A 57,671-nucleotide genomic window follows, 5' to 3' on the forward strand; every position below is an offset into this window, starting at 1 on the left:
CTAGAGAAATATGAATTTTATTTTCTCTGAGTTCTTCTAGTAATTCTTCTATGTGATTTTTTCTAAATGACATGCAAAAGGCTTTAAGCTCTAAATGTTATTCTTGAAACTTATGATGTGTGTATGATTTATGAACTATTTTCCATTCGCCTTTTTCCTTCAGTAATAAGAAATAGTCAATGTATCTTTTTTTAGATTTTGGCATAATAATTTCTGCTTTTGCCATAGCAGCATCGTTTTCATAATCGATAGATATAATTCTTCCAATTCGGTTTTTCTTAACTCCTTGTACAAAATTCTCAATGTATCTTTTTCCTGATCTGCCTTTAATACTGTCACCATCTACATAATATAGGTTTAAATCTGGATGAAATGCCTTTGCTATTCTTTCGGGCTCACCATTTGCTGTTCCTTCAATATAATGTGTCAGCGTAGTTGTAATTTTCTCTATTTCGGTTTGAGCTGATAAGAGCTGTATTCCTAAAAACATAAGGAATAGCATACATGTTGTTTTTTTCATTTTTTTATTTTTTTTATGATTAATATTCTGGTTTAAAGACTTTTAGATGATAAGTTCATTTTCATATTCTGAGCCTTCATGCTGATCTTTCTTACTTTCTACAAGTTGTACTAGTTCTTTTAAAGTATTCTTGGTAAGAATATCCGAAATTGTTAACTCTACTTCTGTACGTATTAAAATTCTATTTAACAATTGTGTAGCTAATAATGAGTTTCCTCCCATTTCAAAATAATTGTCTAATATTCCAACTTTTTCATATCCTAAGACTTCACCCCAAATACCAGCAATTACTTTTGCCATTTCTGTCTCTGGTTCAACATAAATACTATTACCTCTTCTAGTTTCTAAATTTGTATTAGTAATAGCATGCTTTCCTGTTGTTTCTTTATGCTGTATATCATTATACAGTACTTCTATTCTTTCAGAAATTACTTTGTTATTGTTTGGGAACAACGCCTTGATCTTCTTGCGATACTCTTTATGAATTTGATCTAAATCGTTTAGCAATTCTTCTGAAATATGTTTGTCATTTTGCATTCCAACCTCTACTGTCAAACGCAAACGATCATTCTCAAATTTTTCATTTTTTTGATGGTGAGAAACTTTTATGTCTTCAAAATTTTCATATCCGATCTGCAATTGAGGCTTCCAAAAATAATTTTTAGAGAAAGCATAACCAGGTAATGAAATTGTTTTGCCTAAAGCGTTTTCGGGTTTACTAAATGCAATTCCTAAGTTGTTTAGCAATGCTTTTCCTCTGGTATATTGCAGCAAAGCACTTGTTGTATCTGAAGAAGATGGAAGCATATGAACGGTCTTCATGTCTTGTCCATAAGCAGCTTTTATGAAAGATGATAATCCATTTCCGGGTCCTACTTCAATAAACACTGGATTTGTCACATTCTTACGTACTTGATCAACTGCTTCCGTAAATTGTACTGGATTCATAATTTGATCTAGCCAATATTGTCCCGAAGTTAATTCTTTAGAAGATACTTCTTTTCCTGTATATGTAGAATATATACTTACAGATGGTTCTTTGAAGTTTATCTTGGATAAAATTGCAGTAAACTCTTCCAACACACCTGCCATCATAGAAGTATGAAAGGCATGAGAAACTCTCAATTTTTCACAGTTAATTTCTTGACTTTTTAATAATGCAATTTGCTTGTCTATAGCTGCTGTTTCACCACCAATTACTACACTATCTATAATATTGTAAACACATATAGAAACAGATTGCATAAGTAAAGGCGTTAGTTCTTCTTCATTTTTTCTAACAATTGCCATACTTCCTTTAGGCATCATTCCCATTAAGCGGCCTCTGTGATATACAAGTGTTAATGCTTCTTGTAGTGTAAAAACTTCGGCAATACAAGCTGCTACATATTCGCCCAAACTATGACCAATCATAGCTTTTGGTTTTATGCCATTTCGAATCAATTCTTTCGCTAAGCAATATTCTACTATAAATAATGCAACTTGTGTATTTTGAGTCTGATTTAATGCTTCTTGTTGATCGTCAGAAAAAATAATATCTTTAAAAATAGTTGCTGTGAGTTCAGTAAGAAATTCAAAACAAGTATCCATGTCTTTTTTAAACGCAAGATTCTGATTATAAAGATCATACGCCATCTTACTATATTGACTTCCTTGTCCAGGAAATACAAAAACACCAGAAGTTAATTCTCCTTTACTTTCAAAACAACCTTCTAGTTTTTCACTTGCTAATTGAGATAATAATTCTTCTTTATTATGACTTATAGCATTAAATCGATATGGCATTAACTTTCTACAATATAAAGTTGTATACTCAATATTTCTTAAGTCTATTTCGGGAGTCGCTGTGATGTAGTTTACAAGGTTTTCTTTTTGTTTTTGCAGATTTTCTAAATTCTCAGCAGATAAACTGATTATATATGACTGATCTATATCTTTAGTACTTGTTGCTTTTGTTGGTGGTTGCTCTACAATAACATGCACATTTGTTCCTCCAACTCCAAGAGAACTTATTCCTGCTCTTCTTATTTCAAAAGAATCTGACCAAGGTTCTACAGATTTATTCACATAAAAAGGAGATGTTTTTAATTGTAATGCAGGGTTTGCTTCATTATAATTGATGTTTGGTGGCAATACACCTTCATTCACGCACATAACTGCTTTGATTAAGGAAGCAACTCCGGCAGCAGCATCCAAGTGTCCGATATTAGCTTTTACAGAACCTAATGCGCAAAATTGGTCTTTTGTTGTGTATTCTCTAAAAGCTTCTGATAGTGCTGTTACTTCTATTGGATCTCCTATTTTGGTTCCTGTTCCATGTGCTTCAATCATTCCTATGGAATCAGGATTTATATCTGATACAGCTAATGCTTCAAGAATTACATCTCGCTGAAAGTTGACACTTGGCGTTGAATAGCCTTGTTTGTTTGATCCATCATTATTAACAGCTGTTCCTTTTATGAGTCCATAGATTTGATCTTTATCTCTAATTGCATCTTCAGCTCTTTTTAAAATAACAGTTGCCACGCCGCTTCCCATAACTGTTCCACTAGCATTTTTATCAAAAGGTCTGCAAACTCCATCTCGTGCATAAATAGATTCGGGAATATAGAAATAACCAATGCTTTCACTAGAATCAAAAGAAACTCCACCTGCCATTGCCATGTCACATTCATGATTTAATAAACCTTGACATGCTAAATGCACAGCTAATAATGATGTAGAACATGCTGTTTGAACAGTCATTGCTGCTCCAGTTAGATTTAGTTTATATGATATCCATGTCGCTAGAAAATCTTTTTCATTTAAAATTCTATACATTAAAAAATCTACTGGTTCCGTTAATGCGTTTGTTCCTAAAATACGCATTAGGTAAGAGTTTGTAGACATGCCGCAATAGTTTGCAATTGCTATATCTGAATTATCTCCTGCGTAACCTGCGTCTTCCAAAGCATGCCAACTATTTTCGAGTAGTAAGCGAATTTGTGGATCCATTAGAATGGCTTCAGCATTTGATAACCCAAAAAAGTCAGCATCAAAATACTTTGCATTTTCTAACCTTGAACTTGCATTGATAAATAATGGATTGTTTATCGTATTTTCATTAATCCCTAAGTTTCGTATAGTTTCCGCATCTGCTGCTTGTATACTATTTACACCACTTTTGAGGTTTTTCCAGTATTCTGCAATGTTCTTAGCTTTCGGAAATTTGCCTGCCATTCCAATAATAGCAATGTCATTTTCATAATTGTTTTTCATGCTATCTTGAATTTTTCTTAAGTCTTGCTTCTCTTCTTGATTTCCCTTTGTTCATTGCCTTTTTTACCGTTACATCATCTTTTGGAATGTCTGTATTCTTGACTAAGCTTACCTGTTGCAAAATGGTTGGGTTACGGAATAATTCGATGAGAGAAAAAGTAACATTAAACTCTGTTTGAAGTCTTTCATGTAATAATACTATTTCTATTGAATTTCCTCCAGCTTCAAATATGCTGACACTTGGATCTATGTTTTCCTTTTTTAGAACTTCACTCCAAACACGATATATTTTTTGTTCTGTTGGACTTGTTAATTGAACTTTTCCTTTTTTGGGTTGAATTTTAGTTTCCGCTTTAAATTGCTTTAACTTTATTCTATCTACTTTACCATTTTCCATTAGAGGTATTGAAGGAACAAAAGAAATTTCTTTAGGAATCATATAATCGGGAAGCTTTTTACGTAAGCTATCGTTCATGATTTTTTCGTCCAATTGTGTCCATAAGTTTTGTAGTGAAGTATTCTCTTCTTGTCCAAAGTTTAAATTTGTAGCATACAACATATATGTGTTTTCTTCTGCTGCCACTTCTATATTTCCCATCACTAATTCTTCTACATTTACTGTATAGCCTTTGGAGAATAATAAGTCTTTAATGATTTCAAGGTTGTTATCACCATCTACTTCTACAGCTAATTGACGAATTCTGTTCCAATGTTCTTCGCGAATTCCATCAAGTACTAAGCATTCACTTTTCTCTACATCTAATTTTAATAAATCTACTGTCTGAATGTCTAATTCGTCTAAAATATCAGATACAGTAGTAAGTTTACAAGTGACTTTTTCAGTTTCATAAAGCGATGATAAATATTCACGATATTCTGCTGATGTATCACTTGAGTTTTGAAATTCTTTATAGAGTGATTGTACAATTTCTTTGGTTTCGCTCGATGCGGATTCCGGTTCTTTTTCTAACATGTTTCTATCATGTTGAATGTATTGATCTATAGATTCTAAGATTGTTTCTTTATCTGCAAATCTTCCTGACATTCCTGCCATTTGAGGGTAATAGTTAAATACAGCTTCTTCATTTTTATCAGAGATTCCATAATTGAATACTTTTCCTTTTATGTTTCTATATTCAAAATTCTTTTTTAGTGCTGAAAATATTTCAGGAATCGGTTCAAAAGCTATCACAGTTGCATCTGGATGTTTTTCACTAATGTCTATACTGAAAGTTCCTATGTTTGCACCGACATCTAGTACCAAGCCATTTTCAGGAATTGAAATGTTATGTCTGAAGTAGATTCCATTTTTAATAATTTCATCATATAACATTCCAAGTTGTCTATCAGATTGATGATATACAGTACTTCCGTCAGGGAATTTAAATGGTCTTGCCTGTTTTTCTAATGGCAATTCTTTGTAATCTCCATGCACTATTTCTTCCTGTACTATATATGCTGATAAATGTGAAGTTTCTCCTGTTTTATTATGGATCACTTTACAACTTTTAACTCCAGGAACCATTGCAATTGTTCCTTCTACTTCTTCAATTTCGATTCGATACCCATTAATTTTTACTTGATCATCTTTTCGACCTATGTATTCTAATTTTCCTGAAGTTGTTAGCTTCATCAAATCACCTGTTTTGTAATAGCGCTGCGTTCCAATGTTTGGAATCTCAATATTTTTAAATTTTTCTGCTGTTAATTCTGGATTGTTATAATATCCTTTCGCTAATCCAAGTCCGCCAATATATAACTCTCCTACAGTTCCTAAAGGAACAGGTTGTTCATATTCATTAAGTAATATTAAATCAGTATTGAACATAGGATTTCCAATACGTACATCATTCTGTGTTATTTCTCTCCATGCAGACCATATAGTAGTTTCTGTTGGCCCATACATGTTAAAAAATGTGCTTTTTGTAGTGCTAGTCAACCCTTTTATCAAATCTTTACTTATAGCTTCTCCTCCTATTAACCAATGCGTTATAGACGATAAATGCTTGCCTTTACTTTGATTGTGTAAATTTAAAACTAACCTAGATAAAGATGGAGTCATTTGAACATGTGTTATAGCATATTCGTCAATTAAATCTAATTCTGTTTTTTGATTGTCTAAATTTAATTGTGCGCTTAAATCTACTTTAGCATTAAATATTTTTTTCGCTTCAACAATACGTTCAAGGCTTCGAAGTACTAAATCATCTTCAACTCCAAAATCTACTAAACAAGCAATTTCCGTGACTCCAATTTTTTTGACACTTGAAAGCATTTTTTGACACGATTCTGGTGAGCCAATTAATGTATTCTCTTTACTAAATTTTTGATATGCAGCATCAATAAGTACATCTAGTTGTGAATGTACATCAAGGTCTAGTTCTTTTGCCAAAGGTTCCATCAGTTTAATAGATGTCCCTAGGTATTCTTTAAAAGGTTGCTCACTTATTTGAGCAGCTTTTTTATTACTTTCATCTATATATGTATGGAGCATTAGAGACACTGTTTTATCTTCTACTTTAAAACCATTGTCTGTTAATGCTTGCTGATATATCGCTATGTTATTACTTAAACTTTCAAGAGTTTGCCCTAACATATGAGTAAGTAAGTTTGCGCCTATTTCTCCTGCATATTTGAAAGTTGCAGGACTTCCTGCCGCTGTGATCCAAAGCGGTAATTCCTTTTGTATTGGTTTTGGACGAATTTTGATTTCAAAATCATTTCCAATTCCATTTTTTCTTACTACTGGTGTCCCTTTCCATAGGTTTCGAAGTTCTTTTATTCGATCTCTCATGTCTTGATGTCTACCTTTGTAGTCAGAATTGAAAAATACAAAGTCATCTGGTTGCCATCCTGAGGCAATACTCATTCCAACTCTTCCGTGACTTAGGTTATCTATGATTGACCATTCTTCTGCTACTCTAATTGGATCATGTAATGGTAATACTACACTTCCTGATCTAATATTTATATTTTTTGTTGAAACTGCTAAAGCACTTCCTATGACAGCTGGACTTGCAAAAGCGCCTCCAAATTCGCCAAAATGTCGTTCTGGAGTCCATATTGCTGAAAATCCATTTTCATCAGAATATTTAGCAGTATTTAGCAGTAAATCATATTTTGATTCGGTCTTTTTATCAGCACCAAAAAACATGACACTAAAGTCTAGTTTTTTGTCTCCGTCTGAAATATTTTCTGGTATTAGTTTGTATGGATTTGTTTGTTGTAATACAACTGAATGTCCTCTAGAAATTGTCCAAACAAGTTCCAATATTGAAATATCAAAGTTAATACTTGTTTGTGCTAACCATTTTTGTCGAGCTGCATTTGAAAAAGTTGCATCGAGTCCAACCAAGAAATTGTCTAGGCTTTTGTGTGTTATTTCAATTCCTTTTGGCTTTCCTGTTGTTCCAGAAGTGAAGATGATATACGCAATGTTATTTCCATCATATGCTTCTTTTGTTATTTCTGCTGAATTAGTTTCTACTACATGATCAAGAAGCAACAATCTCTTTTCGTTGGTTTCTTTTAAGAATAAATCTTGTAAGGATTGTAACGTAATTAGACATTTCGGATTGACTTCTTCAATGATTTGATCTATTTTTTCAGAAGAATACACAGGATCGAGTGGCACATATACTGCTCCTAGTTTGAAGCAAGCAAAAATACTTGCAATCATATCCATATTACGTAGTAAACTGATTCCAACATGATCACCAGATTGCACTCCTTTTTCTTGTAATAAATAAGTGATTTCTGATATTCTGTTTCCTAATTCTCCATAATTGTATTTAATATCATTACAAATAATTGCTATTTCATCTGGATGGTTTAGAACTTGATTCTCTAGTGAATCATATGCTCCTAAAGTTCCAGATATGTCTACGTTTTTTCCTTGTAATTTTTTACATGTATCAGCTAGTTCGTCAGCATTTACCATGTTTATTTCAAAAATGTTCTTATTTGGTGTTTCCAATATAGCATTTACAAATACTTCAAAATGATTTGCCATGTTGGCTATCGTAGATTCATTAAATAAATCTGTATTGAATTCCCATAATAATATTAACTCATCTGTAGCTTCTTGAATATTTAGACTAAGATCATATTTTGCAGTATTTGTTTGATTTCCTATAGGTTCAAGTTCAATTCCCTGCATATCTACAGCGCCTTGTTCTTTGTTTTGTAAGGTTAGTAATATTTGGAATAAAGGATTGTGACTTAGATTTCTATCTACTTTCAATTGTTCCACTACTTTTTCAAATGGAAATTGTTGATGCTCATATGCTCCTTCTAAGACTTTTTTACTTTGACGTACAAGTTCTTGAAAACCTGGATTCTCAGAAAGGTCACTTTTCAATACTAAAAGATTCATGAAAAATCCAACAAGGTCTTTCGTTTCTTTTCTTTCTCTATTTGCTACTGGACTACCTACAACAATACATTTTTCATTGCTATATCGTGCCAGAAATGCTGAAAATACAGCATGCATTCCCATGAATAATGAAGCTTGCTCAGATTTACATATGTTATATAATCCTTCTAGTGATGCCTTACCAATATGAGATACGATGGTTTTACCATTGAATGTTTGCTCAATTGGTCTCGGTTTGTCCATAGAAAGATTGTGTACTACCGGAATATCTTGTAATTGATTTTTCCAATACTCGACATGTTGATCCCAAACTTTTCCGCTAAGCCATTTTCGTTGCCATAAAGAATAGTCTGCATATTGAATTGGTAATTTAGGAAGTTCTATATTTTCTTCTCCGGTAATATAGTTGGTATAGAATACGTTTAATTCTTTTAGTAAAATTCCTATCGACCAACCATCTGAAACAATATGGTGCATATTTACTAGTAAGACATGTTCTGACTTATCAGTTTTCAGCAATTGTGCTCTTAATAATAAATCATTGGCTAAGTCAAAGATATAATCTCTTTCTGCTCTGATGTAATTATCAACTTCTATTTCAATATTTTTTGACGTTGTTGTAAGATTATCTAAAGGAATTTTGAATGTTTCTAGGCTTTGTATTTTTTGAATTGGGTCGCCAGTTTCATTAATCACAAAATTGGTTCGCAATATAGCATGTCGTTCTAAAATTGAAGAAAACGTTTTGTTTAATGCTTTGTAGTCTAACGCGCCTTTTAATTTAAACGCAGAAAATAAGTTATATGAATTACTTCCATCATTGATGCGATCTAAGAGCCACAAACTCTGCTGTGAAAAGGAAAGTGGAATTATAGCATCTTCAGAAGCCCTAGCAATTTTAGTGGTTTGCTCTGCTCTAGTTTCAATTAATGAAATAATAGCTACCTTGTTTTCTTTAAGAAATATTTTATCTTCTGTTAAGAGTTTTTTAAGTTCTCCTCGTACCAATAGCTTATCTCCTGAAACTTCAAAACTAATTCCATTTTGGATTAATTTAGCCAACTTTTGTTTTATTGTTAAATCTCCCATATCTCTGTTTTGTTACTAATGTCTTCTTGTGTATCTGTTGAAAACCCCTGTTTTAGCATTAGCTCATCTTCTATAAGTGATGCTAAATCTGTGATGTTTTTTGCTATGAATACATTTTTCAAGGATATTTGAATGTCATATTTTTCATTTATTTCATATAACATTCTTGTGATATGTAATGAATGACCTCCGATTTCGAAAAAATCATCCAACACTCCGATTTTTGATATATTTAATAGGTGTTCCCATATCAAAACTAGTTCCTTTTCTATATCAGTTTCTGGTGCTTTGTAATTATCAATGTTCGCTTTTTGAATATCAATAGCGAGCAATTTATTCTTATCCGTTTTACCATTTGGCATTAATGGAATTGCATCCAATATTTCAAAATAAGCAGGAATCATGTATAACGGTAACTTTTCAGTAAGATGACTTCTTACTGCTGTAATATCAATAGTCTCTCCTGTAACATATGCCGAGAGATACTTCTCTCCAGATTCCTCTTTAATCAAAACAACTGCTTGTTGTATGCTAGCGTGTTCTTGTAATGTGTATGCGATCTCTTCTAGTTCTATACGATAACCTCTTAGTTTTACTTGATGATCTTTTCTTCCTATAAAACCTATGTTTCCATCTGGCAACCAATATCCTAAATCGCCTGTGAGATACATTTTCTCTCCTGCCACAAAAGGGTTTGTAATAAACTTTTGATCTGTTAATTCTTCTTTGTTTAAATATCCTTTGGAAAGTCCTTTTCCTGAAATACCAATCTCACCAATCAGTCCTTCTCCTTGTAAAGATTGTTCTTCTGATAAGATGTAAAAATTAGTTCCATCTATAGGTCTTCCTATTGGTAAGGATGTATCATGATGCTTTGTGATTCGATAACAGCTACTATAGGTTGTAGCTTCTGATGGTCCGTATAAGTTTCGTAATTCTATTGGAAAATCAATAAGTTTATTACTCAAAGCAATTGGTATTGGTTCGCCAGCCATATTAATTGCAACGACTTGCTCTAAAGAAATTTTTCTCTCTACAAGGTTTTCTATAACCGAAGGAACTGTATTGATGAAAATTTCTCTATCCGTTTCTATATAATTTGGAATGTCTAATGCATTTGTTAGCAATCGTATTTGTTTCCCGATACTTAGCGGATAAAACATTTCATAGAGAGATAAGTCAAAACAATGTGATGTTGAAGCGTACATTGTTTGAAAGTCTGTATCTCCAAATTCTTTTTTACACCATATTATAAAAGCTACTAGGTTGCCATGTGAAATTTGAACGCCTTTTGGTTTTCCTGTAGAGCCAGATGTGTAAATTATATACGCTGTGTCTTGCTGTGAAATTGGTACCAATGGAGATTCCATAGATACATCATTTTCAAGAAAAATAGCTATCTCATTTTGAGTAATACTTAGTACACAAGCACTGTCTTTTTCTATATATTGAATTCTATCTGCTGGATATGCGATATCTATTGGAACATATACTGCGCCAGATTTTAGTACTGCCAGTATCGTTATGATAAGCCATTTGTTGCGTTCGAGTTTGATTCCGACGAAATCGCCTGTTTTTATGTTTTTCTCAGCAATTAAATAGTTCGCTAATTCATTTGATTTTTCATCAAGTTCTTTATAAGTAATTGATTCAGTATCACTAACAATGGCAACAGCATTTGGCGTTTCCTTACATTGCTGCGCTAAGATATTGAGTATTGTCTCTTCTTTATTTGTATTGCTTAGTATTGATCTCTGTGCTATTAGTTTTAATTCTTCTTCCTTTGGAAGATAGTTCACTTTTGCAACTGAATGCGTCGGATTATTGATCGCTTCCACTACAAAATTCTCTAAATAGCTGATCATTTTATCAATTACAAAACGATCATAGATATCTGTATTGTAAGAGATTGAAACACTTATAGTGTCTTGCGATTCTATAAATGAAAAACTGATATCAAATTGACTACTTTGATTCTCATAACCTGAATATGGTTCTATTGCTGTTCCTGAAAAACCTTTTCTTTCTACATATAAATCATGTTGATTGTGTAAAACAACCATCACATCAAATAATGCAGATCTAGAAGTATTTCTTTTTATTTGAAGTTCTTCTAGTAAATTATCAAAAGGATATTCTTGATGTGAATATGCGCCGATTAATACTTGTTTTTGTTTTTGTAATAGATCACTAAAAGTATCTTGACTTTCAAAGCGTGTGCGGATTACAAGTGTATTTAAAAATAATCCTATTTGATTTTCAATCGCAGTTTTATGTCTTCCAGCAACAGGAGTTCCCAGAGTAATGTCTGTTAATTCAGTATATCTATATAATAAACCATTGATTGCTGCCATTAATCCCATAAATAGCGTAGCATCATTTTCCTTTACTTTGTTTCTTAACTTCTCAGTGAACTCAGTTGTAAAAACATGTGATGTTTGGCTTCCATTATAGGTTTTAATTGCTGGTCTAGCATGCGACATTGGTAACTCTAACACAGGAATTTCTCCCGAAAGTTGTTGAGACCAATATTGTTTTGCTTCTTCTAATGGCGCATGTTTTGCGTTTTCTAAATAATATGCATAGTCTTTAAATTGGAAAGATAAATCTTGGTCTGTAAGAGTATTTCCAGCTTTTAAAAGGTTGTAGTTTTCTACAACTTCTTTGAATAATACTTCTATTGACCAACCATCGCCAATTATATGATGCAGGTTTATTAATATAATATGTGCTTTTTCATCAACCGCTATTGCACTGATTTTTAAAAGTGGTGCTTTGGTTAAATCAAATGTATGTGTTGTGAAGTTTTGAACTATGGATGCTATTTCTTGTTCGTCTGTTGTATGATATACATCTATTATATTTTTAACTTCATTTTTAGGAATTATAATTTGCTGGACTCCTTCTGAACTTGATTTGAAATAGGTTCGCAAGCTTTCATGTCTTGCTACAACATGATTTACAGCTTCTTGAAAAAGTGAAATATTAAAAAAACCAGTGATTTTTAATGCACTATTTATATTATATGCAATGCTTCCACCATCAAACTGACTCAAGGTCCAGATTCTTCTTTGGGAAGATGTTGTAGGATATGCAACCATTTCTGGAGCTTTTGAAATTCCTATTTCTTCGTCTATCGTATTCAACAATGGGATAATTCCAGCAATGGTAGGATTTTGGAATATTTCTTTCATTCCAAGATCATATCCTTTTTCTTCTAATGCGTTTATAAATCGAACTGCTTTTAAACTGTGTCCGCCCAATTCAAAGAAATTATCTTCAATACCAACCTTATCAATGTTTAATAGGTGTTCCCATATCAAAACTAGTTCCTTTTCTATATCAGTTTTTGGTGCTTTGTAATTATCAATGTTCGCTTTTTGAATATCAATAGCGAGCAATTTATTCTTATCCGTTTTACCATTTGGCATTAATGGAATTGCATCCAATATTTCAAAATAAGCAGGAATCATATAGAGCGGTAACTTTTCAGTAAGATGACTTCTTACTGCTGTAATATCAATAGCCTCTCCTGTAACATATGCCGAGAGATACTTCTCTCCAGATTCCTCTTTAATCAAAACAACTGCTTGTTGTATGCTAGCGTGTTCTTGTAATGTGTATGCGATCTCTTCTAGTTCTATACGATAACCTCTTAGTTTTACTTGATGATCTTTTCTTCCTATAAAACCTATGTTTCCATCTGGCAACCAATATCCTAAATCGCCTGTGAGATACATTTTCTCTCCTGCCACAAAAGGGTTTGTAATAAACTTTTGATCTGTTAATTCTTCTTTGTTTAAATATCCTTTGGAAAGTCCTTTTCCTGAAATACCAATCTCACCAATCAGTCCTTCTCCTTGTAAAGATTGTTCTTCTGATAAGATGTAAAAATTAGTTCCATCTATAGGTCTTCCTATTGGTAAGGATGCATCATGATGCTTTGTGATTCGATAACAACTACTATAGGTTGTAGCTTCTGATGGTCCGTATAAGTTTCGTAATTCTATTGGAAAATCAATAAGTTTATTACTCAAAGCAATTGGTATTGGTTCGCCAGCCATATTAATTGCAACGACTTGCTCTAAAGAAATTTTTCTCTCTACAAGGTTTTCTATAACCGAAGGAACTGTATTGATGAAAATTTCTCTATCCGTTTCTATATAATTTGGAATGTCTAATGCATTTGTTAGCAATCGTATTTGTTTCCCGATACTTAGCGGATAAAACATTTCATAGAGAGATAAGTCAAAACAATGTGATGTTGAAGCGTACATTGTTTGAAAGTCTGTATCTCCAAATTCTTTTTTACACCATGTTATAAAAGCTACTAGGTTGCCATGTGAAATTTGAACGCCTTTTGGTTTTCCTGTAGAGCCAGATGTGTAAATTATATACGCTGTGTCTTGCTGTGAAATTGGTACCGATGGAGGTTCTATAGATACATCATTTTCAAGAAAAATAGCTATCTCATTTTGAGTAATACTTAGTACACAAGCACTGTCTTTTTCTATATATTGAATTCTATCTGCTGGATATGCGATATCTATTGGAACATATACTGCGCCAGATTTTAGTACTGCCAGTATCGTTATGATAAGCCATTTGTTGCGTTCGAGTTTGATTCCGACGAAATCGCCTGTTTTTATGTTTTTCTCAGCAATTAAATAGTTTGCTAATTCATTTGATTTTTCATCAAGTTCTTTATAAGTAATTGATTCAGTATCACTAACAATGGCAACAGCATTTGGCGTTTCCTTACATTGCTGCGCTAAGATATTGAGTATTGTCTCTTCTTTATTTGTATTGCTTAGTATTGATCTCTGTGCTATTAGTTTTAATTCTTCTTCCTTTGGAAGATAGTTCACTTTTGCAACTGAATGCGTCGGATTATTGATCGCTTCCACTACAAAATTCTCTAAATAGCTGATCATTTTATCAATTACAAAACGATCATAGATATCTGTATTGTAAGAGATTGAAACACTTATAGTGTCTTGCGATTCTATAAATGAAAAACTGATATCAAATTGACTACTTTGATTCTCATAACCTGAATATGGTTCTATTGCTGTTCCTGAAAAACCTTTTCTTTCTACATATAAATCATGTTGATTGTGTAAAACAACCATCACATCAAATAATGCAGATCTAGAAGTATTTCTTTTTATTTGAAGTTCTTCTAGTAAATTATCAAAAGGATATTCTTGATGTGAATATGCGCCGATTAATACTTGTTTTTGTTTTTGTAATAGATCACTAAAAGTATCTTGACTTTCAAAGCGTGTGCGGATTACAAGTGTATTTAAAAATAATCCTATTTGATTTTCAATCGCAGTTTTATGTCTTCCAGCAACAGGAGTTCCCAGAGTAATGTCTGTTAATTCAGTATATCTATATAATAAACCATTGATTGCTGCCATTAATCCCATAAATAGCGTAGCATCATTTTCCTTTACTTTGTTTCTTAACTTCTCAGTGAACTCAGTTGTAAAAACATGTGATGTTTGGCTTCCATTATAGGTTTTAATTGCTGGTCTAGCATGCGACATTGGTAACTCTAACACAGGAATTTCTCCCGAAAGTTGTTGAGACCAATATTGTTTTGCTTCTTCTAATGGCGCATGTTTTGCGTTTTCTAAATAATATGCATAGTCTTTAAATTGGAAAGATAAATCTTGGTCTGTAAGAGTATTTCCAGCTTTTAAAAGGTTGTAGTTTTCTACAACTTCTTTGAATAATACTTCTATTGACCAACCATCGCCAATTATATGATGTAGGTTTATTAATATAATATGCGCTTTTTCATCAACCGCTATTGCACTGATTTTTAAAAGTGATGCTTTGGTTAAATCAAATGTATGTGTTGTGAAGTTTTGAACTATGGATGCTATTTCTTGTTCGTCTGTTGTATGATATATATCTATTATATTTTTAACTTCATTTTTAGGAATTATAATTTGCTGGACTCCTTCTGAACTTGATTTGAAATAGGTTCGCAAGCTTTCATGTCTTGCTACAACATGATTTACAGCTTCTTGAAAAAGTGAAATATTAAAAAAACCAGTGATTTTTAATGCACTATTTATATTATATGCAATGCTTCCACCATCAAACTGACTCAAGGTCCAGATTCTTCTTTGGGAAGATGTTGTAGGATATGCAACCATTTCTGGAGCTTTTGAAATTCCTATTTCTTCGGCTATTGTATTCAACAATGGGATAATTCCAGCAATGGTAGGATTTTGGAATATTTCCTTCATTCCAAGATCATATCCTTTTTCTTCTAATGCGTTTATAAATCGAACTGCTTTTAAACTGTGTCCGCCCAATTCAAAGAAATTATCTTCAATACCAACCTTATCAATGTTTAATAGGTGTTCCCATATCAAAACTAGTTCCTTTTCTATATCAGTTTTTGGTGCTTTGTAGAAGCTTGTTTTTACTTTTTGCGTTTTAAATTCTAGTAACTTTTTCTTGTCAATTTTTCCATTAATTGTAACTGGAAACACCTCAAGCAACGAAAATTCTTGTGGTATCATGTATTCAGGAACTTTTCGTACTAATTCCTTTTTGAGTTCAACAGTATCAACAGATACTCCTGTTATGTATGCAACTAAGGTTTTCTCGTCATTTTGTATTTTGGGAAGTACAACTACACCAGAGACACTTTTATGTTCTGCGATTGTTTTTTCTATTTCTCCGAGTTCAATTCGGTAACCTCTTATTTTTACTTGACTGTCGTTTCTACCAACAAAAATTATAGTACCATTGGAAGTCCAATATCCTATATCTCCTGTTCTATATATATACTGATTGGCTTGATAAGGATGTGAAATAAACTTTTCTGCCGTTAATTCGGAGTGATTTAAATATCCTGATGATAATCCTTCACCAGCAATACAAATTTCTCCTTTTATTCCAATTGGTGATAAGTCTGTTCCTTTTGGATCTAAGATTAATACTTGCCTATTTGCAATTGGCATTCCTATAGGAATTTTTTCTTCTTGTTTATCAATGTGATAATACGTCGCGCACACTGTACTTTCAGTTGGTCCATATGTATTGAAGACATTTATTTTTTGATATAAATTAACAATATCACTAAATTGTAATTCATCGCCACCACTAATAAGTGTTTTAAGATGTTCTAGTTTATATTTTTCTATATGTTGATTAAGGTATTGTAATACATATGGATTTGTACTTAGTATCGTTACTTTATGATATTCGCATAATTCAAATAGCTTATTAAAATCGGATTTGTCTTCATGAAAAACTAACCTTCCACCACTCGTGAGTATTGGAAAAATTTCTTCAACAGAAGTATCAAACGAAATACTTGCCTGTTGCATTATTGTATCTTTTGATGATAGCTTAAAATATGTCGCAAAGGTTTTTACATAATCTGACATTGCGCGATAAGAAATAGGAACTCCTTTTGGTTTTCCTGTAGATCCAGACGTATAAATAATGTATGCGGTAGATTCTGGTCTAATTTGAACATCAAATGTTTTAGATTCTTCTAGAAGATGCGTTTTTATTTCTTTCAACCTTTTAGCTGTAATAACGAATTGACAGTTGGTATCTTCTTCTATATATTTTTTTCTTACTTTAGGATAAGACGGATCTATCGGAATATATGTGCCTCCTATTTTTAGGATCGCCAACATGGTAATAATAGTCCATGCTTCTCTAGGTAATTCAATTCCGATGTAAATCGAATCTTTAAAGTCATAATTTTTGCTGAAATAATTTGCCAATTGATTGCTATAATCCTCCATTTCTTGATATGAAATTGTATGGCTATTATCATGCAGTGCAATATTTTCAGGATTTGTATTTACTTGATGTTGTAGTTGGTCTATTAATAGAAAACGTTCTGCATACGGATTGATTGTCGCATTAAATTCTGTGCGTATTTTGTGCTCTTCTTGTGCTGAAATAATAGAGATAGAATCAATTGGTATTGTTGGCTTTTCAATGCCTTTATTTATAAAGCGTTCAAAATGCTGAAGCAGTTTTTCAACAAATACAGCATCATAGATATCTGTATTGTATTCTACTGTAACTCGAAGATCATTTTCTGTTTCAAAGAAAACAAAACTTAAATCTTGCTGACTTACGTGTCTCTCGATTCCTGAATACTCTTTGGCATTGATTCCTTTGAGTTCGTTTTGATCATTAATTTCTAAATTTCTATGATTTTGTAGTAAAACCATGATATCAAAAAGTGGAGATCGAGACGTATTTTTTGGTATTTGTAATTCGTTTATTAATTTGGTAAAAGGATACTCTTTATTTTTATAAGCTTCTAAAAGCATCTCTTTTTGTTCTTGCATTAAAGCTGCAAAAGTTATGCTTTCATCAAAGTAAGATCGTATGGCTAAGGCATTAGAATATAATCCTATTTGATTTTCTAAATCTTGATGTTCTCTTCCAGCAACCGTAGTTCCTAATGTAATATCTGTTTGCCCTGTGTATTTGTAAAACACTCCATTTAATCCTCCAAATAACACCATAAATAGTGTCATTTTTTCCTCTTGAATGTATTGCTTTATTTTTGATACTACAGCTCTAGAAATACTATAATCAAAGGTATTTCCATCATACGTTTTTATAGCAGGTCGTTTCTTATGCGAAAGATTTAATGGAGGCGAATATGTTTCAAATTTTGATTTCCAATAGTTTAGTTTTTCTTCGTATTGTGTAGTTGTAAGTTGCTCATTTAACCATTCGCTGTAATCTTTGTATTGAATTTGAAGTTCGTTTGTTTCAATCTCCAATCCATTTATAAGTGCATTGTATCCTTGTATTACTTCTTTGGATAGTAATTGTAAAGACCAACCATCACCTACAATATGATGTAATAATACAACAAGAATGTGATCATTTTTTCCGTTACTGAGTAAAGATGCTGAGATTGGAAGTCCTTGCTTCAAATCAAATTTTTTATCGTGTAACTTTTCTATTTCATGATGAAGCGATTTTGTATTGAAATCATTATGTTGTATTGTATTAATTTTAATCGTTGCTTTTGTGGCATCAAGAATGTACTGCTTCACTTCTCCTTCCTGATTTTTCTTAAATACTGTTCGTAAACTTTCATGCTTATTTACTATTCCCTGAAAGGTTTGTTCTAAAACATCTGAATCTAATGCGCCTTCAAGCTGCAATGTAGCCGCAATAGTATATGCCTTTCCTCCATCTAAATATTCATGTGTAAACCACATAAAATATTGTGTTGGCGTAAGGTCGTAAAAAGCTTTTTCCTTGACTTTAGGAATAGAGGTTCCTGAGGAAAGGAAAGCAAGTAAATAAGGTTTATTGGCTTTTATTTCTCCTAATATTTCCTTATTCAAAACTCCTTTTGGAGCATTCACTTTTAAGTTCCCTTCTACTACTCGTAATTGAATACCAAGGTTAAATAGTTTTTCTATTAATTGTTTCTTTTTCAAAGTATATACTACTAAAAATGTTTACTAAATTCTAACCGATTAATCAGGCTGAATTTACTTTTTGTTAAGAATGGTTATTGAACATTGAATTGCCACGAATAGTGTGCGTATGCAATTCATTATATATTATTTAAATAATTACTTCGTCTTCTTCTATTTGATCTTGTGTAGTGTATTGTTTTTGTGATAGATAAAACTCAACCAACATAGCTAAATCTTTTACTGTTAAAGCTTCATAAAGATTTGAAATAGAGAAATTAGTCTCGTATTTTTTATTGATTTTATTAATCAATAATACTCCTTGCAAGCTGTTTCCGCCTAATTCGAAAAAATTGTGATCTATTCCAATTGTTTTTACTTCTATATTTAAGACTGCTGCCAAAAGTTCTGATATTGATTTTTCAACTTCTGAAGTTGGTGCTTTGTATACAACTGTATTTAAATTGTTAGCTTCTGGTTCAGGTAATTTTTTTCTATCTATTTTTCCTGTACGTGTTAGAGGAAAAGTATCCATTGTTATGAATCGCTGAGGAATCATGTATTTGGGTAATATCTTAGCTAGTTTTTCTTTGACATCTGCATCTTCTTCTTCTTTATTTTTTTGAAGATATGCCGTTAACACTTTTCTTTCTAATACTTCTTTTACTAATACAACCGCTTTTTCAATACCTTCTATTTGTAATAATTGATATTCTATTTCAGCAAGTTCAATTCTAAATCCATTGATTTTTGTTTGCTGGTCTTTACGCCTTAGAAATATAATTTCTCCATTAGGCAATTTCTTTCCAATGTCACCTGATTTGTAGTATCGTTTATTCGGTGAATTTGAATCTTTGGTGAATACTTTTTTCGTTTGTTCTTTCTTGTTTAAATATCCCAACGATAAAAAGGCGCTTTTAAAAACGATTTCTCCTTCTTCATATATTTTAGCTACTTCTCCACTGCTATTTTGTATGAATACATCAGTATTTGTAACACTTTTACCAATAGATAGATTATTTCCTATAACTACTGAATTATGATTAAAGAACTTTTGCGATACAATGGTTGCTTCTGTAGGTCCGTAATCGTTGATTAAGAAAGCCTCTTTACTAAAGTGATTGGTAAATAATTCGAAATCTAATTTGTGACAAGATTCTCCTCCAAGATCTACAATACGAACCGAACTTAGTTTTTGTTTTTCATCTACTATATTCAAGAAAGCTCTGTATAATGTAGGAACCATGTGAATGATAGATATTTGATAATGCGATATCCAGATTGATAAATTATGAATATCATCTTTTAATAAGTTGTAAAAACTCACACTAGCACCATTTAAAATTGCTCCATATATATCTTTTACAGAAGCGTCAAACGTGTAACTTGAAAAAACACTGAGATTGTCTTCCGTTGTGATATGAATATTATTTGTGTACGTTTTGATGTAATGAAGTACATTTCTTTGGTTTTGAATGACTCCTTTTGGAACTCCAGTCGATCCTGAAGTATATAAAACATACGCTTCGCTATTTGGTGTACAATTACTTGTGGTTTTTATATTTTCTTCTTGTTGATTTTGTAATGATATTTCATGTATAATAAGACTTTCATCTCTCTCAACAACCTGATTAACTACTAGTTTTGTTTCTTTTGCATATAGCAATTGTTTACAATTCGCATCTTTTAAGATATATAAGATTCGATCTAATGGTGCGTCATTATCTATAGGAACATATGAACAACCTGATTTTAATGTCGCCAGCATTCCTATCACTGCAAATTCATTATGTGGTAATAGTAAAGCAATGCGTTCTGTTAAGACTGATGTTCTATTTTTAGAAACCTCAGCAGCTACATAATTTGCCAGTACATTTAGTTGATTATACGTTACTGTATTTACAGCGATGGCGTTCGGCGTTTTACGTACTTGCTTTTCAAAACGACTTGAAATTGTTTGCTCAATTTCTTCATTTTCAAAAAGTGTAAATGCATTGGTTGGTCTTGCTTCTTCTTCGTGTACTGTTTCGTAATCGAACAGTGTATATTTTTTAAGTGGTTTTGTATCTTCTTCTACAATTTGTTCAATAAGTGCTAATATTTCATTGGTCCATAAAGCAATGGTTTTTTGTGTAAAGACTTTATTATTGTAAACACAATTTAACTCTATTCCATTTGCATATGTTTTCCCATAATATTCTAAATCAAATTTTGGAACTGCATCAGTAGCTTCATGTTTAGCTTCAAAATTAGTAATAATAGTTGTGTGCTCTTCATCGAAATCAACCATATTAAAAAACACTGGACTCATTGGAAAACGATTTTCAGTAATTGCTACATTTAAATTTTCCAGTAATTTTTCGAATGGATAGTTTTGATTTTTTAGTGCATTTTTTAATGTATTTCCAACATTCTTAATCCATTGCTTCGCAGAAATATTTTCATCAAATTCATTTCGAATCATCAAAGTATTTATAAAACATCCAGCGACATTTTTTAATTGGTAATGATTTCTATTTGCAACTGGAATTCCTATGATGATATCTTTTTCTGAAGTTAATCTACTTAATATCATTTTTAAGCTAGACAAGAGTACTCCAAAAACACTTGTAGCAGATGATTGTGCTAGCGTTTCTATCTTGATTTTAACTTTTTCAGATATAAAAATAGAATACGAAGCTGCTGTTTTTTCTTTTTCTTTTATAATTGGAAAATCAGAAGGCAAATCAAGATATGTTAATGATCCTGAGAATTGTTGTTTCCAATATTCTTTCAATTCTGTGTATTCTTCTAAAGCGATTTGTTCATTTTGCCAACCACAATAGTCTTTGTATTGAATGGGTAATTCTGGTAAATCAGGCACCGCATTTTTTAACCTAGCTTCATACAATTTTAATAAGTCTCTTTGCAAAATATGCATTGTCCATCCATCTCCAATACTGTGATGCAAATTAAAAAACAATAATGTTCCATTTGTATTCACAACGAGTGCAACTTTAAATAGTGGGAAACTGTTTAAATCGAAAATATGTTCAAAAACAAAAGTTTTTGCTTCCTCTACGTTACTAAATAAGGGAATTTCAATTTCTTGAATTTCAAAAATAGATTGCCTTGGCATGCCAGCATCTTCCACAAACACAGTTCTTAAAGCTTCATGCCTAATGACTAAATCTTGAAAAGATTCTTTAAAAACCTCCACATTAGTGTCTTTAGGTAAATCGAAAGCACTGTAAATATTGAATTCTTTTGAGCCGCCTTGAAGTTTATCAATCAACCAATATCGCATTTGTGAAGGCGAAATAGCATAATGCTCTTGTATTGATACTTTTATAATTTCTCCACCATACGTCGTTGATGATTCAATTAATTGTGCATGATTTTTAATCGTCGTTTGACTGAATAAATCTTTCAGAGCTATCGATTTTCCAAATGTTTTCTGATAAGCACTTAGCAGTTTTGTGATTAGCAAACTATGTCCTCCTAATTCAAAGAAATCATCAGCAACACTAATTTTTTCTGTATGTAAAAGCTGCTCCCATATTTTCGAGATTGCTATTTCTGTATCTGAAGTAGGTTTTTTATAAACTTTAGTCGTAACATCTTTAATAGATATTTCTGGTAAACGATCATAATTTACTTTTCCATTTGCTGTTAAAGGAATCGCCTCAACTTGAACATAACTTTTAGGAATCATATAATCCGGTAACTGAGTTTGTAAATACTCGCTAAGATCGTTTTTGTCAATTTCAGAAGTTGCCACATAGTATGCAACTAAACTGTCTATATTATTTTTAGAGTTTAATACAACTATTGATTGAGAAATACCGTTTGGGTAAGAATTTACACAATGTATAATTTCTTCTAATTCAATACGATATCCTCTAATTTTAATTTGATGATCTATTCTACCATGAAATGCTATATTTCCATCGGGCAACCAACACGCTCTATCACCTGTTTTATATAGTTTTTCTCCTTCTTTAAATGGATGATCAATAAAGTTTTTAGCTGTGATTTCCTGTCGGTTCCAATATCCTTTCGATACTCCTAAACCAGAAATGTATAATTCTCCAACAACATTTATTGGTTGTATTTGTAACCCTTTTGAAAGTATATACACTTGAGTATTGTCAATAGGTTTTCCAATAGGAACATTTGGAGCTAACGTTTGATTGCATTTAAAAACTGTAGTCACAACAGTATTTTCTGTTGGTCCATAATTATTGTAAACATCAATCGTTGTTGATGAATTGTATGTAAAAGCTTCTCCTCCAGTTAATAACTTTGTCCGTACTTCATCAGTATTTTGAGCTAAAACTTCCTGACAAACTTTAGAAGGCAGATAAGAATGTGTTATTTGATTCGTATTCAAAAATGATATTAAAGAAGGAATATGCAATCGTATTTCATTGTCTTCAATAGGATACAACGTTGCTCCTGAAATTAAATACGGATATATTTCCCAAACTGATGCGTCAAATCCAATACTTGAGAATAATGTTCCTCTACTTCCTTTTGTCACCATATAGTAGCGAACATGCCATTGGCAAAGGTTCATTAAATTACCATGCGTAATCATTACTCCTTTAGGCTTTCCTGTAGAACCAGAAGTATAAATAATGTATGCTAGTGTATTGTTTTGAAGTTTTGTTGAATGCTCAGAAATATTCCAATTACTGTATGATTGGAAGTTTTTGATAGTTTGCGCGTTAACAATTAGTACCGCAGACGTATCTTCTATGATATACTGAATTCTTTTCTTAGGATATTGAGTATCTACAGGAACATATGCTGCTCCTATTTTCAATATTCCTAATAACGTTGTGATTAAGTGTTCATTTCGATCTAATTTCACGACCACAAGATCACCTTCTTTTATTCCGAATTCTTTTTGTAAATAGTGTCCAAATGCATTCGATTTTTCATGTAATTCTTTATACGTAAATGACGATTGCTCACTTTGAACAGCAATGTAATTAGGATGTTTTTTTACTTGTGTTTTGTATGCATCAATCACAGTTAAAGAGCGATCAATGTCTATTTTTGTATTATTAAATTCATTAACGATCCTTTCTTTTTCTTGGTCAGAAATGAAATTAATATTTTGAATATCCTTCTCGGGAGTTGTCAATAGTGCATTCACTGCAATTTCTAAGTGACCTATCATTCTTGCAACAAACTCCTCAGTATATATGTCTGTGTTGTATTGTAATTCAAGTGTTAAACTGGTTTCTGTAGTTTTTATAAAATTAAAAACTAAATCATATTGACATGAATTTCTAGTTAACTCATAAGGTTCAAATGTAATATTTCCTTGTTTTTCCAAATCACTAGATTGTGATTGATTTTGCAAAACAACCATCACATCAAACAATGGTGATCTGGAAAGATCTCTTTGTAATGAAAGTTCTTCAATCAATTGATTGAATGGGTAACTTTGGTGTGCTAGAACTGTGTTTATTTTTGAACCAGTTTTTTGTACTATCGTTGCAAAGGAATCTTTTGGCTTCACTATGCTTTTTAAAGCCACCGTATTTATGTAGAGACCTATTTGTTCTTCTAAATCTGGATGTTCTCTACCAGCAACAGGAATTCCTGTTATGATTTCTTCTTGACTACTGTAACGTGAGAGCAAAACGTTTACCGCTGAAGATAAAACAGTATATAAGGTTACTTTGTGCGACTTTGAAAAATCATCTAATTTCTTGAACGACTCTGAAGAATATTCATACCAAATACTATTTCCGGAATAGGATTTTATTACCGGACGTTTTTGATATCCTGGAATTGACAATGTTGTAACTCGTTCTGCAAATTCATCTAACCAATAATTTTTAGACTCTTCAAATGCTTCTGTTTTATTTTGTGCTTCAAGCCATATGGTGTAGTCTTTATATTGTATGGCATCAGTATTTACTTCTAATTTAACTTCTCCAGATAATAATGTGTCATAGTGATGTAATACTGATTTTGTTAGGACTTCCATTGAATATCCATCAGCTATGATGTGATGCAAACGAATGTGGAATATTGCTTCATTATTGCTAGTTTTTATCAATATGGCTTTGCACAAAGGCGCTTCAGATAAAGTAAAATCATGTGCCTGAAGTGTATTTACATAGTCAGTTAGTTTTGCTTCTGATATTTCTTCAGCAGAAATATCAACGACATCAACACATTGTGATACTTCGCTTTCTTCTAGTATATATTGAGAAATCTCTCCATGCTCATTTTTCTTAAAAACAGTTCTTAAAGATTCATGTTGTACTACAATATGTTCAAATGCTTTTACAAATAGTTTTTCATCTATTGCACCAATTACCTTCACTGCTCCAGAAATCACATATGCTTCTTTTGCGTCTGATAAATGGCTCATTATCCAAAATCTATTTTGGCTTGGAGTTAGCGGATAATATTCTTTCTTCTCAATTTTTGATATTGGCGCATAGTTATCATCTTTTAAGTATTTGCACATTTCTTCAATAATAGGATATTGAAAAAATTCTTTGTAGTTAATACTTCCGTCTAATTCTTTGTATATTTTGTTAATGATCTTTCCTATCATTAAACTATGCCCACCAAGCTCAAAAAAGTTATCGCGAATTCCAATTTTTTCAACGCCTAAAACTTCACTCCATATTTTTGCAAGCCTTTGTTCTTTTTCATTCCTCGGAGCTATATAATTGTCATTAAATTGACAGTCAGACTTCAAATCTTCCAATGCTTTTTTGTCTATTTTTCCATTTGGTGTTAACGGAATAGCGTCTAGCTGAATAAAACGACTAGGAATCATATAGCTTGGTAACTGCTCTTGAAGGTATAGTTTTAGTGCATCTAAATGTATCGTTTCATTAGCTGTATAATACCCAAGTAGTACTTGGTTACTTACTATGATTACAGCTTGACCAATAGCATCAGAATAGGAAGTTACCGCATTTTCTATTTCACCTAATTCAATACGGTAACCTCTGAGTTTTACTTGATGATCTTTTCTTCCTAAATATTCTATATTTTTATTTGTAGACCATTTAGCAATATCACCTGTATCATACATGCGTTTCCCTTCTTCAAAAGGATTATTGACAAACTTTTCGTTAGTCAATTCTTGACGATTCAAATATCCTTTCGCCAATCCATTGCCTGAAAGGTATAAACGCCCAGGAACTCCTAAAGGCAACAATTCTAGATTATCATCAAGGATATATGCACGTGTATTAGAAATAGGCACTCCAATTGGAATGGATTTTATATATTCTTTTTCGGGGTCTAATTGATAAAAAGTACTGTACGTAGTATCTTCTGATGGCCCATATAGATTACGAATTTCAGCCTTTGTTTTTAATAATTTATTTCCAATATCTACTGGAAAAGGTTCTCCTGCTAAGTTTATGATACTTACATTATCCAAACTACATCCATGCTCAATAATATTACGCATTGCAGAAGGCACCGTATTGATTAAAATTTTTGTGTCTTTTTTTAACGCTTCAGTTGCTTCTAAAATATCTTTGAGTATTCTGATTTTCTTTCCAATAGAAAGCGAGAAAAACATCTCGTATATTGATAAATCAAAACAATGTGAAGTTGCCGCATATACAATGTCTATTTTATCAGCATCAAACTCTTTTTGAGCCCAATGAATAAAAGCTACGGCATTTTTATGAGAGATCATTACTCCTTTTGGATTTCCTGTAGTTCCAGAAGTGTATATGACATACGCCAAACTCTCATCGTCTCTTGTAATTGACAGGTTTTCTTTGCTATAATTATTTTCTACTTGATAGAAATTTTTAATAAATTCCGCGTCGATAATTACTTTAGATTTACTGTCTTTTTCAATATATGCGATACGTTGCTTCGGGTATTTTACGTCTACAGGAACGTAAGCCGCTCCTGTTTTTAGAACAGCAAGAATCGTTATTAATAAATTTTCATCTCTTTCAAGTTTTATTGCTATTAAATCATTTGCCAGCGTTTTATACGTCTCTTGTATGTAATATGCTAGTTGATTTGCTCTTTCATTAAGTTCCGCATAGCTTAAGGTATTGTTATGAATTATTAAAGCTATTGCATGTGGTGTTTTTATTACTTGTTCTTCAAATAAGTCAACTAATGTTTTATGTTCAGGATAACTTTCAGTAGCAGCATTATATGCTGTAAGTAATTGTTCTTGTTCTTTTGTCGTTACAATTGTTATTTTTTCAATTGCTACATTAATATATTGTTCTAACTCAAGTATCCAATTTTTGAAATTCGTTAGAAAATGACTAGCAATTGCTTTAGTTACAAAAGAGGCATCATATACAATTTCTAATGCTAAATTAGCACTTGATGTATGAACTGAAAGTGTGAATGGAATCATTGAAGCAGATTCACTAGGCTTGCTATTGTATAAAAAACTATAGGTAGCATACTTAGCAAAAGGATATTTTTCATGAAGCTTGTTTTCATCATAATTCGTATGCTTATAAACTTCTTGAACTTCTTTCTTTGTTTCCTGCAAATATGTTTTTAGCGTAGCGTTTTTTATAGAACCAGATTTGAATAGTAATTGTATATCTTCTGCTCCAACTTTTGAAGAAAAGATATCGTTTTCTGTATTAAAATAACGCCTTAAAAGTGCATTAAAAACGCTTAACAAAACCGTATATTGAGCCATTGGAGAAGCGTTGGTTAGTTTTGAAAAGTATGCCAAATGTTCTTTGACAATAACTTCCTTAACTACTTCCTTTTTATTAGAAGCAGAAGAACTATCTTCTGTTATTGAACTACTGATTTTCTGAAGCCAGTAATTAGAAGCTATTTGTTGTTTGATAGTATCCAATGTTATATATAACTTTATGAATTACTTATGGAGTAAATTAATTTTGTGCGTTGTAAAACTCTTTAATATCGATTTTTCTTACCGTTATTTCTTTATTGCTAAATTTTTGATCTTGAGAAATATGACACGCATATTCTTTATGTAAGTCTATTTCGGAAACATAAAATGTTTTTGTTTCGACACAGGTTTCATTATTTTTAATTTCAAATGATTTTAGCGGAATAGACAATCCTCTTCCCATTGCTTTTAAAACCGCTTCTTTTTGTGTCCAATATCTAAAAAATTCTTTTTGAGGACATACAGAGTTAAATATTTTTTGTTCTTCATATAAAGTCATTTGACCCTTAAAGTCTACTATTTTTATAGCATGCGATTTTTCAATATCAATACCAATATCTGAACGATTATTTGTAAAAACAGCGACTACTAATTCTCCTGAATGAGAGATATTGAATTGCACATTATTATCTTGAAAATAAGGCTTGTTATATTCTGTATACAACAACTTTTTAAAATCTGCTTTATTAGCAAAATGAGACAATCCTTCTTTCACTAACAACCTACCTAATAAAGACAATTGAACATCTTGCCATCTATGGTACCTTAAAAGTCTTTCTTGATATGTCTTCGGGAAAAAACTTAAACAACTATCTAGTAAAAGTTTGTGTTTTTTTTCCTGGATTTTAGAATAAAGTAAAAGCAATATTTAATACTAAATTATAGTCTGTTGTAAGTTATGTTTGATTGTTATTTCTCATTTATAATTACACAACCATTGCTGCTGCGACAGTTTCGTTGGTTGTTTCATCAATAAGAATAAGACTTCCTGTTATTCTATTCTCTTTATATAAATCTACCATTAACGGCTTGGTAATTTTAAGCTTCACCTTGCATATGTCATTCATCTTCAAACCTTCACATTCATAGTCTTTTTCTAAAGTTTTTATATCTATTTTATAGATAATTTCTTTAATGATAGCCTTCTGTTCATTAGTTGTTTGTTTTATAAAATACTTAGCTCTTGGTTTAGCTGCATCGGTATGTAACCAACAAAGCATCACTTCTATATCTTGGACTATATTAGGTTTATTATTAGATTTTACAATCATGTCTCCCCGACTGATATCAATATTATCTTCTAATGCTATAGAAATAGACATTGGAGCAAAAACCTCTTGCATATCTTTATCATACTTGTATATTGTTTTAACTTTAGAAGTAAGTCCTGAAGGCAATACGGTAATTTCATCTCCTTTTCTAAGTACGCCACTTGCCAATCGACCTACATACCTTCTATAGTCTTGATCAACTTCGTTCTGAGGTCTTAATATTGTTTGAATAGGAAAACGAACACTTGCTTCATTGATATCGTTATTTATAGGTATTATTTCTAACGTGTGAAGTAAAGGATCTCCTTTATACCATTCCATCCTTGACGATTTATCTACTACATTGTCACCAAGCAGTGCGCTCATAGGTATAAATCTAATATCATTTATGGATAATTTTGATGAAAATATTTTGAATTCATTAACTATAGTATCGTATACATCTTTCGAAAAATTCACTAAATCCATTTTATTAATACACACAATTGCATTTGGAATTTTAAGTAAGGATGCAATAAAAGAATGCCTCTTTGTCTGCTCTGTTACACCATATCTTACATCTACTAAAATGATTGCCAAATTAGCTGTTGATGCTCCAGTAAACATGTTTCTAGTGTATTGAACATGACCTGGTGTATCAGCAATGATAAACTTTCGTTTTGGTGTTGTAAAATACTGGTAGGCTACATCTATTGTTATGCCTTGTTCCCACTCATCGCGTAATCCATCAGTAAATAAAGTAAGGTCAATTTCATCATTGCCTTTTCTTTTACTTATTCTTTTAACATTCTGCAGTTGATCTTCATAAATAGATTTAGAGTCATATAAAAGTCTCCCAATCAGTGTACTTTTTCCATCATCTACATTTCCTGATGTAATAAATCTCAGTAGTTGGTTATTGTCTATTTTCATTTTTTTTATTTAAAAATATCCTTGACGTTTACGATCTTCCATTGCTGTTAAGGAACGTTTATCATCAGCCCTATTTCCGCGTTCAGTAAATCTAATTGTTGAGATTTCATCTACAATTTTTGTAACAGTATCTGCTTCTGATTCAATTCCTCCAGTGATGGTAATATCACCTAGTGTTCTAAAGCGTATTTGCTTCGTAACTACTTCTTCAGATGCATCTAAATTGATATGTTCTGAGAAAGGAATCCATGAATTATTTCTCCAGATTACTTTCCGTTGGTGTGAAAAATATAAAGAAGGTATTTCTATGTTTTCTCTTTTGATATAATTCCAAACATCCATTTCAGTCCAATTACTTATTGGGAAAACCCTAAAATGTTCCCCTTCAAAATGTCTCCCATTGAATATATTCCATAATTCAGGGCGTTGATTTTTAGGATTCCATTGCCCAAAATCATCTCTATGAGAGAAAAAACGTTCTTTAGCTCTAACTTTTTCCTCATCTCGTCTTGCGCCTCCAATAGCACAATCGATTTTATTTTCTTCTATTAAATCTAATAGTGTTACTATTTGCAAAGCATTTCTTGTTGAGTGCTTTCCTTTTTCTTCAACTGCACGCCCCCGATCAATCGATTTTTGAACTGAGCCTACGATAAGATGAACTCCTAAGCTTTCTATTAAATTATCTCTAAATTGAATGGTCTCTGGAAAATTGTGTCCTGTATCTACATGTACTAATGCAAATGGCATTTTAGATGGATAAAAAGCTTTTCTTGCTAAATGTGTAACTAAAATAGAATCTTTTCCTCCAGAAAATAGAATTACTGGGTTTTCAAATTGTGCCCAAGCCTCACGTAATATGAAGATAGCTTCTGATTCTAATTCATCTAAATAATTTAAATAATATTTATTCATTAATCTTAGCTTCTAATTTATTCTGAACAAAATTTAATATTCGTTTTATAGATTCTTCTATTGTCTCTTTTTCTGTATCTATAATAATATCAGGGTTTTCAGGTGCTTCATAAGGATCCGAAATTCCTGTAAAATTCTTTATTTCTCCTTTTCTCGCTTTTTTATATAAGCCTTTACAATCTCTACGTTCACATTCCTCTAAACTTGTACTAACATAGACTTCAATATAATTTTGAGGCGTTACTATTTTCTTGATAAGCGATCTACTCTTTTTATAAGGAGTAATAAAAGCTGATAAAACTATAGTACCTGAATCAACAAATAGCTTTGTGATTTCAGCAATACGCCTAAGGTTTTCTTCTCTGTCATTTGCTGTAAATTTTAAATCTTTATTAATTCCAGCCCTGATATTATCTCCATCTAACAAATATGTTCTCATTCCTTTATCAAATAAACTTCTCTCTAAGGCATTTGAGAGCGTTGATTTGCCTGAACCAGAAAGTCCCGTAAACCATATTGCAAAAGAAGCATGCCCATTTAATTCATTACGCTCTGCTTTTTTTACTCCAAAAGAAAAAGGTGTTAAGTTATTCATTTCCTATTTTTCTACTTGATCTAGAGGTTAAACCAAAGTTAGATTTATACCAAAAACGTTCATGATAATAGTATAAAATCATTTTTAATACAGATTCTGTTAATGCAATCCCGAGTGCTTTTTCAACAGCATGTGAATCCTCTTTAAAGAATAAAATGGCTAATAAAAATGTAGTTATTGACGCCAATATTCTCCATGTAATTGTTTTTACAATATGTCTTCTTTTTGATATGTCTTTCATTTCTATTGATACTAGTTTAGTAATGTAAAAAATATTCTATAATAATTTTCAGAAGTTCCTATATAAAGATCAAATTATTATGAGTAATTAGAAAAATTTGTGAAATGAATCGAACTCATTGTGATTACTTAAAACACTAATTAAATAATAAAGAATTCTACTTTTTTAATTTAACTAAAACGTGGATACTATTTCATGTAACTTTATGCAACACCTTCAAAAGAATAAGAAGGTATTGTAGCTATAATGTTTTGTCGTAACGAATCGATTCTTACAATAATTTTATTATGATTGTCAACTTTTATAATCTCACAATTCAGTCCATTTAATGGCCCATAATTGATTTTTTTTATTTCGCCTATTTCGGGAAGCTTTATATTAGTCTCAATGTCGGTGATATTTACATCACCAACTAAGAGTTTAATTTGTTCAATTTCTTTTGTTGTTACACGTGCATATTCATTCCTAAAACGAATGAAAGAGCATACACCATTTAAAGACAATGCTTTGTGATACTCTAACGAAGAATTTATATTGACAAACACATACGATGGGAACAACGGTTTTATGATAGTTTTCTTTCGGTCACTCCATTGTTTAATGGTTTTTATCTGTGGCAAAAAAGGATCTAAAGAAATTTCTTTTAAAGATTCATAAACCTTTCTTTCCCAACGAGATCTTACATATAATACGTGCCAACCTATATTAAATTTCATAACAATTAATTAATTATTAAGCATGGCTACGCCGCTCTCAGTCACATAAGAAGGATGACTTAGTAATTTTCCAAAAGGAAATAAATGAGTTTAAAAACTCATTTGCAAAAACATTTCTACAGGGGGAAATTTCGGAAATATTCACTAACCTTTGCACTGCTAATATCTGCATTATTTCTTTTGAATACAAGTTTAAATATTAAAAAATTAAAAACAAAAACCGCACTTTGCACAAAGCAAGATTTTTAATGCAAGATGTACTCTATGGAGTAGCGTATTTTCTTAAAATAATTACCAAAAAATACACTATTTCTAAATTTTGATAATTTAAATGAAATAATAAGAAAATTTCCGAAACTGAAAACAATTGTCCATCTTTGTTATTGTGATGAAATAAACTGCACTAAGATATTTTCTAAAAGCAACTGAATGGAAGTAAAAACAAAGAAATACGCTAATTTATTTGAAATATATCACAGAAACGCTCTAAATAATCCTCAAAGCAATTATATAGAACAAAACAAATCTCATTATACATATGCAGAATGCAATGAGATAATCAATAAAATCGCTTCCTATTTACAAAATAAACACTGGCGATATATTTGAACATACAGCAAACAAATTTAGTTTTGTATCTAGAAATACTTTTATAAAGTATAAAGGCTATAAAATAAATCCAATAGAGATTGAAATACATTTAATTACTCATAAATCTATTGATGACTGTAGAGTTTTATTAATCAACGGTATATTGACTGCTGAAGTAGTCACCACTAACTTGGGAATTGTTAAAGAATACTTGAAAGAGCAATTGAGAGGTTTTTTGATTCCTGATAGAGTAGAAATTGTTGAGTCAATAAAACGAACTAAAACAGGTAAAATAATTAGACATTGATTATGATTAGAATATTAACATTTTTTGATTGCTACAATTATGGTGCTTACTTACAAGCATATGCATTACATAAATTTTTAATAGAAAGAGGATTCGAAAATGAGTTCATTAATTATAGAACTAAGAAGAGTATCAATAACGAATTCAATGAAGAGCTAAAGCCAGGTGCTAAAAACATTAAATTATATCTTAAAATCTTGTTTAAGGTTTTAAATTTTAAATTGTATCAGCGAAAGTTAAAAAAAACAAAACCGATTTACGTATCGGCAGATCTTAGGAATATGAAGTTTGACAAAGTCATTATTGGCAGTGATCAAATTTGGTGTTACACACAAGAATGGGGAGGTATAGATACTACCTATTTCTCTGATAATATAAACGCAGAAACAATCATTGCATATGCCGCAAGTTTAGGACCCGATAATTTTAACAAACAGCATCCAAGGTCAATTTTAAGATTAATGAAAAAATTTGATCATGTCGGTGTTAGAGATTACAACACGTTAAACTTCGCTAAATTAGCGCGTCCAGACGATAAAAAAGGACCTCATTTAGTTTTAGATCCAACCTTAATATATGATTTCAATAAAGAGATTAAAATGCCTTCTGTCAAAAACTACATTATATTTTATTCAGATAAGCTTGAACCTTCTCATGATGTCATAGCGAATGTAAAAAAGATTGCGAGAGAAAAAAATCTCAAAATAATTTCCTTAGGAAAATCGTATGATTGGTGCGATAAAAACATCATCTCATTGGCTCCTTTTTTGTGGATGGGCTATATGAAAAATGCTGACATGGTGATTACATGTATGTTTCATGGGTTACTTTTCTCTGTGAAATTTCAAACAGAATTTATGATGTTCTTAAATGAACATAGAAAAAACAAATGTTTAGATTTCTTGAAAAGAATTGATCTTGAAAATAGAGTTATTAATCAGCCTGAAGATGTAGTCGATTTGTTTAACACCAAGATAAATTACAAAAAAGTTGATTCATTTTTACAAACTGAAATAAAGCATTCTAAAGAATTTTTAATAAGCGCTTTAACAGGTAACTAACACAACTGTAATCATGTTAAGCTCTTAAAGCCAATTGTCATTCGGACAGCTTCATTTTTTGAGATCAGCTATTATTTTTGAAGTAAGTTCAGGCAGCTTAATTTTTATTCGTTCAATATTCTCATGAAACTCCAAAAGCATCTCAATTGAAAATTTTTCGTGTTGCCATGCAGTAAATGAAGCACCAATTTTAAGACGTTCAATTAAGATTTGATTTCCTTTTTCATTTTCTCCCATTGGATCAAGGTAAATTAATGGCGTTCCTGTAATAATTGAATCCACTATCGTCATTCCTCCCGGTTTGGAAATAATTGCTTTGCTATCAACAATTAAATCTAACGCACTATGATAATCGTTATTATTAGAATACAATATAGTATCCGTTGAAATAATTTCACCTAGTCTTGGGAAATGAGAAACACCAAAACCATTGTTTATAGGATCCCAGTTTGGATCATTCATATAAAAAGTAGTATTCTTTTTTTGAGAAACATACTTAGAGAAATCTTTTACTAAGATTCTTTTAATAAGATTTTCTGGCAATTGTTGCGTTGTTTCCAAAAAGTTCCCAAGTCCCCATCCGCCTCCGTGAATCACAACTGATTGTTTTCTTTCGCCAAAAGGAATATAATGTAGCGTTGGTATCGATAGTTTATAATTTATTTTCCCTTCGTTAAGATCCAAAAAAGAATACGTTTCCTGAATGGCAACCTCATCATTCATTCTCCATGTCACAGCATCACCAGCATCTAGTCTACATAATTTTACAGAAAGTTGTGGATTAGATTTGGAATATAAAGACAACAGGTCTAACCAAAGTCCAGAAAAACACAAGAATTCAGAAACCTTTGCTGCTTCCCATCTTTTGAACAATATTTCGACCTTATCAGGATCAAACATATCAGATGAATCAACAGACAATTTAGTAGCGAGTTTGGCAAGCTTATAGTTTTTACTGAAAGCAATTTTTGATGCTTCAAAAGTCTTTCTCTTTGCGTCGGTGAAGAGATGCTCAATAAGCAATACTTCGCTGTCAAATCCGACTGTTTTCAAACTATTAGCTGTAATACGAGCTGGAAAATAAACTCCAAATCCGAAAAGAGATGTTAATACCTTTGGTGCAGCTATTTTTTTAGACATTACTTTAATTATAATCCATTTTTATACTGAAAAGCTTTTCTCATTCTGTTGCAATCAATTTATATTATTTTTCCGCTATGCATTCACTGATAAACTTCTCTAAATACATATACTTCTTAAAATATCTTAGATCCAAATTCCCCACATCAATTTCAATATCAAACTCATTTTCTACTTCTAAAATAAATTCTAGAAACTGTAATGAATTCAATCCAATTTCATTAATCAAATCAACTTCATTAGTTAATTCATTTGGCTGTACATTTCTTGATAAAACTTCAGTCAATACTTTCGCTATTTTTTCTTTTAAAAGATTCTGATTATTATTCATTTTGCACTATATTTAAATTCTGAAGTCCTAAAATAGGGCATTTTAATATACTATTATCATTTTATATATAAATTATGAAATATTTTAAAGTTTTAATAATTATAAGTTTACTCATAATTATTTCTTTATTTCTTTTTACAAATCTAAAGACCGCTACTGATGAAAACACTGATCAAAATGAAATTGTAATAGCTGATCAAAATACGATTTTAACAGGTGCAGATCAAGTACATGAATACTTACCGTATCTAAAAGACAAAAGAGTTGGACTTTTAGTGAATACCTCTTCAATAATTGAGAATACTTCACTTGTAGATAGTCTTCTCTCTCACAAAGTCAAGATAAAATACATTTTTGGTCCCGAACATGGTTTTCGATCAAATGCGGGCAATGGAGTTTCAATAAAAGATGAAGTTGATCCTACCACAGGAATTCCTATCGTATCTTTATATGGAGGAACAAGAAAACCGACAAAAGACCAAATGGATGCATTGGATGTGATCGTATTTGATATACAAGATGTAGGATGTAGATTTTTCACTTATATAAACAAGCTTTATGATATTATGGAAGCTTGCGCAGAAAATAATAAAGAGTTGATCATCTTAGATCGTCCAAATCCGAATGGTTACGTAGACGGACCTGTTTTAGATATGAAACTTAAGTCAGGAATAGGAAAATTTCCAGTACCAATAACTCATGGAATGACAATGGCAGAATTTGCACAAATGATCAATGGAGAAGGTTGGTTACCAAATAAAGCTACATGTAAGCTACGCATAATAGCTCTTAAAAATTATACACATTCAACGTATTATGAATTACCGGTAAGTCCGTCACCCAATCTCAACACGCAAGCATCTATAATGCTCTACCCATCACTATGTTTATTTGAAGGAACAATAATTAGCCAAGGAAGAGGAACTTATATGCCATTTACGGTATTAGGGAATCCTAAATTAAAAGATCAATATCCATTCTCATTTACTCCAAAAAGCATATCTGGTATGAGTATGAGCCCTTTACATATGGATAAAACCTGCTACGGAATAGACTTAAGAAAGTATGATGTTGAACAGCTACTTAAAACAAAGAAAATCAACCTGAAATGGTTATTAGAGTTCTACCAGAACTATCCAGATAAAGAAAGGTTTTTTGATAAATCTCAGAGTTCACAAATTGGAGATTTCGATAAATTAGCTGGCACCGTTAATCTAAAAATGCAGATCATAGCTGGAATATCTGAGGAAGAAATAAGAGCAAGTTGGGAACCAAAGTTGTCGAAATACAAGAATATGAGAGAAAAATATGTAATTTATGAATAGGTTTCAATTTCATAATTAATAGATTAAAAAAACAAATGAAATGAAGAAAATCGCTTCTCTTTCTGCAATTGAATATGATTTAGGGAAAAGTCAACCCATTGATACATTAGATTTTTTAAAAAATGATCAGGATAAATTAAATATCTATAAAAAAGCGGGTTCAAATTACTTTGCAGCATCTGAAATATCAAATATTGACCTTTGCTTTAATGCAATCGAAAAAACGCTAAACGCCACTTCTGTCAAAAAAGATGCAATTGATGTAGTTTTATATGTTTCTGAAAATGCTACACGAGGTTACAGTATTAATATCATTGATGTAAATAAACTTCTGTTGAAAGCTGGTTTAAACAAAGCATTACCAATCGGCATTTCTCTTTCTGATTGTGCTAATATAATCACTGGCTTACAAGTAGGCGTAAGCATGATTGCCTCAGGAATGGCGAACAATGTCCTTTTAGTTTGTTCTGATATGATAACTGGAGAAGACGAAAAGCGAAAAGTGGAGCGCGATACATCAATTTTCAGCGATGGAGCAGTAAGTTGTATTCTAAGTAAGCCAGGGAATGGTGACTTTGATATTTGCAGTTTGATCAATGAAAATTTACCATCTTTATGGGCGATGAATTCAGAAGCTCACAAACATGAATATTCAATGGAAAAGTTTAAAACCATTCATCGTATCAGTCGGGCTATTCTTAAAGAGAATATGTTAACCACTGCAAATATCAAAAAAGTATTTACTAGTAATTATTCTCTACCTACTAATAAATTGTTTGTTAAAATGACTGGTTGTAAGGCAGACAAAGGATTTTACGATAATATTGGAAGGTTTGGTCATACACTAGCCGGAGATATACTTATAAACCTTAAAAACTTCTATGAAGATAACACCATAAATTCTGGTGATGCTTTTCTCTCGCTCGTAGATTCACATTCAACTTGTGGAGCTATCGTATTTTGTAAGAATTAGGTTTTCTCATTTAACGTTTTGATTTAATAGTAAAAATCAACTAACAAAACCTTTGTAAATAAATTATAATTAAAATCAAACTCATGGTCTCAGGCTATTCAATAAAGTGGATTTGCAACAAAATTTTGGACAAAAGTTAAGAGACTTATGCTGCAGCTTTTTTTTACAAATCCACTCGATTTATAATCACAAAATATCTCATCCCAACCAACCTTCTCTATCCAAACTTCTGTATTGAATAGCTTCTGCAATATGATCTGGTAAAATATTTGGCTCATTTCCTAAATCAGCAATGGTTCGTGCAACTTTTAAAATTCGGTCATACGCTCTTGCAGATAAACCTAAACGCTCCATGGCATTTTTGAGAAGGTTTAGCGCTTCTTTATCAAGTTTGCAATGCTTACGGATTTGCTTCGTATTCATTTGCGCATTGCTATGTAATATTTCAGAATCCTTAAACCGTTCAATTTGAACTTCACGCGCTTTGATAACACGTTTTCGAATGGTTTCACTAGTTTCACCTTTTCGTTCTTCCGAAAGTTTTTCAAAAGGAACTGGTGTGACTTCAATATGAATATCAATTCGATCTAATAAAGGTCCTGAAATTTTTCCCATGTAGCGATGCATTTCCATTGCCGAAGCGCCCATAGGCGAGTTTGGATCGTTGAAAAAACCGCTTGGACTCGGATTCATACTTGCCACCAACATGAAACTACTTGGATAGGTGATGGTAAATCGCGCCCTGGAAATCGTTACTTCTCTGTCTTCCAACGGTTGTCGCATAACTTCTAAGACACTTCGTTTGAATTCAGGTAATTCATCTAAGAATAATACACCGTTATGCGCTAAAGAGATTTCTCCAGGTTGCGGATAACTTCCGCCGCCAACTAAAGCAACGTCTGAAATTGTATGATGTGGATTTCGAAAAGGTCGCTCAGAAATAAGTCCTGATTTGTGTTTTGTATTCCCAACTACAGAATGAATTTTAGTTGTTTCTAAGGCTTCTTGAAGTGTTAATGGCGGTAAAATTGACGGCAATCGTTTTGCCAACATCGTTTTTCCTGAACCTGGAGGACCAATGAGAATGACGTTGTGTCCGCCAGCCGCGGCAATTTCCATACAACGTTTGATACTTTCTTGCCCTTTTACATCGGAGAAATCAAATTCTGGAAACGCAAGATTGTTTAAGAATTCTGCGCGCGTGTCTATTATTGTTTGCTCTAACGGTTCGCCTTTGTCAAAGAAATTTATGACTTGTTTGATGTTTTCTACACCATAGACTTCCAAGTTATTGACAACTGCGGCTTCTTTGGCGTTTTGTTTTGGTAAGATGAATCCTTTGAAACCTTCTTCTCTTGCTTTGATGGCAATTGGTAATACGCCACGAATTGGTTGCAAACTTCCGTCTAAGGATAATTCGCCCATAATGACATATTTTTCAAGGTTTTCAGATTTTATTTGGTCGGAAGCGGCTAAGATTCCTATTGCTAATGTTAAATCGTACGAACTTCCTTCTTTGCGCAAATCTGCTGGCGCCATGTTAATGGTTAGTTTCTTCCCCGGAATTTTGTACTCATTGTTTTGCAACGCTGCCGCAATGCGATAGTTGCTTTCTTTAATTGCATTATCGGGCAAACCGACTAAGTGATATCCAATTCCTTTTGCAATATTTACTTCTACAGTAATTGTTGTGGCTTCAATACCAAATACGGCACTTCCATATACTTTTTTGAGCATTTTTAGCGTAGTTTTTCATAAATCTATGCTTTTATAAAGTGGTTTCCTAGTTGGTTTTTGTAAGCGTTGCTTTTTGTTTGTGAGCGTTGGGTTTTTTAGACTAAATCTCCACAAAACCATTCAAAAACGCATAATTCACTAACTCCGAAACGGAATGAATGTTGAGTTTGCTGTATAGATTTTTTTTGTGCGATTGTACCGTATTTACAGAAATGAACAACAATGCTGCGATTTCTTTGGTCTTTTTGTTTTGTGCGATGAGTTTTAGAACGTCTATTTCACGTGGCGTGAGTTTAACGTTTTTAGATTTTTCTGTTGTTGGAACGTCTGTTAAATCATCAAGTAAAATGGTGGTTAATCTTGAATCTACAAAAGATTCGCCTTTGCCAACTTTGTGAATGGCTTCAATGAGCATTTCTTTGCTTGTATTTTTTAAAATGTAGCCTTTTGCGCCTTTGCTCATTGCTTTTTTGATGTATTCAATTTGGTTGTGCATCGTGAGCATTAATACGTGTACGACAAGTTCTTTTGCTTTTAGCGCATCTAACACTTCTAATCCATCCATTTCTGGCATGGAAATGTCTAGAATTAAGACATCTACCGATTGTGCTTGTAGAAATTGAAGCGCTTCTTTTCCTGAAGTTACAATGTGTATTTCAAATGTTTCCGAACTGTTTTGAAGCATTAATTCAATACCTTCAGAAACAAGACTGTGATCGTCGCAAATTAGTAATTTCATAGTTTAGTGTATTGGAATGTCAATGTTTACAATAGTTCCACGCAATTCATTGGAATCAATATGGCAAGAACCATCTAGTATTTTGAGTTCTTTTTTTAGATTTTTTAAGCCAATTCCGTAGCGTTTTTTTTCAACTTTAAATCCTTTTCCATTATCTTCTACCATCATATTTATGTGATTGGAATTGCGTGTAATATTGATGCTCAATTCGCTCGCTTGTGCATGTTTTAATACGTTATTGACCAATTCTTGTAATATTCGAAAGATAAAGATACTCGTTTGCGAATTCTGAAACGTTTCCAAACCATGAATGGTTGTGTATACTTTTAAGTTTCGGTTTTCTACTTTTTTGGAAAAGTTTGTGATTGCATTTTCCAGGTTGAATTCTGGAATTGGATCTTTGTCAAATCGATGCGAAATAGCGCGCACTTCATCGGTTACATTATCTAGTATTTGATTCGTTTTTTCATAGAGTTTTTTTGTGCCTTCATGAGTTTCAATTACATTTTTATCAAATGCCTGAAAGTGAAATTTCACGGAAGTGAGCAAGCTTCCTATATTGTTATGCAATTCTTTAGAGATTTCCTCTTTTTCCTTTTCCTTAGCGGATAATGTAGCGTTTATAATTTGTATTTCCTGATCGTTGACAAGGTTTTGCATTTTTTGTTTGAGTAAGATTTCTTGTTGATTTGCTAATTGATTCGCTGCTTTTTTTAGTTTGTAAAAATACACCGAAATGATGATGACCAAACTGAGGATAATCGCGAAAGCAATTAAATACCCATATAATTTTTTGTTTTCTTCTTGCTTTCTAAAAGCTACTTCTTCGGCTAATGCACGCTCTTTTTCTAGCAATGAAATTTCTACTTTTTTTACTTCTGATTGATACGATTTTTGCAATGCAGCAATTTCCCAAAGCTTTTGTTCATTGAATACGGAATCATTTAATACTTCATATTGCAATTGATATTCATACGCTTTTTGATAGTTTCCTTCGCTTTGCGCAAATTCGCTTTGTTTTTTGGCTATATAACGCTTTAACGTTAGTTTTTCGTCACCTTCAGAAAGTACAATTGCTTTTTGTAATTCAGATTTCGCTTTTACCAATTGATTTTTATATTGATAGATATTTGCACGTGCAATATGAATTTTTGCTTTGATTGAAGTTTCTTTTTTATGCTGTTCTAAACGTGTTGCTTTTTGCAGATAATTCAACGCAAGTGCCGTATTTTTTTTTGCGTATAATTCGGCAATATTCAAATAACCTCTTACTAATTGAGATGAATCTGAAATTTTTTCTTTGAGCTGAATGCTTTTTTTGAAATATTCCAACGAAAGTGAATCATCACCTTTTTCGTAGAATAATGCGCCCAAATTGTTATACATTTTGGCAGTTTGAGAACTATTTTCTTTCTCTTTGTAATGGTTTAATGCTTTTGTATAATAGAATTCCGCAAGTTTGTAATTGTTTGACAGACTGTATACATTTCCAAGATTTGAATACGCTGCAATTGTTTGCCTATTAGTGGTTTCTTGATTGTTTAATAGCAATGATTTTTGGTAATGATAGATAGCGGAATCGTAAATACCAGTCGTAGTATATACATTTGCAATATTTACATGTGTACTAATTTGTTGTTTATGCGTAATGCTACTATCTGTAAGCGCCAATCCTTTTTTATAGTTCGCCAACGCTTCTTCATAGAATTCATTTTTTTTGAATAGCAATGCTTTTGTATTGTACACAGCAAGTAATCCTTTGTAGTTTTGAGCAGTTTCTTCTAGCTTTTCCGATTTTTGCAATACGTGCAATGCACTGTCTAGTTGTTTTTTACTATTCCAATAATGCGCTTGAATTCTAAGGCTTCTGGCACTTCCTTTTTTATAGTTATGTATTGTTGCTAAAGAATCGGCAGTTTTGGCAAGTACATAGCAATTTTCCCAAGCTCTTTTTCTTAAAAATTTAAAAGCATTCGTATTTAAACTATCAATATGTTGTACATGTTTTGTTGGTATGGAAGCTTTTTCTTGCTTACAACCAACAAAACATATAACAACTAGTATCATACTACTTAGTATGTGTATGATTTTATGATTTACAGTGTATTTCATTCCAAATTAAAGAATTGTTTCGTCTATAATATCGGTATCTTCATACGTAATTACGGTACGTTTTGTTCCTGTTGGATCATCTATCGGTATTTCATTGCTAACTATGGAGGTATTAATGACAAGAATATCAAATGTGCTCGCATTAAATTTAAAATCTGGATAATTATCTTTAGTAATTTTTAAAAATTTATTGATTGGATACCGTTCTATAGTCTCTATATTTTCAGTCATTAGATTTTCTTTAGATTCAAAAATTAAGTTTAAAACTAAAAATCCTATTTCAGATCCAGGTTCTGAGAAACTAAAATTACTTAAATTGAATTTTTTAAATTTCACATTTGGAATTTCTAACCAAGTGGTCGTATAAATATGCAATATATTAGCTTCTTCTCCTTTGTTTCGAGCAATATTAGTATCAAAATGTATAATATGGGAGTTTAGTGTTGTTAGTGTTTCAAGTCTTTCTTGTGTTTTTGTTTTTTCCATGATTACTTTTTTAGGTAGTTATGTATGTTCTTAAATTATGAAATTTACTTCTATGTATATATGTAAATACTGTTTTATTTATATAATTAAAATTACAGGACAATCCGAAGATTGCCCCGTAACACACTAAACTGACCTATAAACATGGTTCTATATGTGTGATTAGTTCTGCATTGTCACCTGTTGGAATAAATTTCCCTGTTTCAGAATCATATGCAACAGAAATAGTATCAACTCCGCCACCAAATTTTAATGCGGTCATTGGAGAAGTTACATTTGTAACTACCGTATTACTGACTACATTACTTTCCAACCATATATAAACTGTTGTATAAGGCGTCATTACTGCTGTATGCGCTAGTAATGTTGGAACCGCCGAAATTGCGTTTCCTGCAATGTCCGTTCCATTAACATTTGCATCTTGAAATAAACCAACAGTCATATAATCCTTGTTAGAGTATTTATTTTCTAATGCATATGAATTTGGTTTTCCGCCACTTGCTGGTCCAGATGTAGAACCATCAGGCTCTAGTGTATATAATTTATTTTGTATGGCTCCAACTGGTACACTCGATAATTGACTCAGTCTTGCACCATTTACAACATCACTGGTAGATGCATAAATTCCGTATTCTTCTTTCCATGTGATGGTATTTCCTTGTAAAGGTTTATATACTTGCCAAGCTACGTTTGGATTTCCTCCACCAGTTGGTTTTGCTACGATTACGTTAATTCCTGCAATGTATATGTTTCGCAACTGCTCATTTGTAAAAGCAGTTTTTAAATTGAATGTTGACATAATTCTATTTTTTAAAATTTCTCCTACTCTATTTGATGGCTTTTCGGATTACACCATAAGTACCAATTGATTTTTAGTTACACTGACAGTTTTCTTCCTGTGCCGCTAACATTAATAAAGCTAAATCTCCAGATGATAATTCATCCATACTTTTAGCTGCTAAACCTGGCATTGGTAATTTGATATCAAAGCTCTTTTCTACACATTTTTTACCAACAAATGGTAAGTCAATGCAACCTTGTAATTTCAAGTTAAAACTGATTGTTTGATCGGTTACTTTAAAGTTTCTAATAGAAATTTTGATCGATACTCTTGGTATTGGATTAAATTCAAAATCTACATCTGCATTGAATGAAAATGTTTTTGAAAAGTTTCCGAAAGGAGTTTCAGCAGTTATTCTTATTTGTACTGATCCATCGCCATCGGCAGTTAATTCAGCACAAACTCTAAATCCTAATACGCTAGGTGTGCATTTTCTAACAGATTGCACATCGAATCCTTCGTATACTTCGTTACTTTTTACTGTAGTAATTGTTGACATAATTTTATTATTTAAAAGTTTTCGTTCTTACTCTGTAAAGGCTTTTCAGATTCCGCCTGTTAATGATCATTATTTTGTACACTCCAAAACTATGACAACGCTACATGCTAGAAAACACCCGTATATGTGATTTTCAACTCACCTATTTATGTGAGATTCGTTATTACTATTAAGAATACTTCATGAAAAAAAACTTCAATCTCTTATTATTGTTGAGATGAAAGCATTTATGATGAAAATTCAAGGAAAAGAAATAGTTCGAACCATTTTTCCTATTTGTGAAGATTTTTTACTTATTTATCAATGAAATTATATTTTTTCGGATGTAATATATTTGTGTAATTCCTTATTATTTTTCATTTTTAGCACATGAAAGGAATTGACAAGTCCGTACGATTAGCAAATTTTTTGATTGACATCACAATCATTTTAATTATTTCTGTCATTTTAATGATTGCTTCAGCATTGTTTGGTAGCTCAGAAAGGTCTTTTTTATACTTGATCCTATTTTTCTATTATTTGATTTTAGAAGCTACAACTGGACAAACAATTGGGAAAATGCTGACAAATACAAAAGTTGTACATACAGATGGTTCGAAAGCTAGTTTTATAAGAATTTGTATGCGTTCGCTATTGCGAATATTCCCGTTGGATATGTTTACATATCTTTTTGGAAAGGAATATGGATTGCACGATTTGCTTTCTGGAACAACGTTGATGAAGAAAGAAAATGATTTGTAGTATTGTGAAGGTTTATTGTGAATAACACCATTTTTCTTTTAGAAATTAGTTTTATTCTATTGAAAATTAAATAGTTAAAAACCTCATGCTATTAAAAATAATAGATACCTTTTATGAATAAAATTACCCTGTTTTCATAAACCGTAAATAGATTCTCTATGTAATTCACGTTAGTTTCAGTAAATTTATACCATCATTTTAAATTCATCTTTTTACAATAGCTTATGAAACAAAAAAACATTCTTCTTTTTATTCTTAGCATTACAATACAATATGTAGTCATAGGTCAAAACATCACAGATGGTCTTCAAGCGCATTATAAATTTGATACTAATTTAGTAGATGATACACTGAATAATCATGATTTGAATACAACTGACGGAAGCGTTTCATATAATTTAGTAGCTACAAATGATTCGGCGATTTCTTTTGATGGTGCTTCTCAGGTTTCTTCGATATCAAATTTTAATAATTCGTCATTTACTGCAACAGCAGTTTCATTATGGATAAAATCAAGTACAGTTACTGCTGATTTGCAAATTTGCTTGCAAGGCGCTCACATGGGATTTGGAGCTTATATACAAGCTTATTCAGGAAAATTTATTGGTTTTTTTGACAGTTCTTCAACTGGTTCTTATGAAAGTACAAATGTGATTACCGACGGAATGTGGCATCATATTGTAATTCAAAATGACGGAACTACCACATTTATGTATGTTGATGGTGTTTTAGACGGAAGCACTTCTGAAAATTTAGTAGTCGGAAACGGAGCTGCTAACAATAAATTATATTTAGGAAAGAGCAATCTTGGAGTTCAAAATTTTGCAGGATCTTTGAATGATGTCCGAATTTATAATAGAATGTTAACGCTGTGCGATATTGAAATATTATATGATAATTATACTTCACCTGTTGCGTCTTTCTTATTTGAGAATAATCTACTAGATGATGTCAATACTAATGATTTACAATCCACTGCTGCTCTGCCTTATGAATCTTTTGGTGTAAATGATACTGCTATTATATTTGATGGAACTTCTCAAGTTTCTTCGATATCAAATTTTGATAATTCATCTTTTACGCAATGTGCAATTTCGCTTTGGGTAAAATCGAATACAATTACTGCTGATTTGCAAATTTGCTTGCAAGGCGCTCACATGGGATTTGGAGCTTATATACAAGCCAATTCAGGAAAATTTATTGGTTTTTTTGACAGTTCTTCAACTGGTTCTTATGAAAGTACAAATGTGATTACCGACGGAATGTGGCATCATATTGTAATTCAAAATGACGGAACTACTACATTTATGTATGTTGATGGTGTTCTGGACGGAAGCATTTCTGAAAATTTAGTCATCGGAAACGGAACTGCTAACAATAAGTTATACTTAGGAAAGAGCAATCTTGGAGTTCAAAATTTTACAGGATCATTGAATAATATCAACATTTACAATAGAGTTTTAAATCTTTGTGAAATAAAAGAAATTGGTCAAACAAGAATCCTTGGAATTACGGAACATGTTGATTCAAAAACTATCAATTATGCTATCTATCCAAATCCAACTACTGGTAATTTTTGGATTGATTTAAAAGATAATTATGAAGAAATAAAAGTTCAGATTTTTGATACAAATGGTAGGTTGATTTCAAAAAAACGTTTTTCACAAATGCAACTATTACCATTAGAAATTAATGCTGCTAAAGGAATCTATATTGTGAAAGTTTTATACGGAACTAACAATTATTTTGTTTCTAAAGTCATTAAGCAATAGTATAAAAAGAGGTTGTCTAAAAAGTTGAATTTTCGTCAAACCGAACTTGATTCGGTTTTCCATAATCATTAATAATCAATATAATGAGATTCTGAATAGATACTGAATCAAGTTCAGCACATGGTTCAGAATGACGCTTTCTAAGACTCTTCAGAATTACATATAAATACTGAGATTTACTGCTTTATAATTTTTTCTGTTTGAATTCCTTTATCAGTTTGAATTTTTAAAAAGTAAATTCCTTTTGAAAGATTATTTAGATCAATTTCTGCTTGAGAAACTGGAACTTCTTGTACAATTGTTTTTAATAGTTTTCCTTGTAAATCATATATAGAAATGGATTTTACATGCTGCATTTCTTTTATAAAAAGTGTACTTTTTGTAGGATTTGGATAGATAACTATTTTGTTAATTCGATTTTCTTCAACATTTAAAATTCGCAAGTTTTCATAGAGTATCAAAGCATCTTCTTCAAATGATGCAGCTAAAATATCCATATCGCCATCTCCATCAATATCATCTGCATATATAGTTGACACATCATTTATGGTATTTGTTATAACTTGTTGCGCTCCAAATGTTCCTTGTCCATCTGTATTTTCATACCAAGCAATTGTAGTATCTGAAATAGAAGCTGAAATTACATCTAAATCATTATCTCCGTCTATGTCCGCTGTAAAAACGGAAATTGGACCGTCCGCAGCTGCTGAAACAATTTGCCGTGCTCCAAATGTTCCGAGTCCATCTGTATTTTTATACATAACTACTTGGTCACCATTTCCTGTGGTTGCAAATACATCCAAATCCATATCTCCATCAATATCAGCTACATGAAGTCCTATAAAATCTTCCATTGGTGTTACATCAATTGATATTCGAGCTCCAAAATTACCAAGCCCATCCAAGTTTTTATACCAACCTAATTGTAAAGCATCACCGTTAATACTTAGAATATCCATATCGGTATCGCCATCTAAATCTGCTACCAAAAGTTCCAATGGAAAATACGTATCAGAATGTGCCTGAATGATTGTTCCTGTAGTTGGATCTATTGTTCCAGTTCCATCTACATTTTTATACCAAGTAATTTCTCGTTCACCATCACGCAAAGAAACAATTACAATGTCCATATCAGTATCGTTGTCAAAATCTGCTGCACCAATAGAGTATGTTTCAAGAAAAGCGTCGTTACTAATAATTTGTGAATTGAAGTTTCCTGTACCATCATTTCTGATGACATTCAAAAAATTAATAAAGATATACGTACTTATAATATCGACATATGTATCATTGTTAAAATCTGCTAATACAAAATCGCTAGGACCATTATTAGAGAAAGAAATCGGCGTATAGTTTCCTAAGCCATCTGTGTTTTCAAGAATAGTCATCTTTGAGTTACTAACACCCGAATTTTCATGAATACAAATAATATCTTTGTCTCCATCATTATCAATGTCAGTAGTTTTAACTCTTGGCGTATCTGTCAAAGAAAAACCGCCGCTCACAGTTAGCAAAATTCGTTCTTGAAAATTGATTTGACCATAAGAGAATTGACAAAGAATAAAAGATATTGCTATGAAAATGTAACTTTTGTGCATCGCTTATTTTTTTTCACAATTTATTAAAATTAACTAAAATTATAATTAAACTGTATGTTAAAATGTAACGTCATACACGATTATTTTAAACCATCTTCCCTTCTTTTATAAATTCGCGCTGAATAGCGTTGATTAAGATTTCATTGGTCAATTCCGTTCCGCCATCTGCCAATACTTGTAAACATGCGTATTGCACTATATTTACAATGTTTGCGCCTGTAACTTCATAATCGTCTGCAATAGTTGCCAAATCGAGTTCGTCAGATACAAATGCTTCTGGAATGTATTTTTCCCAAAGTTTGAGACGCTCTGGAATGCCTGGACTTTCAAATTGTATGATAGATTGAAATCTTCGTGTGAATGCTTTGTCAATATTACTGCGATAATTTGATGCGAGAATGACTAAACCATCATGCAATTCAATTCGTTGTAGTAAGAATGATACTTCTTGATTGGCATATTTGTCATGCGCATCGCGAACGCCCGTACGTTTTCCGAAAATAGCATCTGCTTCATCAAAGAAAAGAATCCAATTTTTGTTTTTGGCTTTGTTGAAGAGTTGCGACAAGTTTTTCTCCGTTTCTCCAATGTATTTAGAAATCACTAACGACAAATCTATTCGGTACACTTCTTTTCCAGTGTGTTTTCCCATCAAGCTAGCAGTCAGTGTTTTTCCAACGCCTGGCGAGCCAAAGAACATTACTTTGTAACCTGGCTTGATTTTGTCTTTCATTTCAAACTCGTTCAGTAATGTATCATTATGATCCATCCAAACGATGACATTGTTGACTTCGTTGAGTGTTTTTTCTTGTAATACCAAATCGTCCCATTCCATTTTCGTTTCAAGCAGTTCTGCAGGAAAATCTTGACTGAGTTTTGGTTTTGATATGGAACCATATACAAATAATTCTATGTATTCAGGATCGAGCAAAAGTGTTCCGCTAATTTTTGGTTCGCCCAAAGGCGTATTTCCTAATGTTAAAATAGATTTTTGATAAAATGTATGACTTTCGTCGAATGCTTTTACAATATGATTTCTTGCCAAAAAATTATCACCAGCAACAATAAAAAGTGCCGTTTCTCCTGTTGGAATAATTCCGCGGTAATGTGTTCCTTTTACGCCTCCAAATTCTGGAAATTCACTTCCATCTGGGAAATATTCGGATAGAATACTAGTTAAAAAACCTGGCGCTACATGTGGTAATATGGAGAGCAATAGAATGAGTATTTCAAAGATTTGAAAATTGTTTTGTGTAACAAATTTTGAAAATTCAGTATCGTCTTTAGCAAAGTCAAATACAGGAAAGTTGATTTCTTCATCGCTTTCAGAAGCTTTGATAAGTCTAAATTTCACGGCTTCTTTAATGTAGTCTATAATTTCAACAGTCATGTCTTTTGATAAATTTTATTTATTTGCTTAGAAACACTTTTTACGTGTCCGCATAGAACATATAAAGAAAAGAAGATTTCCTATTTTATGAAACCGTTTAAACACTTTTTCTAAGGGTGTTTTTCCCCTTTTCTAGTTATTATTTTTGAGTTGCTTATTTAGAAATTCAACATCATTTTTAATGAATTTGCTATTTTTAAGAATACTGTCGTAATAATTCAAGGTGCTTTTGCTCAAATGTCTAGCCAATGTAGGCTCATACGTTTTCCAATGGTGTTTGTTGTTTGCGTCTTCTGTCATTGAAAAAATTTGTTTATTTTCAACTTTTAGAAAGTTTACAAGACTGTCTCTTACCTTAATACCATTTGGATCATCATTAATAAATCCTTCTATTTCTCCTCCAACAAATACTTCTACATCAGTAATAGTAATAACTCTTGGTAGATAAATTGGCACGTGTTTTACGCGATATTTTTTTGAATTGATTGCAGAAGCTAAAGAATCTTTTAGTTCACTCTCTGGTTTTCTTCCACGTTTTTCAAGTCGCTTGATTAAATCACTAAAGTAATCTGGATTTTTGTCCAAATTTGCGCCTGCGCTGATAACTGCGGATAGATTTCCTTGTTCTTTTTCATCAAATGTTATAAAATCTATTTGAGTAGTATCTTTAAATTTTTCTAGTAAGTATTTGATGTAATTTGATTTCCCATTGATGATTTCCACGAATATGACATTGGTTTCCGGTTGTATGATGAAATCCTTGCTGTTTTTGAGAAAATCGTACCAATCCAAACTTGTCAGCAATCCGCTGTTATCAATCGCGCCAGCGTCAATAAAATGTCCGTAACCTTTTATTTTTGCCGCAGGACTGAATCCTGGAAACCGATTGGTACACGAAACCGCTTGATAAAATGAAACTACAGATCGTTTTTCATCTCCATTTTCTGGAAAAATAGGTTCTAATTGCGCTAAATTATCTGCATTTAAGAACAAATCTCTTTCCGTTTGATCGTAACGAACGGAACTAAAAACGCCTCTTCTTCCATTGGTTTTAGACGTATTTACCAACAACGCTGGGAAATACTCATTTTTATCAAAAATATTCTTTTTCCAATATCCTTGAAATGATTCATCTATAAGTGTTCTACCATTTTTATCTTCCAACAAATTTTGATACGCTACCATTGAATAATACGCTCTGTCTTTATGTTGACTCATTTGTTTGAGCAGAATTGCTTTTCGGATAAAATCCCAACCTAATGTATATGAAATATCCATGGAAGCATAATTTTTTCTGGCAACAGTATTTATTCTTCCATCAATATTTTCAAAACGATTAATCGAATTTTTAGGGAATTGTCCCGATAATACAGCATACATTGAAAGTCCCATCATTCCACCAGAAGCACCTGAAAATGAAGCGGTTTGATCTAAGAATTCTCCTTTTGTTTCTTTTTGAAGATGATTTAGCAATTTCATCGTCCAAATGTTTGCTTTTACCGCGCCACCATGAGAAGCCACAAAAATGAGTGGTTTGTCGTTTTGTATTCTTTTTTCTAAAGAATCTAAATACGTACGCATGTGTAAAACATCGTTATCCATGTGTGGAACTCGCGTATCTAACTCATGTACAGTACTTTCTCTCCAAATCATGGAACATATAATAATTGCTATTATTGCAACTAAATAAAAAGTCGTTTTCTTTTGTCCTGTTGCTACAAATTGTCCTTGAGCAGTTAATGGAATTATCCGTGCAAATTTACTTTCTTTTAAACCAGATGCATCTCTGTATGGTTGTTCTTCTATTTCTCCACATTTGTAAGCACTGTATTGTCTTTTGATTGCTTGTATTACAAATAGATATTTTAGTACACATGCCAATCCGTAATAGATAATGTATATGTATCCGAGTAGAATTACCATTGCATTTACAAGTGGTAAATCGTACGCAACGGCAATGTTGCTATACAAAATTAAACCAAAAATTAATACTGCCACAATGAAGAAAAATACCACATAGTTGAAATTTACTTCAATTCGTTTTAATACTGGTATGGAGGCATAATCATATAGTTTTGAACGAAATAAGCGAAAATATATATACGTCAATGATAAGAATAGTGTAAGCGATTGTAATAAGAAATAAGACGCTGTATTGAAATTTCCACTAAATGCTGTGATAAGCAATACTACGATGGAAAGTAATGTAATTATATAGAAGAATACGATTCCGTTGGTATAAAATTTTTCGTAAGCAGGCGAATCTTTGTCATGTGTTTCTCTGTATTTTTTGTTTGCCTTTTCAACTTTATTCTTTTTTATGAGCATATATATGATAACCAAAAAAGGAATTATGTAGAAGAATAGATTGCTCCACAAAATGATATTGATGTCACCGAAAGCAAATAAGAGTTTTGGTTCATAGGTTTTGAAAATGTAATATGTCCAAATGGAAAAGATGCACAAGCCCAAGCTGTATCGAAAGAATTTCGCAAAATAATCTGGTTTGTATTCTTTTTTTCTTTTGCTTCCTATTAATTTTGAAGTTCCAGATTCGTTAATTTCCTCCGTTTTTTGTCTTTTAATTACTTCTTTCTCAGGTTTTTTACTAAAGGTAAATATTTTATAGATTCCTAACCACACGTGTGCATACCAATAGTTTTCATCTTTACTATCGTTGATGTCTTTGGCATAATATATATAAATTGGATAGTGCGAAATAACCAACGCAAACACAGAAATAATAATATAACATAGTATTAATGAACCTGGCGCGCTTTCTACCATATCAACTAGTAGTGTATACGCCTGATCGAGTGCTTTTACTAGCAAAAAGATAATTGCTAAAATAATGATACTCAAAAATGAAGCACGACGAAATTTATTGAACGAAGCAAAGAATTCGTATACAACGTTTCCTAATTTCACAAGCCTAGACTGCGATTTTTTTTCTTGATTTTCTTGGTCAGTTTCCATGCGAATACGTTTTTATTTTTGTTTTCTTAAATATACAAAAATAGTTTTGTGGTTTTTTTACCTATGTTTGGGGATTTTGGTTTTTTGTAGGTTTTTTAATTATAATGAATTATTTGGAAAAGTCTTATCAATAATTTCTCTTGAGATAATTTTCATACTACTCTTATCTTTTTCATCAAGTAAATGATAGTGCCATTCATTAATTCCTTTTACAGATAATACTTTGGTAATATATTCATTAATTGAAATATTCAATTCCTTAAAATCACCATCATCAAATAAAAGAAGTTTGTAACCATCCTCATCAATACTCAACACAACATCATTTCCTGTAGACTCAATATTCTCAAACCTTTTTACAGATTTAAAATTATCCACATCTGTATCCCAAAATTGTCCCTTATATACTTCATTACTCCACTTTTTTAATTGTCTTCCACCCATCATTTCTTCTAATGATAGAATTTGAATAGACCCATTTACTGTTTTTTCTTGTTGAATTGTTGTCCATCTTAATGAAAAACCATTTACTTGATAGTAAAATGCTAATAACTCTAAAGGCAATTCTATTCCTGTTGATGCGTGAAACCTTCTCAAACTTGCAACACTCACACCGGGATTTATTTTGAATTTAACTTTTTTAAAAGTTTCATCTTTTTTGAAACTTTTCAATTGCTCACTTATAATTTCAAAATAATCTATTCTGTCCTTTTTTGCTTGATATTTATTAAAATTTGAATCGATTAAGCTGTTATTAAATTGCTCAAATACTTCTGTATTAAATTCCGAGTCAATGATTTTTAAATCACTTGCTATAGTATCTGGAATCTTCCGCACTGGGCTTTCAGTGATATCTTCTAAAAAATATTCCTGCCATAATTGAATAGCATTAAACTTGATGTTTTGATCAATATATTCGGGAAGTGTTAAAGACATTTTTTTCAATTGCCCGTAGGCATTGTACCAAAATAAAATTGCCTTATCATTTTCTATTTTAAAAACAGTATAATTTCCATCCTCACAATGATCTAACACATAAAAATCATCATTGAAATTTTCTGCTTTCCAAATTTTTTGTCTGACCTCTTTTCTTCCTGAAAAAAAATATGAAGAATCGCTAAGAAGTTGTCCAAGTTCATATACTTCCGATTTTCCTATTATTATTCTGTTTGAAGTGTCAGAGTGCATTTTCCAATCAATTATCAAACCATTACAAGTTCTATACAGTTTTTTGATATCAGTTGAAAGTTTAATATCCAATGAATCTTGAAACTTTTTTATTTTGGCTTCACTTAGTTTCGTGAAAAAACCCAATATACAGTTTTCAGATTTTTTTATTTTAGGTTCAATTCGATCTCGCAATGAATTGAAGAGTGCATAGGTATTTTCAAACATATCAATTTTTTGAATTTAATGTTGATTGTAATTTAAGAATAATTTTATTGTTATCTTATCTTTATTTTTCTGCCTTTATGCAGAACTTTTATCGCAGGAATGATGTTGTTTTTTAAATTATCTTGCCAATTGTTTATTCCACGTGTTGATTTAAGGTTTTTCGGAACAAAACTTAACATTCTAGTTTCAAACTCTTTAAGTGTACTATATCCTTTTCCCGTCGTAGCTATCTCACTTTTAATTCGCTTCATTACGGTTTGACTAAATATGCCTTTATATGATTTACCTTTGTATGTTATTATAGAAAATAATGTATGTGAAGGTGAGCTAAGGCTTGGTATAGGCTTCTTAGAAAAATCAGGCTTATTCATTACAGAAATATTTTGTAACCTATGCTTTACATCTTTTTTCCATTTCTTATTTCCTTCAAAAATATACAACCCTACTTTTTGGTCTATACGGCTCGGATAATCTTTACTTGCACCTCCATGATAACTTACTCTCGTTTCCCACCATATCACGCTATTTTTATTTTCTAAAACTAATTTTTTAGCAAAACTTTCAAATGATCTCATTGTTCCAGAATTGGTAGTGTTTCTTCCAGGAACCAAATTATAAGGATATCCTTCTCCTCCTAATTTTTCATTTACTAAATGCATTTGAACCCATTTATCACTAGCTTTTGTAAGTCCGCTATTATAGATTTTTGCCCAACCTATGGTTCCTGATGTTGCCTTTTTATCCTGCGGATCTGACCCACCAACAGCATGCTTTTTAGAAAGCATATCTACTTTAACTACACTTGGTTTTACACTTGCAGTATTTCCTCTTGCTGGACTCCAAACAGCTTTTGGGATATCTTTATTACTGATTCCTCCTTGCAATTGCGCAAATGCATCTCCCATTTTAGCGAGCGCTTTTACAAATTTTTCCTTTTTATCTTCAGAAACTGGTGGTGTTACTAAAAATGGCTTCACAGTTTTATACATTTTATTAGCATGCTTCCATTTTTTCATCCTTGGAGTTTTTTGATCTTTAGGAAGTGCTTCTATTTCCGTCTTCAAATCTGCTAAATATACTTGTACTTCAGTGGGTTGTGATCTTATAATCAGTTTTCCTTTTTTCCCTTTTTTCTCAACACTTAATGTATGCTTTTCGCCATCTTTATTGGTAAATCCTTTTTTCCAACCCCACCATTTGAGAACTTTCCCAACAGCACCTTTCACCTTAGCTTTCCCTTTCTTAACCAAACCTTTAAAAGCCTTTCTAGCTTTTTTAATCACCTTATTAATGGCTTTGTCAATACGCTTACGAATTCGCTTGATGATTTTCTGCACTTTTGCCGTTAAGCCTGTAATTCCAACTAATGCCGCTAAGAAACCAATTAGTATTGGTAATGTTTTAGCTAATGCTTTTTCAATAGATTTTGCTAAGGTTTCTATTCCACCAGAAGCCAACGCTCTCACTCCATCAATGAATGCGGTTACGAGTTCAAATATTTGTGCGGCGCGTTCTACGAAGAAACGAACAACATCAATGATTAACATCGCAGCTTTTACAAATGCGCCTGCCGGACTCAGTAAGCCCATAATCCACTTAATTCCAGCTTCTACAACTTTGGTAATTACCATATCGCGAATGGCATCCATGACTACTTCTTTTAAGTCACTAAACTGCTCTTTGATATGTTCCCAAAGTCCATCTACTCCTTTTTCTTTGACAATGGAGAATATTTCCACCGCTTTTTCCATGCCTTCCACCACGGGTTCGCCCAATAGTTTTACGGCTTTGCTTCTGAAGTAATCCCACGTTAATCCTAGAATTTGCATGACGAGGTTAAATATTCCCTTGAGGCTGAATAAATTGTCAGGAATTGTAATTCCAACGCCGCCTAATGAACCTGTGAGCCATTCTATCAATCCTGTGATTAAGTGTGTTTTTATGTTGGCAAAGAAGTATTCAAACCCAAGTTTGATTCCCAAGAAAAGGTTTTTCAAGAAACCTATCGGATCTGTAATAATTGCTTTTATAGCATCTATCAACGCTGCAATGAGCGTAAATAGTAAGTCTTTTATTTTCAGAATAGTTTCAATGATTCCCTTTAAGAAATTAAACGCCGCTTCTAACCAAGAGGAACTTACGCGTTCTTTGATTTCGTCAAAAGTTGCGCGTAAACTGTCTACATTTTCTTTGTATTGTTTTGCTAAATCTTGCGCCAATTCTTGTTCTTTGGAAGCAACCGTTTCTTCTAAGTCTGTGTATTTATCATTGAACGATTCTAATGAATCCGCGGCAAGTTCTTGTTGTTTTGTACTTAAAGTACTGTTGAAGGTATTCATTTCCGTCCTACCGTTATCAATCAATGTCATTGATTCATTCAGACCTTTTGCAATTAAAGCTGCGATTTTATCAAATATTTTATCAAGCTTGTCAATGAAATTCTTTTTTTCCGTTTGGAATACGCCTTCAATCGCTCCAGCATTTACATCACTACCCGTAAAGAAACTTGCAATACTATCGTCAATAGTTGTCCAACCATAAATATCACTTAGTTTTTTCTCTACGCGTGATTCAAAAGATTTTTTAGCGCGTTCTACTTGTCCACCTTCTTCAAAATAAGCATCAACATCTGTAGATATTTTATCTAAACGTACGCCAACCGCTTCTTTGGTTTTGTCATAAATTCTTTTAAATTCTTTGTTGATCCTTTTTTGTTCAAGCTTGTCTTCACTTTCGTTAGAGTTTTGCGCGCTTAAAACATTGGTGAAGTTATCTGTTCGTGATGCAAACATTCCGCCTAACTTCTCCTGACCTTGAGTTCCTGCTTGCGTTTTAGCTTCGCCAAGCGCCAAATTCTCCTTATTTCGATATCGTTGTGGCGCTTTTTTCGCTTCTTCTTTAGCTTTGGTTTTAGAATCGAGTGCTTCTGTGAATTTTGGCTCGTTCGAATTGGATAATTGCGAATCGGAAATTTGGTTTTCTTCCATTAAATCATCAAGAGAATCACTCTCTTTTTCCATGGAAATTTCAGTCTTATGCTTTGGTTTTGGCGTTGCCGATTTATTGTTGATTGGCTTTGGAGCCTTTCCTGGTTTATCAGCAATAATGCCTTTTGGCACGGTAGATTTTACTTCACTTTTTGGAGGATTTGGATCTTTTGCATCTGTTGCTAACGGACCGGCAACCTTGTCTTTTTCCTCCGTAACATTGCTATTTACATTCGTTTTAACTGCATCAAGCGGCTTATCTTTCTTAAAATCTTCCGCGCCTTCTTCAGTTGTTGGCAAGTTAGATTCTAACGTATCTAATTCCTTTTTGAGTGATTCTTTAAAACTCGCCGCCGTAAATTTCTTTTTCTTAGCTTCTTTGGAAGTCGCTTCAATACTTGCGTAATGCGATGTTCTGTTATTAACTTGTTGCTGCTCTTCTACTGGCAAAATAGCCGCAGCTTTTACTTCTTGCGCTTTTACATCTGATTTTGGATGTACTTCTTGTTCCTCTTTTGCGCCTTTTACATGTTTTAGCGTGTCTTGAAACGCTTTGTCACTTTCTGGCGTCGAAGGCGTTTTTATAACTATATATTCTTTCTTTTCCGCTTCTTTACCTTTTGGTACTGCACCTTCTTTGGAAGCCGCTTTTTTAGCGTCTGTTCCTTTTGCTGCAGCA

At 32.1% G+C, this 57,671-nt stretch carries 30 protein-coding genes (2 of these 30 running past the window's edge); 5 read left to right on the forward strand and 25 right to left on the reverse strand.

Annotation, left to right across the window (positions count from 1 at the left end):
• The 12 genes from IMCC3317_RS03875 to IMCC3317_RS03930 form a co-directional block, all read right to left on the reverse strand.
• A protein-coding gene (locus tag IMCC3317_RS03875; protein WP_160128194.1) for a condensation domain-containing protein crosses the window boundary here: on the reverse strand, nucleotides 1–73 show its 5' end (the start). Its footprint begins 1,568 nt before the window's first position; the window shows 73 of its 1,641 coding nt (coding positions 1–73); the start codon lies at nucleotides 71–73; its stop codon lies beyond the left edge, outside the window.
• Between the two features lie 24 nt (nucleotides 74–97).
• Nucleotides 98–520, reverse strand: coding sequence for a nuclear transport factor 2 family protein (locus tag IMCC3317_RS03880; RefSeq protein ID WP_160128195.1), 423 nt, complete (start codon nucleotides 518–520; stop codon nucleotides 98–100).
• A gap of 42 nt (nucleotides 521–562) precedes the next feature.
• On the reverse strand, nucleotides 563–3,778 hold the full coding sequence (locus IMCC3317_RS03885) for a type I polyketide synthase (RefSeq protein WP_160128196.1): 3,216 nt from the start codon (nucleotides 3,776–3,778) through the stop codon (nucleotides 563–565).
• A gap of 1 nt (nucleotide 3,779) precedes the next feature.
• Complete coding sequence (locus IMCC3317_RS03890) at nucleotides 3,780–9,242, reverse strand: MupA/Atu3671 family FMN-dependent luciferase-like monooxygenase (protein WP_160128197.1); 5,463 nt, start codon at nucleotides 9,240–9,242, stop codon at nucleotides 3,780–3,782.
• The gene (locus tag IMCC3317_RS03895) at nucleotides 9,230–18,700 is read right to left on the reverse strand and encodes a non-ribosomal peptide synthetase (protein WP_160128198.1); all 9,471 of its coding nucleotides are present in this window, start codon (nucleotides 18,698–18,700) and stop codon (nucleotides 9,230–9,232) included. The genes IMCC3317_RS03890 and IMCC3317_RS03895 overlap by 13 nt, the downstream gene beginning before the upstream one ends.
• 130 nt (nucleotides 18,701–18,830) lie before the next feature.
• Nucleotides 18,831–27,503: a non-ribosomal peptide synthetase gene (locus IMCC3317_RS03900; RefSeq protein ID WP_160128199.1), complete on the reverse strand. Its 8,673-nt coding sequence runs from the start codon at nucleotides 27,501–27,503 to the stop codon at nucleotides 18,831–18,833.
• Between the two features lie 37 nt (nucleotides 27,504–27,540).
• A complete protein-coding gene (locus IMCC3317_RS03905; RefSeq protein WP_394351586.1) occupies nucleotides 27,541–28,206 on the reverse strand; it encodes a 4'-phosphopantetheinyl transferase family protein in 666 nt (221 codons plus the stop codon).
• Between the two features lie 61 nt (nucleotides 28,207–28,267).
• A complete protein-coding gene (locus IMCC3317_RS03910) occupies nucleotides 28,268–29,524 on the reverse strand; it encodes a sulfate adenylyltransferase subunit 1 (protein ID WP_160128200.1) in 1,257 nt (418 codons plus the stop codon).
• Between the two features lie 9 nt (nucleotides 29,525–29,533).
• Nucleotides 29,534–30,439: a sulfate adenylyltransferase subunit CysD gene (gene cysD, locus IMCC3317_RS03915; protein WP_160128201.1), complete on the reverse strand. Its 906-nt coding sequence runs from the start codon at nucleotides 30,437–30,439 to the stop codon at nucleotides 29,534–29,536.
• Nucleotides 30,432–31,034 carry an adenylyl-sulfate kinase gene (gene cysC, locus IMCC3317_RS03920; RefSeq protein WP_160128202.1) on the reverse strand — a complete coding sequence of 201 codons (603 nt, stop codon included), beginning with the start codon at nucleotides 31,032–31,034 and terminating at the stop codon, nucleotides 30,432–30,434. Before cysC ends, cysD begins: the two co-directional genes overlap by 8 nt.
• Nucleotides 31,027–31,275, reverse strand: coding sequence for a DUF2061 domain-containing protein (locus IMCC3317_RS03925; RefSeq protein WP_160128203.1), 249 nt, complete (start codon nucleotides 31,273–31,275; stop codon nucleotides 31,027–31,029). Before IMCC3317_RS03925 ends, cysC begins: the two co-directional genes overlap by 8 nt.
• A 203-nt stretch (nucleotides 31,276–31,478) precedes the next feature.
• Nucleotides 31,479–31,991, reverse strand: a complete 513-nt coding sequence (locus IMCC3317_RS03930; protein ID WP_160128204.1) for a UpxY family transcription antiterminator — start codon at nucleotides 31,989–31,991, stop codon at nucleotides 31,479–31,481.
• A 900-nt stretch (nucleotides 31,992–32,891) separates the two neighbouring features.
• Between IMCC3317_RS03930 and IMCC3317_RS03935 the strand changes: the two genes are divergently transcribed.
• On the forward strand, nucleotides 32,892–33,950 hold the full coding sequence (locus IMCC3317_RS03935) for a polysaccharide pyruvyl transferase family protein (RefSeq protein WP_160128205.1): 1,059 nt from the start codon (nucleotides 32,892–32,894) through the stop codon (nucleotides 33,948–33,950).
• Nucleotides 33,951–34,001: 51 nt separating this feature from the next.
• Here the strand turns inward: IMCC3317_RS03935 and IMCC3317_RS03940 are convergent, their stop codons facing one another.
• Complete coding sequence (locus tag IMCC3317_RS03940) at nucleotides 34,002–35,090, reverse strand: hypothetical protein (protein WP_160128206.1); 1,089 nt, start codon at nucleotides 35,088–35,090, stop codon at nucleotides 34,002–34,004.
• Nucleotides 35,091–35,154: 64 nt separating this feature from the next.
• Complete coding sequence (locus IMCC3317_RS03945; protein ID WP_160128207.1) at nucleotides 35,155–35,421, reverse strand: acyl carrier protein; 267 nt, start codon at nucleotides 35,419–35,421, stop codon at nucleotides 35,155–35,157.
• 74 nt (nucleotides 35,422–35,495) lie between these two features.
• On the opposite strand from IMCC3317_RS03945, the gene IMCC3317_RS03950 reads away from it, so the two are divergent.
• Both IMCC3317_RS03950 and IMCC3317_RS03955 read left to right on the forward strand, forming a co-directional pair.
• The gene (locus IMCC3317_RS03950) at nucleotides 35,496–36,746 is read left to right on the forward strand and encodes an exo-beta-N-acetylmuramidase NamZ family protein (protein WP_160128208.1); all 1,251 of its coding nucleotides are present in this window, start codon (nucleotides 35,496–35,498) and stop codon (nucleotides 36,744–36,746) included.
• Between the two features lie 40 nt (nucleotides 36,747–36,786).
• Nucleotides 36,787–37,719, forward strand: a complete 933-nt coding sequence (locus IMCC3317_RS03955) for a hypothetical protein (protein ID WP_160128209.1) — start codon at nucleotides 36,787–36,789, stop codon at nucleotides 37,717–37,719.
• 198 nt (nucleotides 37,720–37,917) lie between these two features.
• On the opposite strand, the gene IMCC3317_RS03960 is transcribed toward IMCC3317_RS03955, so the two are convergent.
• From IMCC3317_RS03960 to IMCC3317_RS03985, 6 genes are all read right to left on the reverse strand, one after another.
• Nucleotides 37,918–39,456, reverse strand: coding sequence for a YifB family Mg chelatase-like AAA ATPase (locus IMCC3317_RS03960; RefSeq protein ID WP_160128210.1), 1,539 nt, complete (start codon nucleotides 39,454–39,456; stop codon nucleotides 37,918–37,920).
• A gap of 100 nt (nucleotides 39,457–39,556) precedes the next feature.
• Nucleotides 39,557–40,195: a response regulator gene (locus IMCC3317_RS03965; RefSeq protein WP_160128211.1), complete on the reverse strand. Its 639-nt coding sequence runs from the start codon at nucleotides 40,193–40,195 to the stop codon at nucleotides 39,557–39,559.
• A 3-nt stretch (nucleotides 40,196–40,198) separates the two neighbouring features.
• Nucleotides 40,199–42,307, reverse strand: a complete 2,109-nt coding sequence (locus IMCC3317_RS03970) for a tetratricopeptide repeat-containing sensor histidine kinase (RefSeq protein WP_160128212.1) — start codon at nucleotides 42,305–42,307, stop codon at nucleotides 40,199–40,201.
• A gap of 6 nt (nucleotides 42,308–42,313) precedes the next feature.
• On the reverse strand, nucleotides 42,314–42,793 hold the full coding sequence (locus IMCC3317_RS03975) for a hypothetical protein (RefSeq protein ID WP_160128213.1): 480 nt from the start codon (nucleotides 42,791–42,793) through the stop codon (nucleotides 42,314–42,316).
• Between the two features lie 136 nt (nucleotides 42,794–42,929).
• Nucleotides 42,930–43,592 carry a hypothetical protein gene (locus IMCC3317_RS03980; RefSeq protein WP_160128214.1) on the reverse strand — a complete coding sequence of 221 codons (663 nt, stop codon included), beginning with the start codon at nucleotides 43,590–43,592 and terminating at the stop codon, nucleotides 42,930–42,932.
• A 73-nt stretch (nucleotides 43,593–43,665) separates the two neighbouring features.
• Nucleotides 43,666–44,133 carry a hypothetical protein gene (locus IMCC3317_RS03985; protein ID WP_160128215.1) on the reverse strand — a complete coding sequence of 156 codons (468 nt, stop codon included), beginning with the start codon at nucleotides 44,131–44,133 and terminating at the stop codon, nucleotides 43,666–43,668.
• Nucleotides 44,134–44,502: 369 nt separating this feature from the next.
• Here IMCC3317_RS03985 and IMCC3317_RS03990 point away from each other — a divergent pair, with 369 nt between their 5' ends.
• Both IMCC3317_RS03990 and IMCC3317_RS03995 read left to right on the forward strand, forming a co-directional pair.
• Nucleotides 44,503–44,874 carry an RDD family protein gene (locus tag IMCC3317_RS03990; protein ID WP_160128216.1) on the forward strand — a complete coding sequence of 124 codons (372 nt, stop codon included), beginning with the start codon at nucleotides 44,503–44,505 and terminating at the stop codon, nucleotides 44,872–44,874.
• A 224-nt stretch (nucleotides 44,875–45,098) separates the two neighbouring features.
• The gene (locus IMCC3317_RS03995; RefSeq protein ID WP_160128217.1) at nucleotides 45,099–46,646 is read left to right on the forward strand and encodes a LamG-like jellyroll fold domain-containing protein; all 1,548 of its coding nucleotides are present in this window, start codon (nucleotides 45,099–45,101) and stop codon (nucleotides 46,644–46,646) included.
• 176 nt (nucleotides 46,647–46,822) lie between these two features.
• Here the strand turns inward: IMCC3317_RS03995 and IMCC3317_RS04000 are convergent, their stop codons facing one another.
• The 5 genes from IMCC3317_RS04000 to IMCC3317_RS04020 form a co-directional block, all read right to left on the reverse strand.
• Entirely contained in the window at nucleotides 46,823–48,244 is a 1,422-nt protein-coding gene (locus tag IMCC3317_RS04000) for a T9SS type A sorting domain-containing protein (RefSeq protein ID WP_160128218.1), read from the reverse strand.
• An 85-nt stretch (nucleotides 48,245–48,329) separates the two neighbouring features.
• Entirely contained in the window at nucleotides 48,330–49,634 is a 1,305-nt protein-coding gene (locus IMCC3317_RS04005; RefSeq protein ID WP_160128219.1) for an ATP-binding protein, read from the reverse strand.
• A 132-nt stretch (nucleotides 49,635–49,766) separates the two neighbouring features.
• Nucleotides 49,767–52,610, reverse strand: coding sequence for an MFS transporter (locus tag IMCC3317_RS04010; protein WP_160128220.1), 2,844 nt, complete (start codon nucleotides 52,608–52,610; stop codon nucleotides 49,767–49,769).
• A gap of 99 nt (nucleotides 52,611–52,709) precedes the next feature.
• A complete protein-coding gene (locus tag IMCC3317_RS04015; RefSeq protein WP_228054947.1) occupies nucleotides 52,710–54,005 on the reverse strand; it encodes an SMI1/KNR4 family protein in 1,296 nt (431 codons plus the stop codon).
• A 50-nt stretch (nucleotides 54,006–54,055) separates the two neighbouring features.
• A protein-coding gene (locus IMCC3317_RS04020; RefSeq protein ID WP_160128222.1) for a phage tail protein crosses the window boundary here: on the reverse strand, nucleotides 54,056–57,671 show its 3' portion. 284 nt of this gene lie beyond the right edge of the window; the window shows 3,616 of its 3,900 coding nt (coding positions 285–3,900); the start codon falls outside the window, past its right edge; its stop codon occupies nucleotides 54,056–54,058.

This window comes from Kordia antarctica (genome assembly GCF_009901525.1).
In the GTDB taxonomy this organism is placed as follows: Bacteria; Bacteroidota; Bacteroidia; order Flavobacteriales; family Flavobacteriaceae; genus Kordia; species Kordia antarctica.

Coding starts and splice junctions, on each gene's coding strand:
- IMCC3317_RS03880 (WP_160128195.1), bottom strand. CDS start 520: ATGAAAAAAACAACATGTATGCTATTCCTTATGTTTTTAGGAATACAG.
- IMCC3317_RS03885 (WP_160128196.1), bottom strand. CDS start 3,778: ATGAAAAACAATTATGAAAATGACATTGCTATTATTGGAATGGCAGGC.
- IMCC3317_RS03890 (WP_160128197.1), bottom strand. CDS start 9,242: ATGGGAGATTTAACAATAAAACAAAAGTTGGCTAAATTAATCCAAAAT.
- IMCC3317_RS03910 (WP_160128200.1), bottom strand. CDS start 29,524: ATGAAAATAGACAATAACCAACTACTGAGATTTATTACATCAGGAAAT.
- cysD (WP_160128201.1), bottom strand. CDS start 30,439: ATGAATAAATATTATTTAAATTATTTAGATGAATTAGAATCAGAAGCT.
- cysC (WP_160128202.1), bottom strand. CDS start 31,034: ATGAATAACTTAACACCTTTTTCTTTTGGAGTAAAAAAAGCAGAGCGT.
- IMCC3317_RS03925 (WP_160128203.1), bottom strand. CDS start 31,275: ATGAAAGACATATCAAAAAGAAGACATATTGTAAAAACAATTACATGG.
- IMCC3317_RS03930 (WP_160128204.1), bottom strand. CDS start 31,991: ATGAAATTTAATATAGGTTGGCACGTATTATATGTAAGATCTCGTTGG.
- IMCC3317_RS03935 (WP_160128205.1), top strand. CDS start 32,892: ATGATTAGAATATTAACATTTTTTGATTGCTACAATTATGGTGCTTAC.
- IMCC3317_RS03940 (WP_160128206.1), bottom strand. CDS start 35,090: ATGTCTAAAAAAATAGCTGCACCAAAGGTATTAACATCTCTTTTCGGA.
- IMCC3317_RS03945 (WP_160128207.1), bottom strand. CDS start 35,421: ATGAATAATAATCAGAATCTTTTAAAAGAAAAAATAGCGAAAGTATTG.
- IMCC3317_RS03950 (WP_160128208.1), top strand. CDS start 35,496: ATGAAATATTTTAAAGTTTTAATAATTATAAGTTTACTCATAATTATT.
- IMCC3317_RS03955 (WP_160128209.1), top strand. CDS start 36,787: ATGAAGAAAATCGCTTCTCTTTCTGCAATTGAATATGATTTAGGGAAA.
- IMCC3317_RS03960 (WP_160128210.1), bottom strand. CDS start 39,456: ATGCTCAAAAAAGTATATGGAAGTGCCGTATTTGGTATTGAAGCCACA.
- IMCC3317_RS03965 (WP_160128211.1), bottom strand. CDS start 40,195: ATGAAATTACTAATTTGCGACGATCACAGTCTTGTTTCTGAAGGTATT.
- IMCC3317_RS03970 (WP_160128212.1), bottom strand. CDS start 42,307: ATGAAATACACTGTAAATCATAAAATCATACACATACTAAGTAGTATG.
- IMCC3317_RS03975 (WP_160128213.1), bottom strand. CDS start 42,793: ATGGAAAAAACAAAAACACAAGAAAGACTTGAAACACTAACAACACTA.
- IMCC3317_RS03980 (WP_160128214.1), bottom strand. CDS start 43,592: ATGTCAACATTCAATTTAAAAACTGCTTTTACAAATGAGCAGTTGCGA.
- IMCC3317_RS03985 (WP_160128215.1), bottom strand. CDS start 44,133: ATGTCAACAATTACTACAGTAAAAAGTAACGAAGTATACGAAGGATTC.
- IMCC3317_RS03990 (WP_160128216.1), top strand. CDS start 44,503: ATGAAAGGAATTGACAAGTCCGTACGATTAGCAAATTTTTTGATTGAC.
- IMCC3317_RS03995 (WP_160128217.1), top strand. CDS start 45,099: ATGAAACAAAAAAACATTCTTCTTTTTATTCTTAGCATTACAATACAA.
- IMCC3317_RS04000 (WP_160128218.1), bottom strand. CDS start 48,244: ATGCACAAAAGTTACATTTTCATAGCAATATCTTTTATTCTTTGTCAA.
- IMCC3317_RS04005 (WP_160128219.1), bottom strand. CDS start 49,634: ATGACTGTTGAAATTATAGACTACATTAAAGAAGCCGTGAAATTTAGA.
- IMCC3317_RS04010 (WP_160128220.1), bottom strand. CDS start 52,610: ATGGAAACTGACCAAGAAAATCAAGAAAAAAAATCGCAGTCTAGGCTT.
- IMCC3317_RS04015 (WP_228054947.1), bottom strand. CDS start 54,005: ATGTTTGAAAATACCTATGCACTCTTCAATTCATTGCGAGATCGAATT.